Genomic DNA, 57,139 nt, shown 5'->3' on the forward strand with positions numbered 1-57,139 from the left:
CCTCGGCGGCCTCTTTCACCGTCGAGCCCCAACCCAACAGAACCCAGAACAGCATCCGCACCTCATGGGTGTACACCGGACGTCCCATCGCAACCATCCCTCAATGATCAGGCACGTTGCGATGACTGCTTGAGACCGCCGTATAGCCCGCTATACATTCGCACGCACGACGGGGTCAGTCCTTGTAGTAGACGAGCTGGTGACTGGTGGCGAGCAGCTTTTCGTCGCTGCTCCACAGCTCGGCCGTCTGATCGAAATATCCCCGGTGGAAGCGTCGCGCATGGGCGTGGGCGAGAACGTACGAATCCGCCTGTGCTGCGACGTCTTCCGCGGTGGCGAAGAAGTGGATGGTCAGCGTGATGGTGCCGGCGGGGACGTATTTACCGCGGCGCTGGAAGACACGTGGGTAGAAGATGTCGCCCATCGACGTCAGCGCCGCGAAATCCAGTGCGCGTGAGGGTGTATCGCGAACCCACAGCGAAATGGTCGAGTCCGCGGCTTCTTCTTCGACCAACGCGCCTGCCGCGAAACGCATCTCGTAGTTTCGTGCCCAGGCGATGAAGTCCGGAAAGCCGCTCTGCTCGAGTTCGGACGGTGCAGGCACGTCCGGGGGAGTGGCTTCGTCGTCGTCCCAGGTGTCGCGACGGTGACCGAACACGGCAGTCGCCGTCGTCGCGATCTCGCCGTTCTGGCTGACTTCCAGGTACCAGTGCTGATTGCTGCGGTTGGTGCGCGTTGCCCGCGTCGAGATCTGGAACTCGCCCTCCGCGATCGGGCCTGCGAAGTTGATCGTGATCGAGAGCGGATCCCCGTGGCGGTCCGGGTGCGATTCGACGGCACGGACGAGCGTAGCTGCGGTGACGCCGCCGAAGGGGCCGACCATGTTGTTGTACGGCGCGGACGTGCGGCCCAGATAGACGCCGGGCTCGATGCTGGTCAGGGCCACTGCGTCGTCGAACGGGTGGGTCATTTCCATACCGTGTTGATATCACGAGCGGTGGCAATGCCACCCGTGCGTGCGAATGTATAGCGGGCTGTACATTCGCACGCACGGGGCGACGGAGTCGCCCTAATCGGCGCTGGTGGTTGCTCCCAGCAGATCACGGACACGGTTGGCGACGGTGGTGAACTGCGGCTTCTCCATCGTCGAGCTGTAGTCCCGCTTGTCCGGCAGGTCGACGTCGAGAATCTCGACGATCCGGCCCGGGCGTGGACTCATGACGACGACGCGGTTGGCAAGGTAGACGGCCTCGGCGACCGAGTGGGTCACGAGCATGACCGTCGTTCCGGTTTCACGCCAGATGCGGTGCAGCTCGACGTTCATCTTCTCGCGGGTGAGAGCGTCGAGCGCGCCGAACGGCTCGTCCATGAGCAGCACTTCGGGTTCGTGCAGCAACGCCCGGCACAGTGAGACGCGTTGCTGCATGCCACCGGACAGCTCGTGCGGCAGCGCGTTCTCGAACCCGGTGAGTCCCGTCATCTCGATCAGCTGGTCGGCCTTGGCGGCAGTCGCCTTCTTGCTCATGCCGCGCATCTCACCCTGTAGCAGAATGTTCTTGCGCACTGTGCGCCATTCGAGCAGGGCCGCTCGTTGGAAGACGTAGCCGATTCCTCGCTGTGGGCCTTTCACTTCGCGTCCGCCGAGACTCACGCTGCCCGAGCTCGCGTTGGTCAGTCCAGCAACGACTTTCAGGAGCGTCGACTTACCGCATCCCGACGGTCCGGCGATGGTGACGAATTCGCCTGTGCGTACGGCGAGATCGACGTCGCTGAGTGCGGTGACCTCGCCGCGCTTGGACGAGAAGCGGACGCTGAGGTCGTCGACGGCAACTGCAGTATCGGTCAGCGTCGTCCTCGGTCGTTCGAACGTGGCAGTCATGTCAGGCCTCACTGCTCGGTAGCGGTGGTGAAGGAGGAGTCCCAGTACTTCGACGGGTCCTCGGCGCTGTCGAGGAGTCCTGCGTCACTGAGAATGGCGATGGTGGACACCCAGTCCTCCTCGGAGTTGACTCCCGGCGCATTGCCCTCGGTGTTCGGTGTCGTCAGCAGCGGAATGGTCTCCTGCCACTGCTGCAGCAGCACCGATTCGGGCGGTGTCTGTGGGTCCTTGCCGACCATCGATGCCACTGCCGCTTCGGGATTGGCAATGGCCGCCTCGAACGCCTCGCTGGTGGCGTCGACCATGGCTTGGACGAGTTCCGGTGAACGCTCGATGGTGGATTCGTTGGCGATGAGGCCGTTGCTGAAGAAGTTCAGGCCCGCATCCGAGTACTTCAGGTAGCGCATCTCGCGTCCACTCTTGTTCGCGATGTTGGGGCCCTGGTCGTGCGCGAAACCGATCAGACCGTCGACCTGACCGGACAGCATCGCCGCGATCTTGCCTGCCGAGTCGAGGCTCTGTTGCTGAATCGACCCTTCGTCGACGCCGACGGCAGCCAGATAGGCAGGAAACGTCGTTGTCGGGGCATCGCCGGCGGACACGGCGATGGTCTTCCCTGCCAGGTCTGCCGTGGACTGGATCGGGCCGTCCGCGTAGACCTGAACTGCCGACGGCGTGGTCTGGAGGTAGACGCCGACGCTCTTGACGCGGACGCCCTTGTCGATGTTGCTCAGTACCGCGGCCGAGTCGGCCCATCCGAAGTCGGTCTGGTTGGACCCTGCTGCCTGTGCGGTCTTGGTCGATCCCTGGCCCGCGGTGATGGTGAGGTCGATCCCGTGCTTGGCGAAGATTCCCTCCTGCACTCCGTAGTAGAACGGCGCGTGCTCGCCGTACGGGTACCAGTTGAGCATCAACGATGTTGCGGTGGTCTCGCCGTCGGTGCCCGGCGCCTTCTCCTCGGCTCCGGCGCCGCTGCAGCCGGCGAGGACGAGTGACGATGCGGCGACGGCCGCGACGACGATGTTCTTGAGCTTCATTTCGTTCTCCGATGTTCAGACTGCGGCCGCGGATGCAGTGGATCGACGCGACGCGTGCCAGGGGATGAGGAATTTCTCGGCGATTTCGATGATCATGAACAGGATGATGCCGAGGGCCGACATGATGATCAGTGCGGCGAAAAGCATTGCGGTGTCGATGTTTCCGTTGGCCTGCAGGATGACGTAGCCGAGTCCCTCGTTGGCTCCGACGAATTCGCCGACGACCGCGCCCGTGACCGCAAGAGTGGCGGCGATCTTCAGACCTGACATCAACTGGGGCAGCGACGCAGGGAAACGCACCTTGGCGAACGTCTTCCACCGGCTCGCGCCCATGGTCGAGGTGAGTTCGAGAATCTCGGGATCGACCGAACGGAGTCCGGCCATTCCGGCGATCACGATGGGGAAGAACGCCATCAACACGGCGACGAGAATCTTGGGGCTGGCTCCGAATCCGAGCCACACGACGAAAAGCGGGGCGATGGCGATCTTCGGAATGACCTGCGCGAACAGGATGAGTGGGTACATCGTCTTCTCGAGGGACGACGAGTAGATCATCAACACCGCGACGGCCTCGCCGACCAGGGCGGCGATGACGAAGCCCGCGACGGTCTCGTACGTGGTGACCCACGTGTGGCCGGCGAGGTACGACGCATTCTCGAGCATCGTGTTCCACGTGTCGGCGGGGGACGGAAGGATATAGGGCGCAACCAGTTCGGATTCGGTCACCGCCCACCAGGCTGCAATCAGAACGGCCACGAGGGCCAGTGGCCGCCAGAGGCCGGACCAGGTGTTTCGGAACGATGGCACGGTGGATTTCAAGCTCCGTCGATGATGCGTCGGCGCGGGGTGGGACGCCGTCGGCTCAGCGGAACGGATCTCGACCGACGTTGTTACCGCCATGTGGAGTCCTCGCGTAGTAGTGGTGCGGGGCCACTGCATTACCGGGCACCGCGGTTGGAATGCGCTTTCCGAAGCTGCAGCCGAATGTAGTGTGACCGCGCCCACACTGTCAAGGGTGGGTAAAGATTACCTGCTCAGAGCACTGCTGGCGCGCAGAACGACGGTCCCGGGGGCGTACTCGTGGAGGCTTTGGCTCGCCGCGGAATCGCTCAGCGCCAACTGCACTGCGCGCTCACCGATCTCGACGAGCGACAGCGCAACGGTCGTCAGGCTCGGAAAGTGGTCACGTAGCGTCGGGATGTCGTCGAAGCCCGCGACACAGACGTCGGTCGGGACCTGCAGGCCGAGGCCTCGCCACGCCGCTATCGCGCCGATGGCCATGACGTCCGTGACCGCGAAGACGCACGGCGGCGTGCCGTGACTCGGCTGCAGTTCCAGCGCCGCGGCGAGGCGTCGGGCAGCGCTGTATCCGCCGTCGCGCGAGAAGTCGCCCGCCACTTCGATTTCGGGGGTCAGCCCGTGCCTGGCCAGCGCGTCGACGAAACCGTTGCGACGATCCACCGACGTGCGGATGTTGCCGGGCCCTCCGATGACGGCGAAACGCCGGTGTCCTTCGCCGACCAGCGCCTCCGCGAGTTGCGCCGACGCAGCGAAGTTCTCGGGTTCGACTGCCGCGCCGAACGGCAGCGGTTGTCCGATGACGACGACTTTCCCGTCGTTCTTGCGGTAGGCGGCGAACTCCTTCTCCAGGTCGCGGTCGAGGTCCCCGCTCTGCCTGGAGCCGGCCAGGATGATCGCGTCGGCGCGATGCGAGATGAATGTGCTGACCGACTGTCTTTCGATGTCGAAATCGCGCTCGGTGCTGGCCAACAGCACCAGCTTTCCCGCGGCACGTGCCTCGTTCTGCACACCGCGCACGATCGAGGAGAAATACGGGTCGGCGACGTCGTGCACCACGAGGCCGATCACGCCCGTCGACGAGCGGGCAAGGGCCTGGGCCTGGGCGTTCGGAACGTAGCCGAGATCAGCCGCCGCAGCTCGGACGCGATCGGCGACGCCCTCGCCGGGGACGCGAGAGGACCCGTTCAGGACTCGTGACGCGGTTGCCTGCGAGACGCCCGCAGCTGCCGCGACGTCCTGCAATCTCACTGCCGCCATGCGTTTTTCCCTCCCGGTGTTGACCGAACGACGTGGACAGCATAGCGTGGAAAGCGCATTCCGAAGCTGACTTACTCGCTCGACGCGTGCTGGGCCTTCTCGCCCGCACCGCATCCGGAACACTTTCTCAGAAAAGGCACCTCCTATGCCCAACTCCACTCGTACCCTGCGTATCGCGATGAACGGCGTCACCGGCCGCATGGGCTTCCGTCAGCACTTCCTGCGCTCCATTCTGCCGATTCGTGAGCAGGGCGGCGTTCTGCTCGAGGACGGGACGCGAGTTCAGGTCGAACCGATTCTGGTCGGACGCAACGAAACCAAACTCCAGGAACTGTGCGCTCAGTACGGTGCCGCCGAGTACAGCACCGACTCCGCTTCGGTCATCGACGACGCCAGTATCGACATCTACTTCGACGCACAGGTCACGTCGCGTCGTGCCGAGGCCCTGGCGTCGGCGATGAAGGCCGGCAAGCACATCTTCACCGAGAAGCCGACCGCGGAGACTCTGACGGAGGCCATCGAACTGGCGCGTATCGGACAGAACGCGGGCATCACGGCGGGCGTCGTGCACGACAAGCTGTATCTGCCCGGGCTCGTGAAGCTGAAGCGGCTCGTCGACGAAGGCTTCTTCGGACGCATCCTGTCGCTGCGCGGCGAGTTCGGATACTGGGTCTTCGAAGGAGACGGCCAGCCGGCGCAACGTCCCAGCTGGAATTACCGAGCCGAGGATGGCGGCGGCATCATCATCGACATGTTCTGCCACTGGAACTACGTGCTCGAAGGCATCCTAGGCAAGGTCGAGACCGTCACAGCGAAGGCCGCGACACACATCCCGACGCGGTGGGACGAGCAGGGCCGTGAATACGCCGCCACCGCCGACGATTCCGCGTACGGGATCTTCGAGCTGGAGAACGGCGTTGTCGCACAGATCAACTCGTCGTGGGCCGTGCGTGTGTTCCGCGACGAGCTCGTCGAGTTCCAGATCGACGGAACGCACGGTTCGGCCGTGGCGGGATTGCGCAACTGCGTCGCACAGCACCGTTCGCACACCCCGAAGCCGGTGTGGAACCCGGATCTGCCTGTGACGGAACCGTTCCGCGACCAGTGGCTCGACGTGCCCGCGAACGCGGACCTGGACAACGGATTCAAGCTGCAGTGGGAGGAATTCCTGCGTGACGTCGTTGCCGAGCGTCCGCACCGCTACGGTCTGCTGTCCGCAGCGCGAGGCGTTCAGCTGGCGGAACTCGGTCTGAAGAGTTCGGCCGAAGGTCGGCGCCTCGACGTTCCGGAGATCACGCTGTGACCGCACTGTCTACCGACCTGTCGATTGCCCTGCCGGGCAAAGGCATTCACGTACTCGGCGAGCCGGGGGACTGGACCAAGCCCACGGCTCCGTTCAGCTCGCGCATCGCGTACGCCGCCGCGCACGTCGTTCCGCGTGCGACAGCCGACAACACACCCGGTGCTCTCGCGGACATCGACTGGGATGCGACCCTGGCGTATCGGCACGAACTGTGGTCGTACGGACTCGGGGTCGCGGATGCCATGGACACCGCCCAGCGCGGCATGGGTCTGGACTGGGCGGCGACGGCCGAGCTGATCCGGAGATCGGGTGCCGAAGCGGCGCGCGTCGGCGGCCTGCTCGCCTGCGGCGCCGGCACGGATCAACTCGATCTTGCGGCGTTGCCGTCGGGCAAGGAGGGTCTTGCTGCGGTGCTGGATGCGTATCGCGAGCAGATCGCAGTCGTGACCGAAGCCGGGGCGAACGTGATCATCATGGCCTCGCGCGCGTTGGCTCGCGTCGCGACCTCGCCCGAGGACTATCTGCACGTGTACTCCACACTGCTCGACGAGGTCGACCGACCGGTCATCCTGCATTGGCTCGGAACGATGTTCGACCCCGCGCTGGAAGGGTACTGGGGTAGTGCGGACATCGACTCCGCCACTGCGACTTTCCGTGAACTGATCGCGGCGCACTCCGACAAGGTCGACGGCGTCAAGGTCTCGTTGCTCGACGCAGGGCATGAGATCGCATTGCGTCGAGCGCTCCCGTCGGGTGTCAGGCTCTACACCGGAGACGACTTCAACTACCCGGAGCTGATCATCGGCGACGATCAAGGGCACTCCGACGCGCTCCTGGGCATCTTCGCAGGCATCTATCCCGCGGCGTCGACGGCATTGCAGGAGCTCGATCGTGGCAATGTCGAACGCGCAGAGGAGATCTTGCGGTCCACGCAGGAACTCGGTCGGCACATTTTCGCGGCACCGACGTACTACTACAAGACCGGGATCGCGTTCCTGTCGTGGCTGAACGGCAAACAGGCCGGATTCTCGATGGTCGGGGGACTTGCGTCGGGCCGAAGCGTCGAACATCTGTCGACGCTGTTCGTTCTGGCCGACCGCGCCGGATTGCTCCTCGATCCATCGCTCGCGGTTCACCGCATGGGGCTGTTCCTCGAACTGAACGGAGCTTCGTCGTGACCCTTCCTGACTACGATCTCGACAATCCCTACGCTGCACTGTCTCTCAACACCAAGACCGTCAACGGGTGGACACTGAAGGAAGCGATCGACGGCGCAGCACGGGCCGGGCTCGGAAGTATCGGGCCGTGGCGCGACCGGGTCCAGGAGGCAGGCGTCGCGCAGGCAGCAAAAATGCTGTCCGACGCCGGACTTCGCGTCTCCAGCCTGTGCCGTGGCGGCTTCCTGACGGCCATCGACGACGACGGCCTCGAGGACAACCGCCGCGCCCTCGACGAAGCCGCCGAGCTCGGTGCACCCGAACTCGTGATGGTGATGGGCGGCATGCCCGATCGCGACTTGATCGGTGCCCGGGCCCGCGTCGAGGAGCGCCTGGCGCAGCTGGTGCCATACGCGCTCGAGCGAGGCGTGCGCATTGCGTTGGAGCCGTTGCATCCGATGTTCGCTGCCGATCGCGCTGTGATTTCGACGCTCGGACAGGCGCTCTCGATGGCCGAGCCGCATCCGGCGGAAGCCGTCGGAGTCGTCGTCGACACGTTCCACGTCTGGTGGGACCCGGACCTGCGGTCGCTCATCGAGACTGCCGGGCGACGTGGTCGCATCAGTTCGTATCAGGTGTGCGACTGGCTCGTCCCGATGGAGGCCGACCCGCTGTTGTCCCGGGGCATGATGGGCGACGGTGTCATCGACTTCGCATCGATCGGAACCTGGGTGCGCGACGCCGGATACCGTGGCGACGTCGAGGTCGAGATCTTCAACGCACAGGTGTGGGCCACGGACGGCGGCCAGGTCGTCGAAACGATGAAGCAGCGTTACCGGGATCTGGTGCTACCCGCGTTGGCGCCTGCGGCACCCGTGCGCGCTTAGTTGGACTCTGGCCCAACTATGCGCGCACGGGCGGCGGAGCCGCCCGACCCCACGTGCGTGCGAATGTGCAGCGGGCTATACATTCGCACGCACATGCGGCGAAGCCGCCCGTCGCCTACCAGGAGTTCTCGTTGAGTTGGATCCGCATGAACGACGTCGCCAAGGGATACGACGGGAGGGGCGTTCTCCGCGAGGTGTTCTTCCGGCTCGCCGACGGCGATCGCGTCGGACTCATCGGCCGCAACGGTACCGGTAAAACGACGCTGCTGAACCTGCTGTTGGGGCGCGAAGCTCCGGACTCGGGAACCGTCGACACCACCGAAGGCGCACGTATCGGCTACTTCTCGCAATTCTCCGAGCTCGACGGTGACCGCAGCATCCAGACCGAGCTCGAATCGCTCTTCGAATCCGTACACGCAATCGAGGCCGAACTCGCCGAGGTCGAAGCCGCCCTCGGCGGTGACCTCAACGAGAAGCAGATGTACAAGCTCGTCGATCGTCAAGCCGAGCTGCTCGACGCGATGGAGAACAGCGGCGGCTGGACCTACCACCAACAGATCGACACGGTCCTGTCGATGCTCGGCTTCAACGCCGAACGACGCGAGCTGCCGGTCGACCGACTGTCCGGCGGCTGGCGCAACCGAGCCGCTCTGGCCAAGATTCTGCTCGACTCGCCCGACGTGCTACTGCTCGACGAGCCGACCAACTTTCTCGACGTCGAGGGCATCGCGTGGCTCGAGCGGTGGCTGCGCGACTTTCGGGGTGGTCTGCTCGTCGTCTCGCACGATCGCCAGTTCCTCGAGCAGGTCGTCACGAACATCGTCGAGATCGAGAACAACCACCTGCAGATGTACGACGGTTCCTACTCGGAATACGTTGTGCAGAAACAGTTTCGGCTCAAGAACCTCGAGCGCGAATTCAGCAGCGAACAGCAGCTGCTCGCCTACGAGCAGGAAGCGATCAACGATCACAAGGAAGCGCTGAAGAATCCCAGCGCGGCACTGAAGCGTCGACTCGCGAACATCAAGAAGGCGAAGAATCCGCGCCCCGTCGATACTGTCGTCACCGCGATCTACGGCGGCCTGCACGTCACGGACGATCTGGCAGAGATCACCGGGATCTCGAAAAGCTTCGTTGAGCACGCTCTTTTCTCCGACGTGTCGTTCGAGATTCACCGCGGTGACCGCATCGCAATCACCGGTCCGAACGGCTGCGGCAAGACCACGCTCGTCGACATCCTCACCGGTGTCGAGCAACCGGACAGCGGCAGGGTCAAGTGGAAAACCAAGGCGCCGTCGTTCGTCCACTTCAACAAGGTGCTCGACGATCTGGATCTGGACGACACGGTCACACATGCCGTCAATGCGATGCCGGGGAGTCTTGCGTTCAGTGCGACGAAGAAGGAGGTCAATCGCTTCCTGACGCTTCTCGGGTTCTCGGAACTGGACTTGAAGTCCAAGATCGGCACCCTGTCGGGAGGGCAGAAGGCCCGTGTCGCGCTGGCGCAGTGCCTGTTGCTCGGCGCAGGCGTGATCGTGCTCGACGAGCCGACCAACCACCTCGATCTGGCCAGCACGCAAGTTCTCGAACGTGCCCTTGCAGCTTTCCCCGGGGCGGTGATCCTCGTCAGCCACGACCGCTTCTTCGTCGAGAAGGTCGCGCTGCGGCATCTGGTCTTCGACGGCAAGGGTGGCGTGAGACAGTAGGCGAATGGCCACGCTTCTGTATTCGGCGACGATGTCGCTCGACGGCTACATCGCCGGTCCGGACGGCGACATGTCCTGGCTGTGCGAGTACATGGGTGAGCCGAACGAGACGGCGGAGCGGCTGCTGGCAGGAGTCGGATCGATCCTGTGCGGCAACGCGACCTTCGGCGGCGACGACCCGAACCGCGGTACCGAGAACGAAGGGGCGTTCGGCGGGCAGTACGACGGCCCAGTCGTGCTCCTGACCCACCGTCCGCCGGTGGAACCGCCTGCGGGAGTGACCGTCGCGACCGATCTGCTCAGCGCGATCGACGCGGCCACGGACGCTGCGGGGGACAAGTACGTCAACGTCCTCGGTGCCGACGTCGCGCGGCAGTGCATCGAGGAGAAGCTGCTCGACGAGATCCTGGTCTTCACCGTGCCGGTTCTCCTCGGCGACGGGGTGAGGCTCTTCTCGAGTCAGGGCGGACACAGAGTGCGTCTCGAACGGCTGTCGGGTGAGGTCGAGCACTGGTACCGAATCCGGTACTAGGGTTCGGGCACAGTGGACGACGTGCCGCCGCAGAATTCACGAACCGTCATAGCCCGCCTCGACGTCGTCGGCGTCGTATTCGTTCTCATGGGGTCGCTCGTGATCCTGACACTCGATCTGGTGACGGCCGTCGACAACCCGGCGCATCTGCGACGCACGATCAGTGAGTACGGCCTGGGTGCACAGCAGTGGGTGTTCGCGACCGGAGTCTCGTTGTTGGCGCTCGGTTCTGCTGCCACCCTGGTCGCGGCCGTCCGCAACGGAGTGGCGCGAGCTCGTTCGGTCGCCTCGGTGGCCATGACGGCGTGGATCGTCGGATTGATCGTCATTGTTGCTGTGCCGAAACAGGATTGGAGCAACGACGCCACCCTCGGCCTCGGCGGTGCGATTCACCGCGTCGCGGCAGCCGTCGCGTTCGTCGCCATCCCGATCGCAGTGATCGCCTTCGCAATTCCATGGGTGCGTGACGGCCGCTGGACGACGTGGGCACGTACGACGCTCACGCTCGCCTGTCTCGGCGTCGCCTCGTTGCTGCCGATCGCGTACGCACTGATCGTCGGAATGACCTCGACGACCCCGTGGTACCGCGTCGTCACGCTCGGTTACGTGGAGCGGGTACTGGTGGTCGCCGAGGTCGTCGCCCTCGTTGCGTTGGCGATGTGGGTCGTGGCAGCAACGAACGGCCGCGTCACGGATGTCGAACGCTCGCCGGTAGTTGTGCCGCGTGAGTAGGGTAACCGCATGGCACAGAACGAGCATCACCGTTTGAACTATGTCGAGTTGTCGGTCACCGATCTGTCGGCGGCGCAAGCGTTCTACTCCGCCGCCTTCGGCTGGCGCTTCAACGACTACGGTCCCGAATATGCGGGCATAGTCGGCGCGGGCGGGAGTGAAGTGGGTGGCTTGGCGAAGGTGGCCGAGCGTCCCGGACAGGGCGGGCCACTTGTGCTTCTCTATTCGGACGACCTCGACGCGACCGTCGAGGCCGTCACCGCCGCAGGCGGTTCCGTCGTGAACGGGCCGTATCCGTTCCCGGGTGGGCGGCGATTCCACTTCACAGATCCGAGCGGGAACGAGCTCGGCGTCTGGGCAACGTCCTGACGGAGTGTTCGCGCGGTCGGCTCGACCGCGCGAACACCTGAGTCCTATTCGGCGAGGATCGCGTCGATCTGGCCCATCGCCAGGCCCATGCCTTCGTCCATTCCCATCTCGATCAGCTTCTGCATCTGATCCGCGTTCTCGAACGTCGACACAGTCGTCATCCGAGTGCGACCATCTCTTTCCTCCAGTGCAACAGTCATTTTGGTGACGCCCAGGTTCTCGATCGGATCCCAGTTGTCGTCGGCGAAACCGTCGTCGAACGCGAGCCGGCGGGGTGCGTCGATCGACGTGATGCGCCACCACCCTCGGGCTTTGTCACCGTCCGGTCCGGTCATGTAGTAGTGCGCTTTGCCGCCCTCGACGAAGTCGAGTTGCTCGAACGTTGCGGGCCACGTCGGCGGTCCCCACCAGCGCTCGAGCTTCCGGGGATCTTCCCAGATCCGCCACACACGTTCGACTGTCGCGTCGAACTCGGCAACGATCGTGAAGTTCAGGTCCTGAACGCTCTTGTCTGTGCTGATGACGGTCATGGTGTGTCTCCCTCTTCCTCGTCTTCGTCGAGAATGTCGGAGATCCGGTCGACGCGTTGTCGCCAGATCAGTTCGTACTCGTCGAGCAGGCTTCGTGCTTTCCTGATGCTGTCCAGACGAATTCGCACGATCTGCTCCCGTCCGCGCTTCTCCTTCGTGACGACGGAGGCGCGTTCCAGAATCGCCACGTGCTTCTGCACGGCGGCGAAACTCATGGAGTAGTGAGCGGCCAACCCGGACACCGAGTGTTCGCCGGTGATGACCTTCGAGACGATGTCCCGACGGGTCGAGTCGGCGAATGCTTGGAACAGTCGATCGATGTCCGCGTCCCGAACCTCATCTACAACCATGTGGTTGTACGTTAGGCGCGGAAGCAGTCGAGGTCAAGGGGTCAGCGTGCCGGAGAGGAGCGCAAGGTCGTTTTGCGTCAGACCGAGCTGCAGTCTCCTGGCAACGAATGCGGCTGCGAGCGGGTCGTCGCTGGATTTGGTGCTGCGCCTCGGGCTGGCCATGGCTAATCCTGAGCTTGCGTGAACATGCTTGAAGCCCCATTAAGGGTCACGGTGCAGCTTGTCCATCATAAAGCTTGTGTTCGAGAGCTTAGAGCTGTGAAGACGACCGTTTCGACGCCGCGAACCTCATAATGCTTGCGCTCGCGAGCCTTATTGGCCAAGTGCATCGAGAGTCCGCGGATCGGCCACATCGGACAGTGCGGACCACGGGACGGTGACGTCGACGAGACCGATGGCGTGTGGACCGACCTGGTAGTCGCCGAATCTGATGTTCATGCCCTCGGCGGAGGGAACCCAGTTGGCGAAATTGCTCACGGTCGGTTCGATGCCCGTTCGTTCGAAATCCGGACCTGCGGCTGTAGCCGGAAGGAGGATCGCGGACTGCTCCGACAGCCGCTGTAGCCCCGCCTGAAGATCCGGGAAGAGGTCCTGCAGCGTGACGGGAGTGGCGTCGTCGGTGTTCACCGTGACCGTCGCGACGATCGCGGTCGGATGTGCGCCAGGGGGATTGGCATCCCACGAGGTGTTGAGCACGGCCGCGACGACGCTGTCGCCCACGTACGTGGGTCCGGGGCGGGCATCGGACAAGGTAAAACTCGACGGCTCGAACCCGTCGATCTGATCCTGCAGTGCGGCGCGCATCGACTCGTTGAATTCGGAGACGACGGCGTCATCGCCTCCCGTGAGTTGTGGGATGTTCACGTCGTAGTCGACGCGATCGGTCGACCCCGAGACGCGGGCGGTCGTGAACGAGTACGGGGCAGGTAGGGGAGCGGCCGAGGTGGGCTCGGCTGTGGTCGTGACGGCGCGGGTCGTAGTGACCTGTGCGGTCGTCGGTGCTGGGTCGTCCGACGCGATAGCCGTTCCGTCCGTCGAGCAACCGGCAGCCGATACCGCGATCGATACTGCTGTCACGGCCACTGCCGCTCGCCACGTCTTCATGCTTCGTGCATATCACCCGGGTCGAGTGAGCGCACGGGCTGACTGACAGTTCGTCAGTCTTCGATGTGTTCTCGCCCTCCGGTGAGGTCCGCATGCTCGGCTGCCCGTCGACCTTCGTGGACACCCGATCTGTCCGACACCGTGATCTTGACGGAGCTCAGGTCCGGGAACAGTTCTTCGAATACCGACGTGACGGCTTCGTCTCGCGCGGCGAGGATCGGTACCAAAGGCGACCCGTACTGCTCGCCGGCCGCTCGATCTGCCCGATCTCGTGCTTCAGCGAGGCGTTCGCGGACCCGCCACGAGTAGCCGAGAAGGAATGCCCGTCGAAACCCGCGGGAGCGTGTACGAGAATCGATTCCGGCATCGGCCAACGCCCGCGCGGATTGCACCAGCAAAGAGGTGTACAGCAGTTCGCACAGGTCGAGATCGACAGGCATCCCCGTGATGCTGACGAGTCCGAACTTCTTGTACCAGACAGTCCTCGCGCCGTTCGACGCGGCGACGCTGGACATCAGATGCATCTTGGCATCCGCGTACGGGTTGTCGACGAGAATGCGGCGCGTCACGACCAAGTCGGTGGGTGCGGACCCTTGGGCGGAATCGAGAACAGCGCTGTCGATGGCGTATCGCGTCATCAGTTCCTGCGCCTTGGCGGAAAACGTCTCTGCCTCCTCGGTGAACGAGGACGATTCCGCCTTCGCCAGCAACCCCCGAATCTTGTTGAGAACCTTCGTGTCTGCGCGTGTGCTCGTCATCGTGGAGTGCGCGTGCCATCGCGAGGGTGGGGGTAAGAGGGGAGTAAGTGAAGGCAGCAGCCGAAATTGAGCGAGGAGGCGGAACAGGCTGTCCCAGTACGCCCGCGGAGCCACTCGTGATGTTCGTCGGTAGTGGGCGAGGTCGGTACTCGGGTCGATTCCGATGTCCCTCAGTTGCTCTCGCCAGTCGGGCGGAGCCGTGGAGAGCGCTGTGGTGGCTCGCGCATGGGCACCGAGGAGCGCCTTGATCATCGAGAAGTCCGGTTTGTCGAGCTTTCGGGCGACGACGTGGACGAGTTCGGCCGGTTGCCAACCTCGTTCGAACGTGCCTGCCAGGATCGAGTCGGCGTGCGCGACACAGCGGTCGTCCAACGTTGTCGCCGTTCGTGTTTCGAAGTCGATGACATGGTCGACGAATCTGGCCAAGGCGTCGTGTGACGTGAGCGGATCGGCGGCGAGTGCGATGCCGGAATTCATCAGGGTCGCGGCGTCGACGGTCCGATGCAGTGCGTGAACGTTCATGGTTCCCCTCGTCGAAGTGTTCGAGGACATCCAGTGAGGGGCCTGGTGTCGGTGTCGACGGATTTGTACCAAGTGGGTCCGACAGATTCGAGGTTCTCGGCTCACCTGCAGCGTGTAGATCTGCGCGTCGCGGGTACACGACGGCGAGTAATCGATTATCGAACGGAGATGACGAATCACGTGAGTGTCGTACCCAGCATCACTTTGAACAACGGTCGAACCATCCCGCAGCTCGGCTTCGGTGTGTTCCAGATCGAACCCGAGAAGACCGCCGAAGCAGTCAAGACCGCCCTCGAGGTCGGCTATCGGCATATCGACACCGCCGAGATGTACGGCAACGAGAAGGAGGTCGGGCAGGGTATCCGCGACGCGGGAATCGACCGCTCGGAGGTCTTCGTCACGAGCAAGCTGAACAACGGTTTTCACGAACCCGACGACGCGCGTCGAGCATTCGATCGGACTCTGAACGACCTCGGAACCGACTACGTGGATCTGTTCCTCATCCACTGGCCTCTGCCCACTCGGTACGACGGCGACTTCGTGTCCACTTGGAAGACGCTGGAGGAATTCGCGAAGGACGGACGTGCACGGTCCATCGGTGTCTCGAACTTCCAGCCGGCCCATCTGGAACGCCTTGCACAGGAGACCGAGACGGTGCCTGCCGTGAACCAGATCGAAGTGCACCCGTACTTCGTGAACGAAGACGCACGCAGCCACAGCCGCAACAACGCGATTGCGGTCGAGGCATGGTCGCCCATCGCCCAGGGCAAGGTGCTCGACGACCCGACGATCGAGAAGATCGCTCAGGCCGTAGGGAAATCGACGGCTCAGGTCGTTCTACGGTGGCATCTGCAGCGCGGCGACATCATCTTCCCCAAGTCGGTGACGCCGGACCGAGTGAAGGCGAACTTCGACATCTTCGACTTCGAGCTGAGCGATTCCGACATCGCGGACATCACCGCCCTCGATCGCGGTGAAGAAGGGCGTACCGGGCCCAACCCGGACACCTTCGACATGATCCCCGACTGACCTCGGAACGGCGGAGGCCCCGCACACGGTATGTGCGGGGCCTTCTTTCCGTTCGTCTCAGACTCGGCGTGGGCGACGCCAGCGCCGGACTTCGGGTGCGACGTCGATGTCACCGAGCGTGCCGTCGTTGAAGTCGTCCACGAGATGCCGCACCGTTTCCTGGGCGCACGACTTGTTGGTTCCGATGAACCCGGACGGGCCGCGTTTGATCCACCCGGTCACATAGGAGCCAGGAACCGTTGTGCCGTCCGCAGACTCGAGCACACGGCCTCCGTCGTTGGGGATGATGCCGCGGCGATCGTCGAACGGCACCCCGGGTAGAGCGACACCGCGGTAGCCGATGGACGTGAGAACGAGCCCCGCGTCGACAGTCTCCTTCTCGCCGGTCGCGATGCTGAGTACAGCCCCGTTCTCGTCGGTGTCGAGGGTCATGCGGTCGAACTCGACGCCGGCGACGGCCGAGTCGCCTAGGATGCGCGTCGGCGACAGCAGGTATCGGAGCACGATGCGCTTGTTGTCGCTGCCGGTGACGTCGTCGACCCGTCGGAGAAGCTGCAACTTCTGGGAGACGGCGTGGGGAAGGTCGTTGGTCTCGGCGAGTTTCGTGGTGGTCGCGTCGAGCATCATCTCGTCCTTGTGGATCGAGACGTCGATGCCGGATGTGCTGAGCAGGCCGGCGAACTCGGGAACGGTGAACGCCGACTGCGCGACGCCGCGTCGTCCCACGACGAGTACTTCCTCGATGTTCGACTCGCGCAGCGCTTTCACCACATGGCTGGGCACGTTGGTGCCGACGAGGCGCTCGGGATCGATCGTCAGAATGCGTGCGACGTCGAGCGCCACGTTGCCGTTGCCGATGATGACTGCCCGCTTGTGCGACAGATCGTAGCGACGATGCGCGTGGTCGGGATGGCCGTTGTACCAGGCGACGAAGTCGGTGGCGGACGAACGGCCGGGCAGATCGGCACCGGGCACGGTCAACTCGCGATCACGGGAGGCGCCGACCGCGTAGACGACGGCGTGGTGCGATTCGAGCAGTTGCTCGTGTGAGATGTCCTTGCCGATCTCGACGCCCAAGTGGAATTCGAAGCCCGGTTGCGCCGAGATCTTGTCGAACAAACGCGAGACCTGGCGGGTCTTCTCGTGGTCGGGCGCAACACCCAGACGCGCCAAACCGTGCGGCTGCGGGAGCCGATCGTAGACGTCGACCTTCACGCCAGGCTGCGTGAGCAGTTCGTCGGCGGCGTACATCGCGGACGGGCCGGACCCGACGATCGCGACTCGGAGCGGTTGCCTGTCCCTGGTGACGGCCGGTGCCGGAGACACCGGCGCGAGGAGAGGTCGCGTGGGACGTTCCTGCTTGTAGAAGTCCGAGTTGATCGTCAGGAACGGCAGTTGCTCGTCGGTCAACTTGGACTTCGGAACGATCGCGTCGACCGGGCACGCCGACACGCAGGCGCCGCAATCGACGCACGACGTGGGGTCGATGTGCAGCATCTCTGCCGTCAGGAAATCGGGCTCGTCCGGTGTCGGATGGATGCAGTTGACGGGGCATGCGTAGACGCACGATGCGTCGCTGCAACACGATTGAGTGACAACGTGGGGCATGGTGATTCCTGACGGCAGGCGCTGCTGTGGAGATAACTGGCGCTGGAGTGACGGGGGATCAGGCGGCGAACTGGTTGGAGCTGCGGTCCGGCTCGCTACGGTAACGCGAGGCCTTGCCGTCGATGCCACACGCCTTCCACATCAGCTTCGCGGGGCGGCTCATCATGCCGGTCTCGGTGGCCAACATGCGGACGTCGCCGAAGTAGTCCTGCAGCGTGTGCTGCGCCTCTTCGGATTCCCAGAAGAGGTCCTTCTTCACGTACTGAGGAATCGCGAACTTCTTCCAGAACCGCTTCGGCGGAATCACGATCGCGTCGCACAGCACGCGCATCACGATCGGGAAGGCGAGCGACAGGAAGAACCGGCCGACCTTCGACATCTTGGGAACCCGACGACGGAGAAGCTGGTGCGCGAACGAGATGTGTCGTGCTTCCTCTGCCACGTGAATGGCCATGACGCTTTCCATGATCGGGTGGATTTCCTCACCCGAACGCAGAACGGACTTCTGAATGTGGTCGATGGGCTCCTCGCCCGCGAGGACGCCGACGAAGAAGAGTTCCGGTGCGATCGACGCGAACAGCGGAATGATCGGCGACAACATCTTCATCGGACGACTCATGCCGGGCGCATCGCGATCGACGCGATTGACCATCTCCTGGAACATCAAGGTGTGGTTGCACTCTTCGATGGACTCGTGAGTGCAGTAGCGCGCCTCTGCGGATCCGTTGGGCAGCGAGAAGACGTACTGCATCATCCCTCGGATGAGGATGTTCTCGAACTGCAGCCCGACCTTCGCGACATTGGCCTGGCGCCACATGCCGATCTTGATCTGCTGGTCTTCCGGCAGGGCCTGGTACCACGGGTGGCTACCGATCGGGTCGGTCTTGGTGGGCAGGATCCACCGGCGATCGTTCTCCGGGACGGAGAACTTGGGGGATTCCCAGTCGATGTCGACGTAAGGGTCGAAGTGCTTGTGCACCGATCCCTCGGACAGAAGGCGCAGAGTCTCGTTGTACTTCTCGGTCTCCGCGTCGGGATCGATAGAGATCGTGCCGTCTTCTGACGTCAGTGTCATCGCTTCCTCCTGTGTGGTGCGAACTTGTACTTAATGTAACTCGAAGTATCAGCAAACGGAAGCCGGATCGGAGATGGATTTCGCGCCATGTGTGTGACCAGGGGTAACAGAGAAATATTTTTCGCGAATCGGGGATGCGGAGGTGCTCGAATCTCGAAGTTCGGGCGAAATCGCAGGCCGGTTGACGCTTCGAGCAAATATGCGCTAAGTTAAGCGCAGAAACGAGCTAAGGAGATCGGTATGGCGCTGACCATGGAGCAGAACGACCGCGCGGCAGGTGTACTCCTGGGGACGGCGGCCGGCGACGCGCTCGGAGCAGGGTACGAATTCACGTACCCAGCGCCCGGCATGGCCGTCGACATGATCGGCGGTGGAACGTTCGATTGGGCACCCGGTGAGTGGACCGACGACACGTCGATGGCCGCGGCGGTAGCGCTCGCGGCCCGGGACGAGGACGTCTCGTCCGTGAGAGGTCTCGACGCGATCGTTGCGAACTTCGTAGCGTGGTACGACACCGACCCGGTCGACGTCGGAACCCAGACACGGAAGGTCCTCGGTCATCGCAGCAGCACGGCGGCCGAGATGACTGCACGGGCCGCGGCACTGACCGGCCGGACCGGTGGGAACGGTTCGCTGATGCGCACCGCGCCCGTCGCGCTGGCGTTCCTGGACGACGCCGACCGGTGCGTCGCGGCCGCTCAGGCGGTCAGTGCGCTCACGCATTCGGATCCGCAGGCCGGTGAGGCCTGTGCGCTGTGGTCTTACGCAATTCGGCACGCTGTTCTGCACGGAAACTTCGACGGCCCCAGGCTGTGGTTGGACACGGCAGGCAACGCAGCGGACACGTGGAGGGCGTTGCTCGACGAGGCGGAGGCCGGCGACCCGTCGGACTTCGCGCAGAACGGCTGGGTCGTGCATGCGCTGCAGACAGCATGGAGTGCCATCACGCGCGCCGAGTCGGACGGCCCCGAACATCTCGTGCGCGCCCTCGAATCGTGCGTCTTGGCGGGCGGTGACACCGACACCACCGCAGCCATCGCGGGTGGACTGCTCGGCGCTCGGTGGGGAGCGTCCGCCGTGCCGACGAAGTGGCGCTCGATGCTGCACGGGTACCCCAGCCTGACCGGCGAGGACCTCGTCGCTCTCGCTGCCGACATCACGGGAGGACGGGCATGACCGTCATCGACGTCGTTCGCGGCGACATCACCACCATGCGCGTCGACGCGATCGTCAACGCTGCCAACTCCACTCTGCTCGGCGGCGGGGGAGTCGACGGCGCCATCCACCGCGCCGGCGGCCCCGTGATCCTCGCCGAATGTAGGACGCTGCGGAACACTAGCCTTTCGAACGGTCTCGCAGCGGGGGCCGCCGTCGTCACGACAGCGGGACGACTGCCCGCGAAGTGGGTGATCCACACGGTGGGACCGCGCTATTCCGCTCGCGAGGATCGTTCTGCGATCCTCCGATCGGCGTATCTGCGGAGTCTGGCTGCTGCCGACTCGGTCGGCGCGAGAACCATTGCATTCCCGCTGATTTCGGGCGGATCCTACGGCTGGCCCGTCGACGACGCGGTGACGCAACAGGTAGCGGCTGTCACGAGTGCGTCCACGAACGTGGAAATGGTGACTCTGGTCGCGTTCACCGAACGGATCGCGACACTGACGGCTCGGCTTCTGAGTTAGTTGCCGACCTGATGTCGGAAGAGTACGGACGCCGACTCCGGTAGCACCGCTGCCGCTCTCCGCCGATACAGCTCGGCCGGGCGACCGCCGCCTGCGATGGACGTGGTCCCCGTTCCTTCCAGAGCGCTCGTGACATGACGGCGGAAAGTGTCCTTGGGGATTTCGGTGTCGAACACGATCTCGTACAACCGTCGAAGCTCGAGCAACGTGAACGTATCTCCGAGTAGGCGGCCGGGATCGATTCTCGACGCGTACCGACGGCGAAGGTCGTTCACCGACAACGTCACCATCTCTCCGTGGTCGAACGCCAAAGGCCTTGTCGCAGAACCGTGCTCGATGTCGACGAGACCGATGGAACTCGTCAGTGCCTCGACCGCGATCGTGGCTCCGTGTGCCATCGACAGCACCCATCCGCGCTCGTCACGGTCGGGCGCATCGAACATTCCGATCTGATGAAATTCCAGGCCACCGAGCCCGGCCTTGGTGCGCAAGGCTCGGTCGGCCGCGTCGGCGAGCCGTTCCCCGGGGTGCAAGAACGTTCCGGGGAGCGCGTCGCCGCGCGGAGACGGTACGACGACAACCTTCAGAACGCCGTCGTGCACCGTCAGTACTGCGACGTCGACGGCCACGGACGGCCTGGGGTAATCGGTCAGCGACCTGCCTGCGGTCTGCGGTGTCTCCACTCGGCCGAGCTTAGCGCACCCATGAGCTATCGGACTCAGAGATCGAACAGAGCTGGTTCCTCGAGTTGGTCGAACAACGAGATCTGTTGCGTCTTCGGTGGAGTCGGTGCCCGATGGAACGCGCGCCTGAGACTCTCCGCGACGTACGTCCAGCTGACGGCGAAGGCGTCGCACATGACGGCCGCGCGGATTCGACGCTCGTCGCCGAGTCGGTGGGCGTGGTCACGGAACCGTTGAGCGGAGAACTCGGCCCGCTCCGTGAGCTCGCCGATGTCCTGCTTGCGGCACATGGCTTCGACTGTGGCGGCGTCGACCGGTCCGCGCGTCAATTCGCATGCGGCGCGCAAGGTTCCGAGTGTGCCACTGTCGTCGGACCACGTCACGTGTGGTTCCGGCTCGGGGTGGCGATGCGTGGGGTCGTAGACGGAACCGCCCAGCTCTGCTGCGAATGCGGCGTCGATCGAGTCGACGAACATGCCGAGGTGATAGAGCATCGACGTGAGGTGACGGGGCACGTAGGAGTTGGTCACGATCGCGGTGTCGGCGAACAACTGGTCGCCCGCCACGACGAACGTGATGTGACGCCACCGGGTGTTGAGCCAGGACAACCGACGAGACAGCGCGGTCGACATGACGACACCGCTGACCAAAGGGGCGTGTAGCCGAACGGAATTCGCGTCCGGGCCGAAGCACACGTGGACGGGCATCGCGAAACCGTCGACGCGGATGTCGCCGTTGTCTTCTCTGGCGACCGCGATTCCGGGTGCGCTCGTGACGCTGTCGAGAATCAGTGCTCGAAGATGATCGATGTCCAACGGATGGACCGCCGTGGTGTCCGGCAGTCGTCGATCGGTCGCGGTGCGGAATTGGCGGTCGTCGCGCGTGACCGCGTCGGCGGACAGAAACGCAGGGTGGGGCACCGACCAGACCTCTCGGAACAGTCGCACGATCAGGTGCGCGAGTTCCGCGGCCTCGTCGGTGCGTCGACTCATGGTCCTGCTGATCAACGTGCCGTACGTGCTTCGCTCGCCCGGAGTCGCCCACCCCAGTTCGACGATACGATCGTCGTTTCCGATAGCGGGGTCGACGCCGTCGTACAGGTGACCCGCGAGAACTGCGGCTGACTCCAGAATGCCGTCGACCATGCACTGCACACGCACCCACGGTGAATCGCCGTCACCGCGGTCGAGTCCCGACTCCGCGGTGATGTCCAAGCCCTCGCGCGAGCGCATGCCGACGACGAACGCAGACAATTCGTCGGTGTACGAGGCCCACGCGTCGTCTATGGAACTTTGAAGTCGGTCGTTCATGTGGGTGCCCTCCCGTCGATGGGCGACTGGATCCGCCCGTCGACAAAGACAGTAGCGACGGGGTCCGACAGAAACGGCGGCTGCGCCACCCGTGCGCGGAAAGTCGGTGCAGGGGACAACTTTCGCGCACGGGTGCCGCAGGCGCATTCAGTTCTCGCAGGCCACGCCGTCGCCGTCGCGGTCGAGCTTGGAGCTGTAGCCAGCCTCACCCCGGTAGATCGGCGCGGCGCCTGCGGCGCGGACCGCCGAGCAGTTGGCGTAGTAGACGTTCGACGGCGCCTCGGCGACCACCGGCGCAGGCGGGACGTAGACGGGCTCCGGTTCCGACTCGGCCACGTAGACCGGCGCGGGAGCGGGCGCAGGGACGTACGCCTCGGTCGTCTTCGGGGGAGGTGCATAGACGGTCACGGTCTCCGGTGCCGGCGCGACGGTCGTCGGGACAACCGTGGTCGTCGTGGGAGCAATCGTTGTCGTGGTGGGGGCTGTCGTCGTCGGACGTGCCGTCGTCGTCGCGACGTCGGCGATCGCGGGTGCTGCGAACGCTGCGGCGGCGGGAGCTTCCTCCGGCTCCGGCGTCGGAGCGGTGATACCGAGTGCCACCAACGCCGGAAGGAGAGCGACGGCCGGCGTCGCCCAGATCAGTCGGCCGCGCGAGGGCGCGACGAACAAGTACAGGCCGCCTGCAGCTGCCGCACACAGTCCGACGACGAGGCCGGCGAGGGAGAAATCGACCAGAGAGGTCAGCACGAACAGGACGCCGAGCACGAGCGCGACCCATCCGATGATCTTGCCGAAACGTGGTCGTGGAGTCTTCGGGCGCTCGGCACCGGGAAAGACATAGGGCTGGGAAAATGGATCGGTCATGACGGAGTCCTCGAGAATCGGGCTGTGGATACGGCGCACGAGCACCGCGGATCGACAGACCTGACCGAGGGGCTCCGAGCAGGAATCCGGCGGCCGCGGGCTGCTTCACGACTGACATCGCCGAATTCCGAGCACCATGTCGGTCGACGCGCCCGTCTCGTTACAGACCGATCAGAACTCTTTCGAAAGGTCGTCCTCCCCGAACGGCTCGGCGAGTTCGACGCCTGCGAGAACTGCACGCCGGAGGGCCTTCGGGACCTCGAGCGAATCGTCCTCTCGAGCGAGGACTTTCTGCTCCTGCAGCGAACGCACCCGGTAGTCGATCAGCTGCGCGGTGCGGAGATCCTCGTCCTCCAACCCCTCGTAGTCCTCGTCGGCGTTGTCGAGAGGGAGGTCGTCGGTCATCGCAGCCAGCAACGTCTGCACGGCGAACGTGTTGGCGAGACCCATCGAAACGTCGTCCTCGCTCGACGTCAGCTGGTGGCGGATGTGGTGGGTGAGCAGGTCGCGGAGGGTGCCCAGCGACCGGGAGCGCAATCCGTCGACAGCAGGTCCCGGAACGACGGTCTCACCGTCGACCGCCAGAACGTCCGATGCGAACGCCACGGCCCATCGATCGAGAGCGGTGAGGTCCACGAGCTCGGTGTTCTCGTTCGAGTCGCTCAGCGCAGTTGCGAGCTCGGGAACGTCCATCATCGACAGCCCGGGCCCGACTCGGTCGACGATCTCGTCGAGGCCTGCAACCAACGGGAGAGCGGACAATGCGGCCGATTCGTCGTCCTCGGAGACGTCGGGAAGCTCGATGTCCTCCGGGGCGAGGATGTCGGGATCGTTGTCGATGAAGTCGGTGAGGTCTTCCATGACGTGCGCGAAGTCGTCGTCCGACCCGCTCCACCCGTCCGACTCGTCGAGGTAGGTCAGGAACTCGAGGACGGTCAGAATCATGTTGGATGCCGCTGCGGGGCCGTTGTCGGGATCGGAATCCTCGATGCGGGTGGCGGCGTCGACGAGGAAGTGCGCGTCGTTCGGCGTCCAGGCGGTGGGGGAGAACCCGGGGTTCGCTCGAAGCATCTGGCTGAGCGTGGTTCGTACGAGGGAGACGATTCGATCGGCGTGTTCCGCCATCTCACCTTCGTCGAGCCACACAGCGAAATCGTCGAGGACGGCGGACGGCAGGGCCGGTGTGCGCGTCGACGACGACTGCTGACGTCGTTGTCGTGCCTTGATCTTGGCTGCGCGCTTCTGTCCTCGACTTGCCGGTCCTTTGGATCCCATGACGTCGAGAGTAATCGGGTCGCTCGTCCCGTCACACATCGATGGGCCGTGGCATCCGTCTACCGGCTGCCACGGCCCATCGATGTCCGTCGAGAGAAGTTGACTACCTTGCCAATTCGACGTCCGTCGCGGTTGCGTCGTCGTCCGCGAACGGGTCGCCGTTGCGTGGGGCGTTGTACCGATCCAGGTCGAGGATGCCCTCGCGCTTGGCGACGATGGCCGGAACGAGCGCCTGGCCGGTGACGTTGACGGCCGTGCGGCCCATGTCGACGATCGGCTCGACAGCGAGGAGCAGTCCGACACCGGCGAGCGGAAGTCCGAGCGTCGACAACGTGAGGGTCAACATGACGGTGGCGCCGGTGGTGCCTGCCGTTGCGGCGGAACCGATCACGGACACGACGATGATCAACAGGTAGTCCGTGAACGTCAGTCCGACGCCGTAGAACTGAGCGACGAAGATGGCAGCGATCGCGGGATAGATTGCGGCGCAACCATCCATCTTCGTCGTGGCTCCCAGCGGCACGGCGAACGACGCGTACTCACCGGGCACGCCCAGGTTGCGCTCGGTGACGCGTTCGGTGAGCGGCAGCGTGCCGATCGACGAGCGCGAGACGAACCCGAGCTGTGTGGCAGGCCATACGCCGGAGAAGAACTGACGAACCGAAAGGCCGTGAGCACGAACGATGATCGGGTACACGACGAAGAACACGATTGCGAGCCCGACATAGATCGACACCGTGAAGACGCCGAGCGAACCGATCGCGTCCCATCCGTAGGTTGCGACGGCGTTGGCGATCAGCGCAGCGGTGCCGATCGGTGCGAGGCGGATGATCCACCACAGAACCTTCTGCACGATCGCGAGAAGCGATGCGTTGAAGGTCAGGAACGGTTCGGCCTTCTCGCCGATCTTGAGTGCGGCAATTCCGATCGCAGCGGCGATGACGAGCAACTGAAGGATGTTGAAGCTCAGGGAAGACGTTGCGGTGCTGGCGAATCCGTCACCGGCAGCCGTGGTCGTCACGGACGTCTTCGAGCCCAGAGCGAAGAAGTTGTTCGGTACGAGCCCGGTCAGAAACGACCACCACGAGCCGACACTGCTCGGATCCTTGGCCGACGACATCTCGACGCCGGTGCGTGAACCGGGTTGCGCGACGAGGCCGATCACGATGCCGATGATCACTGCGATGAACGCGGTGATCGCGAACCACAGAAGCGTCTGCACGGCCAGCCGGGCAGCGTTGGCGACCTGACGAAGATTTGCGATGGAGCTGACGATCGCAGTGAAGACCAGAGGTACGACGGCGACCGTGAGCAGCTTCACGTAACTGGAGCCGATGGTCGCGACGGTGCCGACGAGCCAGTTCTCGTTGCCGTCGGCGGCGTCGGGCATCGACCGAGCAATGAGGCCGATGACCACACCGAGCACGAGGCCGGCGACGATCTGAGGTCCGAAGGACTTCGCCCATGCGGGCACGCGAGATGGACGGGTAGCGCTGGGCGCAGACATGAACATGCCTTTCGAGAAAGAGAAAACGAGGAAAAGTCCCCGAATCAGAGAAGAAGGTGCCGAGTCGAATCGGTCACCGACAGATAGCGCTCGCCTGCAAACGGAGGTCGACGTAGCGTCGACTGGTCAGGAGGGGCATCACTTACTGGAGGTTACCCCTAGGCCCGAACGCCGCCCCCAGCGCCCGGGCCACGGCATCACCTACGGCGGGAGATCGCGAAGGTGTCGGCGACGGTCGGCTTGCCCCATACGAACGGCGGAGGGCCACCCGTCAGTCGGCGCGCAATCTTGCGGTTGTCGTCGAAGACCCGCTGTATCCAGAGTACGGCCGTCGCCACTGCCACCTGCACGAGGTGCGCGACCGTCTCTGCGAAGCTCTGCAGCACTGTGTGGGGAGGCTCCACATCGTAGGACTGCGCCACCAGGCTGACGTACTCGTTCAACGTCTTCGAGCATGCGTTCAAGTGGTCGATGCAGTGGTAGGTGTTGGCATACAGAACGAATGACTTCTTGCGGACACCGTCTCTGGGAAGTTTCTGCCAGTGATCGGTCGTCGGAAAATCTGGACGCGAGATCGATTCCGCCGACCACGGTTTTGGTCCGATTTCCCGGATCTCGAACATGTCGAATTCGCCGTCGGGTTTCGAATGCCACTCGTCGTGCAAGTCCGCGAAATGCACGATGATCTCGCTGACATGTGTCGTGAAATCGCGGATCAGGTTCGCGGCCGTCTCGCTCACGCGGTCGGGATCGAACCGAAACATAGCCTGCCCGATGTCGCTGAATGCCTCGTCGATCGGCGTGGCGGCCATCGCGATTCCAGTTGCCGCGCGCCGGACGCGGTCGCAGTGCTCGTAGTCGTAATCGTGCTCGTCGTAGTCCCGCTGTGTAGTCATGCGCGGGAAGGTAACGGAAGCTACCGACAAGAAAGGCCGAAAGGTGTTGCGCGACAGTAAATATCAACGATTCAATAATTCACACGGAATCCGCCGATGAGGGTGATGGCGTTGCCGTCGGGGTCCTCGATCGCCGACAGTCGCACGCCCTTGCTCGCGTCGACGATGTCTGCAGCGACGATTCCACGCGTCGCGAGTTCCTCGATGTGCTTCTCGAGATCGTCGACGGCGAAGTTCAGCATCGACGAGCCGGCACGCTCGGGATCGACGGTCACCTGCACCCAGGCGCTCTTGATGACCTGCCACTCGACGAGGGTAGGCATCGGGTTGTTGTCCGCAGGTCGAGAGAAGAACGCTTCGTAGAAGGCATTCGCCTTATCGAGGTCCGCGACGGGGACGACTGCGAGGACGTGTGCGAGAGCCATGGCTACTCCGATCGAAGTCGGAATATGGTCGGAGAAGTCGACCGTCGTCGACCCTGAAAGTCATCGTGCGTGCGAATGTACAGCCGGCTGTACATTCGCGCGCACGTGCGGCGCAGCCGCCCGTCAGGCGAACGTCTTCTTCAAATGCGCGACCACACCCTCGACAGTGGCAGGCGATTCACGATGACCGAGGTAGCCGTCCGGCCGGATGACCAGGGCCGACGGGCCGTCGATGCCGTACGCCTTGGCGAATTCGCCCTCGGCGTCGACGACGACGGTCAGCACCGACTCGACCGGCCCCGGCGACAGCAGATAGACGTCCAACAAGCCGTGCGCGGCGGCTGTCGCGGCTTCGGCGAGATCCTCCATCTCGTCCGGTGACCCGTCGGCATAAAGCAGCAGGGTGTGATTCACCCCGCTGAACAGTTCGAACAGCCGAACGGGATAGGCCACCATGTCGCGGGTGAGACCGCGGGCGTCGGGCGCACGCTCGCCGGGCTGCACCGTCGTCGCCGACGCATCGGCCTCGGAGATCAAGGGACTGTCGGCGTAGGAGATCAGCAATTGCGCCTGCCTGCGCATGGCCGTCTCGACCGACGTCTCACCGGCCCCGATTCCCTCGCGCGCGCTACGTACCGTCCGACCGACCACTTCTTCGCCTACGGGCCGGCGTTCGGCGTCGTAGGTGTCGGTCAGTCCTGGCGCTGCGACGCCGCGGACGGCCAGCGCGACCTTCCACGCGATGTTCTGTGCATCCTGGATTCCGGTGTTCATACCCTGTGCGCCGGTCGGTGGATGGATGTGTGCGGCATCCCCTGCGGCGAACACTCGACCACGACCGTAGGCGTCGACGATGCGGTGGCTGATGCGGAACACCGACGACCAGCGCAGGTTCGACGCGGTCGTCGGTTCGGGGGACAGCTGGTCGAGGACGGCTTGAATATGTCGTAGCTCGGGTGCGGCGCCGCCCGCGAAGCCGTGTGCGATGCCGTCGGCTCCCGCATCGGGTGCTGAGAGTTCCGGCGGCACGAGCATCGACATGCGGTAGCGGCGTCGACCCGGAAGCGGAATCGCGACGAGGATGCCGTCCTGGGATCCGTCGTCGGCGGTGTGCGAGATGCGAATGCCGTAGCCGGAAGGCAACGACCAGTCCACCTCGACGTCGCCGAGCATGTAGCCCTCGGCGAATGCGTCGCCCTCGAAGGTCAGGCCGAGTTGTTTGCGCACGACACTGTGTGCGCCGTCGCCGCCGATCAGATACTGCACGCGCTGAGACGTTCCGTCGCTGAGCGTCGCGGTGACGGCATCGGCGTCCTGAGTGAAACCCGCGAGAGCCACTCCGCGTTCGACGGTCCCGCCGAGTTCGGCCAACCGTTCGCGCAGGATGCGCTCGGTCTCGTACTGAGGGAGCATCGCGAAGCCGTAGGGGACGTCCGCGGGCAACGAAAGCTCGATGCGTCCGACCTCGGAGCCGTTCTGGAACATGATTTGCCCGCGCATCATGATGGCCGCGTCGAGAACGGCGTGCAACACACCGATGTTCTCGAACACTTCGAGCGTACGCGGCTGAATACCAACGGCTTTCGCGTACTGCGGCGGTTCCGTCAGCGGGTCGATCACACGGCACCCTATGCCCCGTCTGCGCAGCTCGATCGCGGCCGTGAGGCCGATCGGCCCGGCTCCTGCCACCAGTACCTCGACGTCCATGTCGCCACCCATCGTCTCGTCGTCCTTCTTGCCCGACATTGTCGAGCGGGGAAACGGCTACGAGAGAGGTAAACGCCGGAAGTCATGCGGAACGGGTGAGGAGTCGGACCGGTGGGTCAGAGCTCGCTGGTGATGCGGTGATAGATACCGCCGGAGGTCAGGCCGCCGTCGACGACCATCTCTGTTCCGGTGATGTAGCGGGACGCGTCGGACAGCAGGAACGCAACCGACTCGGCGATTTCCGACGCGTCGGCGACGCGTCCGGCGGGCACCGACTTCAGGCTCGTGTCGACGAAATCGGACGACCCCGAATGCAGCAGGGGAGTGTCGACGAGTCCCGGGTGAATGGAATTGACGCGCACCCCGTGTTCGGCGAACTCGAGCGCGCCTACCTTGGACAGCCCGCGCACACCCCACTTGCTGGCGCCGTATCCGGCCGCGAAGTAGCCGACCATGCCCGCGATCGACGAGACGTTGACGATCGAGCCGCCGTCGCCCCTCTTCAGAAGCGGAGCACAGGCTTTCATGCCGTAGAAGACGCTGGACAGGTTGATGTCCATGACCCGTCGCCAGTCCTCGATCGTGGTGTCCTCGATCCCGAACCGGTGGCTGACGCCCGCGTTGTTGACGAGGCCGTGCAGATCGCCGTCGGCTGAGTCGATACGGGAGGCGAGTTCGGTCCACGACGCGGGTTCGGTGACGTCGAGCTGGAAGAACTCCGCCTGTCCGCCGCCGGAGACGATCTCGTCGACGACGGACAGCCCGGGCTCGACAGCGATGTCGGTGACCCACACCTTGGCGCCACGAGCGGCCAGCATCGACGATTCGACTCGTCCCATACCGCTGCCGGCACCGGTGACGACGATGGATTTGCCGTCGAAGTTCATGGCTCTATCCCGTCTTCAGCTCGGTGCCCTTGGTCTCGGTCACGAAGAAGACCGCGACGAAGGTGAGCAGCGCGCAGAAGACGAAGTAGCCGGCCGGGGCGAGGGCGTTGCCCGTCAGCGAGATCAGCCACGTCGCGATGAACGGAGCCGTACCACCGAGCAGCATGTTGGTGGTGTTGTTGCCCAGAGCGAGACCGCTGTAGCGAACCGACGTCTTCAACATCTCGACGTAGGTGACGTACGACGCGCCGTTGACCACCGAGACCGCGATGAACAACACCGACTGGCCGACGACGGCCTGCCACAGGCTTCCGCCCGCCATCATCATGAACATCGGAACGCCGAGGATGATCGACGCGAGGCTGCCGCCGAACAGCACGGGCTTGCGACCGTACCTGTCGGCCATGTACCCGGCGATGGGGAGCGTGATGACACCGAGCACCAGAGCCAGCGACGTCGACAGGAACGCTGCCTGCGCGCTCTGGCCACCCTCGGTCTTCAGATACGTGGCCGCGTAGACCGAGGCGATGTAGTAGCCGCCCGTGATGAGAGCACCGAGGAAGATAATCTTCACGACGCTTCCGCCGGACGTGCTCAGCAGCTCCGAGATGGGCAGCTTCTTCGTCTCGCCCTTGTCCTCGAGCTCCTTGAACTCCGGGGTGTCGTCGAGCCTGCTCCGAATCCAGATGCCGATGCCACCGATGACGAGACTGAGCAGGAACGGGATGCGCCACGCCCACGAGAGGACCTGCTCTTCGGTGAAGATCGTGTTCAGTCCGAGCGCGCACAGCGACGCGAGCAGCGATCCGAGGTAGGTGCCGGTATTGACCATCGACGTCTGCGTGGCACGCCAACGGGTGGGTGCGGACTCGGAGACGAACGCGTTCGCGCCGCCGAGCTCACCACCCGCCGCGAAGCCCTGCAGGCATCGGCAGAGCACGAGCACCGACGTCGCCCACACACCGAGCGTGACGTAGGTGGGAAGCAGGCCGATACCTGCGGTGGCGATGACCATCAGCAGGATCGTCCAGGACAGGGCGTTCTTGCGTCCGTACTTGTCGCCGATGTGTCCGAAGAAGATGCCGCCGGGCACGCGCAGGAAGAACGCGACGGCGAACGCCGCGAACGTACCGAGCAACGCTGCGGTCGGATCCTCGGATACGAAGAACAGTGCGGCGATCGTGGTGGCCATGTAGCCGTAGATGCCGAAGTCGTAGTACTCGACGACGGTTCCGACGACTGCTGCGCGGATCACCGTCAACGGGGATTGCTTCACCGTGGTCGGCCCATCGGCGTGGTTGCTGTGCTCGGGGTGCACGGCGCTCTCGTTCGTGGTCATGACTGCTTCCTCAAAGGGTCAAGGGTAGGGAGTGCGGGGATCAGATCGCCAGAGCAGCTGCGGTGGACTTCACGAGCGCTGCAGTGCGGCCTGCGATGCGGCCCATCGTCAGCGCGTTCGCGACGGCGTTGCCGCCACCGACGTAGCGAAGGCCGAGAACGCCTGCCCCTGCCTCACCGGCTGCGAACAGTCCGGGGATCGGAACACCGTCGGTGTCGAGAACGGCTGCGTTCCGGTCGATTTCGAGGCCGGCATGGGTGCAGACCAATTCGGCGGGAAGGATGCGTGCGGCGTAGAAGGGCCCTCGATCGATCGGGTCCGGATCCGTCGTACTGCCCTTGTTCGCCAACGTGCGATGGCGAAGGAAATCCGGGTCCTCACCGTTCGGCAAGTTCTGGTTCCACCGCGCGACCGTGGCCTTCAGGGTGTGTGCGGGTACCTGCATCGACGTGGCCAGCTCGTCGAGCGAGTCCGCGCGCAGGGTCCGTCCCGCCTCGGCTTCCTCGGCGACGCGGTCGGCGGCCCAATCGGCATATCCGACAGGCAAATTTAGGCGGGCGTTCTCGTCGAAGACAATCCACGCCGATCCACCCTGATGATCGATGATTCCCGTGGAGACCGCATACGAGGCGTCCTCGTCCATGAACCGTCGACCGGCGGCGTTGACGTAGACGCGCGACTTCGGCGGAAAGCCCGACTGCCAGTGGTGGTACCGCTGGAAGTAGACCGTCGGGAGCATGAGTCCCCAGCCGTCCCCGGTGATCGACGCGTCGACCGCGTCGGCGAACCGCAGATGGTCGCCGCGGCTGCCGTCGGCGGCGACGACGAACAACGATTCGCCCGCTTTGTTCGCAACCGGGTAGTGCTTGTCGACGAACGTCGGATCCTGCGCGAAACCTCCGGATGCGACGACCACGGCACCCGCTCGAAGTTCGACGTCGTCGGCGATCACACCGACGACGCGGCCGTTCTCGGTGAGCAAGGCCTGAACCCGGGTGTCGAGAACGACCTCGATCCCGTGCCGTCGTCGCGCGGCGTCGAGTACCTGGACGAGGCCGTATCCCTGATCCTTCGGCACGTGCCCACGCCAGACGTCCTCGACACCTGCCTGGCTGAGCCCCGGCTGGTGCGCGTTGCCGGACACCTTCGCCGGGATCTCGACACCGAGCTCGATGAGCCACTCGAGCGTCGGGCCCGCGTTCTCGCAGAACGTACGGATCAGGCCGGGCGCCAGCATCCACTGGTTCAGATCCATGTAGTGCTGGAAGAACTTCTCGGCGCTGTCCTCGATGCCGAGTTCGCGCTGGACGGACGTTCCGGCTGCGGTGAACAATCCAGCGGACAGGGCCGTCGAGCCTCCGAGCTCCTTCATCGCCTCGAACAGCAGCACGGACGCGCCGTTCTCGGCGGCGGTGACGGCCGCCGCGAGCCCCGCACCGCCACCACCGATGACGACGACGTCGTAGTCGATGTCGGTCGAATCAGACATGGCGCGATCCACCGTCGACGGCGATGCTGTGCCCGGTCACGTAGCGGGCGCTGTCCGACAGCAGGAACAGAAGCGGTCCGAAGACTTCCTCCGGGGCACCGAGGCGGTGCAGCGGAACCGCGTCGAGAGCCTTCGCGAGGGCCTCGGGATCTTCCTGGACCCACCGCGTCATCTCGGTGTCGATGTAGCCCGGCGCGATGGAGTTGACGCGGATGCCGATGTCGCCGAACTCGACGGCGAGCGACTCCGTCAGATGCGCGACGGCTGCCTTGGATGTGCAGTAGGCGCCGCGACCCTTACGGACGCGCAGAGCCGACACCGAGGACATGTTGACGATGGCGCCGCCCTCGCCCATGTGGCGGGCCGCGGCCTGGGAGCCGAACAGCACTCCTTCGACGTTGACGCTCAGCGTCGCGTTGATCTGCTCGGGCGTGATGTCGGCGGCCAGCGCGAACGGGAAGATGCCTGCATTGTTGATCCAGAAGTCGATACGACCGAACTCGGCCAGAGCCGTCTGCGCAAGAGCTTCGTGGTCCTCGGCAACGGTGACGTCGATGCGGGCGCCGACGACCTTGCCCGGCTCGGAGACGAGCGCGTCGGTGGCCAGCTCGCCGTTCAGCTGCTCCGCTGTTTCCTTCATCTGCGCGTCGTTGATGTCGGCGCCGACGACGTTCACACCGCGAGCCGCGAGGCCCTTGGCGAACACCGAGCCCATTCCGCGCGCCGCGCCGGTGACGACGGCGACCTTGCCCGCGAGTTCGGGGTAGACCGCGGTCATCGTGCGGTCGACGACGCGTCCGGGATTGGTGCCTGTCATGAATTCTCTCCTCGTGCAACAGATGTCTCGATCGGGTCGGTCGTGCGGTCCCGTCGGGGAGGGCTTGCGACGTCCCGAGATGTGTGCGATAATCGCACGCAGCGTGCGATACTATCGAACTGTAGGTGGTCCACCTCACACACGTCAATAGGGGCGACTCATGACTCACGTTCAGCCAGGTCGAGAGGCTGTTCAGCTCGACTCGGGCATGTCCAAGACGCTGCATCACGGCCTCGTCGTTCTGGAATTGCTGGCCGAGCGACCGAACGGTCTCTCGATCACGGAGATCGCCGACGGCATCGGGGTGCATCGCACGGTCGCTCATCGACTCGTGCGGACGTTGGAAGCGCACCATCTGTGTCGGCGCGACGACTTCAAGCGAATCACGTTGGGCGCCGGTCTCGTCGCGCTCGCCGAACCCGTCGAGCAGGATTTGCGGACCGTGGCGCGCCCGGTGCTCGAAGAACTCGCCGATCAGCTCGGCGCGACGGTGCACCTCGTCGTGCGCGAAAACAGTAGCGAGGTACGGGCATTGATGGTCGTCGAGCCGCGCGGAGCGAAGGTGCACGTCGCGTTCAAGGGCGGCCAGGTGGACCCGATCGACCGAGGCTCGGCAGGTTTGGCGATGTTGGCATCGTTGCCGGCCGTGGAAGGCGAGCGCGAGGAAGTGACCCGGGCCCGCGCCGTTGGCTACGCGGTCACCCAGGGTGAGGTCATTCCGTCGGTAGGTGGTGTGTCAGCGGTGATTCCGGGCCGCCGCGGGGACGCGTTGGCAAGCCTCGGCGCATCAGTCTTCGAGATCGACGACGAGAAGCGCCTCGGTGCAGCGGTCGTCGCCGCGGCGGCACAGTTGGGGCGGTTGTTGCGTTAGGCCGGAACGATACGGCCTCGGACGTCACCGAAGCCGATGCGGGGCCCGTTCGGTCCGGGTGCGCTGGCGGCGATGACGACGTCGTCGCCGTCCTCGAGGAACGTACGGGTCTCGTCGCCGAGTGAGACCGGTTCCCTTCCGCCCCAGGTCAGTTCGATGAATGCCCCGCGTTGGTGCTTCTCCGGACCGGAGATGGTGCCCGACGCGAACAGATCACCCGTGCGTGAGGTGGCGCCGTTGACGGTTTCGTGGGCGAGCATCTGGGCGGGGGACCAGTACATCTCGCGGTACGGCGGACGCGCGACGTCGTATCCGTTCCACGTGACCGTCAGATCGATATCGAGTGCCCAGGACTGTGTTTCGCGCAGATACTCGAGCGGCTCGGGATCCTGCACAGGCGTCGAGACACGAGCCGCTTCGAGCGCGAGCAACGGCACGACCCACGGCGAGATCGACGTCGCAAAGCTCTTTCCGAGGTTCGGCCCCAGCGGAACGTATTCCCACGCCTGGATGTCGCGTGCGGACCAGTCGTTGACGATCACAGCGCCGAACACATGCTCCGCGAACCGATCCGGGGTGATCGGTGCATCCGACGGGACGCCGACGACGAAGCCCATCTCGGCCTCGATGTCGAGGCGCGTGCTCGGACCGAAGGTCGGCGACGCCTCGTCGGGCGCTTTACGCTGGCCGTTCGGGCGCGTGATGTCCGTTCCGGACACGACGACGGTGCCGGAGCGGCCGTGGTAGCCGACGGGGAGGTGCTTCCAGTTGGGCATCAACGGTTCCGAATCGGGCCGGAACAGACGACCCAGGTTGCTGGCGTGGTGCTCGGACGCGTAGAAGTCGACGTAGTCGGCGACGTCGAACGGCATGTGCATCGTGACCGTGTCGATTGGATGTACCGCGTGCGCCGGAACCGAATCGCCGGTGATGGCGTCGGTGATCGCGTCGCGAACCTCGACCCATCTCGTGCGGCCCTGGGCCATGAACGAATTCAACGACGCCTCGGCGAATACGTCGTCGTCCAGCGCAACGGCGAGGTCGACGACGTTGTCGCCGTAGCGGATTCCCACTCGCCGGTCCGTTCCTGCGGTGGAGAAGACACCGTAGGGCAGATTGTCGATTCCGAACTCGGAATCAGGAGAAATGTCGATGTGTGTCATGAAGGCTCCTTCGGAGCTCGTGAGCAGAAATGTGTAGAGGGCTATACATTCGCGCTCACGTGGGGTCGATGAGTCCTAGTGCGACGAGGTCGTCGAGGGGTTCTTGGATACTGCAGGTACCGAACGACAGAAACACTCGCTCGGTGTCGATCGCAGCGACTTCCTTCGCGACGACGTCAGGATCGCGGATCGCGAGGATGCTGCTCAGTTCGTCCGTCCCGGCGCCCCCTGCCGCGGCCTGCGCTGCCAGCAGCACGTTGAGATAGCCGTGTTGTTCGAAACCGTTGTCAGAGCCGGTGTTTCGGATCGCGTGATGCAAACCTGCAGTGGCTTTGAACCGAATTCCGCGACGCGACGCCTCGGCGATTCCGGCGGCCAGTTCCGCTTCACCCGGATACAGATCGGCCGTGACGCCTCCGGTGCGGAACTTCGCGCGGTAGCCGCGGCGTTCGACCGCGTCGAGGATCTCGGGTCGACGGTCGTCGCGGGGGATTTCAACGTAGACGTCGATGCCGCCACCGACGTCGTCGAGTGCACTCAGGTCGGTGCCGTCGGGAATCGCCACCTCGACAGCGACGACGGATACGCCCGAGATCGACTGCGCGGCTTCGATTCCGGGGACAACGCTCGACGGGCCCCCGGGCGCCGTGAGCGAGACGCGCACCGGCGACGGGACCGACGTCAGTTCACGCAGCCGGGGAATCGGAAACACGAACGGTCCGACGAGATCTGCAAAGGCCGCGTCGCGGTAGCCGAGGTGCTGCGGCACCGCGGCGCCCAGAGGTGCATTGCCGGGCGGGAACAGTGCTGCGTCGTCGCACAGACCACGGAAGACAGCAGGGATCACGACGCGGGTCCCCTGCCGGCCCACGTCCATGCGTACGCGGTGTCCTCGCAGGCGAGCGCGCCTTCGCCGAGTTCGAGCGGCCGGAACGTGTCGACCATGACGGCGAGCTCGTCGAAGAACTCGACGCCGATGCTGCGTTCGTACGCGCCGGGTTGCGGGCCGTGTGCATGGCCGCCGGGGTGGATCGAGATCGAGCCCTGTCCGATACCCGAACCCTTGCGGGCTTCGTAGTCACCACCGACGTAGAACATGATCTCGTCGGAATCGACGTTGGAGTGGTAGTACGGCACCGGAATCGACAACGGGTGGTAGTCGACCTTGCGCGGCACGAAGTTGCAGATGACGAAATTGTCGCCCTCGAACGCCTGATGCGCAGGCGGCGGCTGGTGCACGCGACCGGTGATCGGCTCGTAGTCGGAAATGTTGAACGTGTACGGGTACAGGCAGCCGTCCCAGCCGACGACGTCGAACGGGTGGTTCGGGTAGACGTAGCGGGTGCCGACGATGCCGGTGGAGCCGCGGTGCTTGACGAGGACCTCGACGTCGGTGTCCTCGACGAGCAGCGGTTCGCTCGGCCCGTGCAGGTCGCGTTCGCAGAACGGTGCGTTCTCGAGAAGCTGGCCGTACTTCGACAGGTAGCGCTTCGGCGGCACGATGTGGCTGTTCGCCTCCATCGCGTAGGCGCGGACCTCGCCGTCGGGAACCCAGCGGTGCGTCGTCGCGCGGGGGATGAGTACGTAGTCGCCTTGACGTGCCTGCAGTGCGCCGAAGACGGTTTCGACCGTGGCGCTGCCGGATTCGACGTACACCATCTCGTCACCGATCGAATTGCGATACAGCGGCGACGGTTTCGCTGCGACGACGTACGAGATGCGGATGTCGGCATTGCCGAGAATCAGACGACGGCCGGTTACCACATCGGTCTCCGCGACGACCTCCGGCGGGAAGAGATCGTGCAGCTTCAGGTGGCGCGGCTTGAGCGGGTGGTTCGGCGTCGTCGACTGATCGGACAACTCCCAGACCGTCGCATCGACGATCGCCGACGGGATGTGGCGGTGATAGAGCAACGACGAATCGGAGGAGAAGCCCTCCTCGCCCATCAGCTCCTCGTAGTACAAACCGCCGTCGGGAGTCCGATGCTGCGTGTGACGCTTCGGCGGTACCGATCCGAGTTGCCGGTAGTAGGCCACGGGAATCTCCTAGATGTGTCCAGAGCTGATAATAAACACATTAACTAGTTGGACGTGACCCACGCAACCCCTCAGGGCGTCAGTTGCGCCCTCTGACATCGAACTGGCTGCGGTTGGTGATCAGCTTGTTCAGGAGCATCACCAGAATGCGCTGCTCGGGCTCGGTCAGCACGCTCGCCCATGCGTTCTCGCGTTCGTTCTGGTCGGCGAAGGACTCGACCATGCGGGCGTGGCCCTCCTCGGTGAGTGCGAGACGCACCGAGCGGCCGTCCGTTTCGTCCGGGGTGCGTGCGAGCAGGCCGTCGGAGATGAGGGTTTTCGACAGATTCGACACCGCGGCACGGCTCATGCCGGTCAGTTCGGCTGCGCGTTTCGGTTCGATCGGGCCGGCCAGCCACGTCACGAACAGCAGACGGAACGACGACCAGGACCAGCCGCGCGGCCGATGGATGGATGCCTCGAGGTCGTACGTGACGATGTTCGACGCGCGGTTCAGTGTCAGCAGTACCTCGGTGGCGAGCTGGTGCTCGAAACCGTATTCGGACGCGAGCTTGGTGTTGGCGGTCTCGATGAACGACCAGAAATCGGGTTCGGCGGAATCGGTCACCCGACCACTGTAGTCAGTGACGGCATTTAGTTAACAGATATATCAAGCGTCGTCGCGCGACACGGTGCGGTTCGCGATGAGCCACCGGCCGTCCCGGAGAACGACGCGATCGTGCACGGCGGTGAAGCGAACGATTCGCGTGTCACCGCCGCGGGGAGTCGCGACGATCTGCAGGTAGCAGTCGACGGTCAGTTCGTCGTCGGTCACGCGGTCGATCGCCAGGTTCGTGAAGACGTGGCGACGCCTCTCCTGGGCATCCGCTGCGCTGTCGGAGAACCGTTGCGCGAAAGCGGTCAGGGCTGCGGTACCGACCTCGGGTTCGGGGTAGCTGGGCGAATCGAAGACGCCGTCCCCGGTGAACGTGGCGGCCCACTCGGCCGCTCGCCCCGAATCGATCGCGTGACTCTGGCGACCGTAGAGCAGCTGGACGGCGACGGCGGTGGCGGTATCGATCATCGGTGTAGTCCTCGAATCCGACGGCGTTGGTGCGATAAGCGCACGCGCAGTGCGATTGAACGCGTCGAGAGTATGTCGGTGCCTCGAGTAGGGTCAAGTAGCCGGATCGGGGAGAAGCGGAAAGCGGGGAACGACGTTGGTACTGAAGGTTCATCGCGCGGCTCGGTCCAGCGCGCTCGCCTCCGGGCTGGTCGAGGTTCTGTCCACCCCGCTCGCCGATCCCTTCGTCGCCGAGGTCGTCGCCGTGCCTGCACGTGGTGTGGAGCGGTGGTTGACGCAACGGCTGTCGATGTCGCTCGGCTCGTCCAAGGCCGACGGAATCTCCGCCAACGTCCAATTTCCCTCGCCCGCATCACTTGTCGATCAGGCTCTTGCTGCGGTCGACGGGCTCGACGCAGACCAGGACCCCTGGGCCAGAGGCCGGATGCTGTGGACGATTCTGCAACTCGTCGACGAGTCTCTGGGGCAGCCGTGGTGTTCGGTACTGGCTGCCCATCTCGGCCACGGTGTCGACGAGGAGCGAGCGGGACGGCGTTGGTCCACCGCGGCGCACCTGGCCGATCTGTTCCGAAGCTACGCCGCCGATCGGCCGTCCATGCTCGTCGACTGGGCTGCAGGCGTCGACACCGACGGGCTGGGTGTATCGCTGACGCCGGACCTTCTCTGGCAGGCGGAGTTGTGGCGGGCGGTGCGGGCACGGATCGATTCGCCGAGTCCGGCGGAACGGTTGGAGCCCAGTTGCGCTGCGCTCGTTGCCGATCCGTCGGTTCTGGACTTGCCGGAAAGAATCTCGCTCTTCGGCCCCACCCGCCTGACCACCGATCAGCTTCGGGTGATCGCCGCGATAGCGGATCGACGCGACGTCCACATGTGGATTCCGCATCCCAGCCCTGCGATGTGGGACGGTCTGACCGCGGCGCCCCGACCGCGTCGTCGGCGCGAGGACCGGTCGGCCGTCGCAGTGTCGCATCCCCTGCTGTCGAGCCTGGCCCGTGATGTTCGCGAACTGCAGGGGCGACTCACGAGTCTCGACGTCGCGATCGATCATTCCGTCGTGCCGGACGACGCGACGCGTGCGACGCTGCTCGGGCGGGTGCAGTCCGACATCGCACACGACCGGACACCGACCCGTTCCGCGGAACCGGACGGCACCATCGCGGTACACGCCTGCCACGGCGCACCGAGACAGGTGGAAGTACTTCGTGAATCCCTGCTGCGCCTGTTCGACGAGGATCCGACGTTGCAACCACGCGACGTTCTGGTGATGTGCCCCGACGTCGAGACCTATGCGCCGCTGGTGCGGGCTACGTTCGGACAGCGTGGGCTCGGACATCCGGGACATGAATTGAGGGTTCGTCTCGCCGACCGCGGTCTGCGGCAGACCAATCCGTTGCTGGCAGTCGTCGCGGCGTTGCTCGACCTTGCCGTCGACCGGGTCACGGCAAGTCAGGTGCTGGACCTCGCGGCCTTCGAGCCTGTGCGACTGAGGTTTTCGTTCAGCGACGACGACCTGGAACGGCTACGTGAGTGGACGCAGGCATCCGGTGCGCGGTGGGGGATCAATTCGCGCCAACGCACGAGATACGGGCTGGGCGACTTCGGTCAGAACACCTTCAATTTCGCGATGGACCGGCTGCTGCTCGGCGTCGCCGCCGACGAGACCGCGCACGAATGGCTCGACCTCGCTCTTCCGCTGGACGACGTGGACGGCAACGACATCGATCTCGCCGGAAGACTTGCGGAATTCGTCGACAGGCTCGCCGTCGTCGTGCGGGATCTGCAGGGGCCGCAGGCGACAGCGAGGTGGCGAACCGCTCTCGTGCGTGCGCTCGACCTGCTCACCGACACGACCAGTGCTCAGTCCTGGCAACGGGTACAAGCGCTTCGAGAACTGCACGACGCGACCCAGCACGGTGACGAATCCGAACTCCGGCTGGCCGATGTGCGCGCGATGCTCACGCGGGCGCTGGCCGGACGACCGTCGCGTGCCAACTTCCGTACCGGAGAGCTGACCGTGTGCACGATGGTGCCGATGCGCTCGGTTCCGCACCGGGTCGTCGTGCTCCTCGGTCTCGACGACGAGGTATTTCCCCGCGCGGGTGGCGTCGACGGCGACGACATCATGGCGCGCAATCCAGCTCCCGGTGAACGCGACGTTCGCAGCGAGGACCGCCAACTGTTGCTCGACGCGGTGATGTCGGCAGGAGAGAAGTTGCTGCTGTTCTACACCGGCGCCGACCCGGTGACCGGGATGGTCAAGCCGCCCGCGATTCCGCTCAGCGAATTGCTCGACGTCGTCTCCACCACGGCCGGCGCCGACGTGGTGCGTCGGCACCCGCTGCAGCCGTTCGACGCGCGGAACTTCGACCCGCGCGCACCCCTCAGTTACGACCGTGCAGCGCTGGACGGCGCGCGTGCAGCGGAGCAGGAACCCGTACCCGCACCGGCATTCCTGGACGCTCCTCTGCCACCGAGGCAATCCGGCGACATCGATCTGAACGACCTCATCGCCTTCGTCGAGCATCCGATCGCGGCATTTATCAAGCAGCGCATCGGAATTCGAGTGCCCGATCTCGAGGACGACGTGTCCGATTCGTTGACAGTCGCGCTGGACGGGCTGCAGAAGTGGGACATCGGCGACCGGATGTTGGCCGAGAGGTTGGCAGGAACTCGGGTCGAGGATTTCCGCGCTGCGGAATGGCGTCGGGGAACGCTGCCGCCGTTCGCACTCGGGGAGGCGCAGCTGCAGGACATCACCCGGGGTGTCGATGCGCTGGTCGAGGTCGCCGAAGACGTGCACGGCGGTGATCCGGACGTTCTCGACATCTCGATCCGTCTCGAATCGGGGCGGCGTATCACCGGTACCGTCACCGGAATTCACGGCAGCACGATTGCCAGGACGTCGTACTCGCGGCTGGCAGCGAAACATCGCATCGCCGCGTGGGTGCGGGTGCTCGCCGCCCAGGTTCAGGACGATTCACGTCGGTGGACGGCCGTCACCACGGGCCGAGGACCGGGTCGTCGTGCAGCGTGGCGGTCGACGATCGACGCGCCGATGGATTCTCTGGACCAACTCGAGCGGCTCGTTCGACTGCGCGACGCCGGACTGGCGAGCCCATTGCCGGTCGGTCCTGCGGCGTCGGCTGCGTACGCAGAAAGGCGTTGTCGCGGTGCCTCTCCCGACGAAGCGATGGACGCCGCCGAGAAGGCCTGGAACGACAAGTTCGGCGACGTCACCGACAAGAGCATCGGCTATGTGTACGCCGGCGCCCCGTTCACGGCCGTTTCCGACTCGCCGCCCCGTCCTGACCTGCCGCGATGGGGCGAGGAGACGACGGCGTTCGGAACGGTCGCATGTCAGTTGTGGAGTCCGCTTCTGGACGCCGAGACCGAGGGGCAGCCGTGAACGACTTCGATCTGCTCGCACCGTTGCCCACCGGCACGACGGTGCTCGAGGCCAGCGCGGGAACGGGCAAGACCTATGCCATCGTCGGTCTCGCGACCAGGTACGTCGCGGAGGGCGTCGCAGACATCTCGCAGTTGCTGCTCGTGACTTTCTCGCGTGCGGCGACGCAGGAACTGCGCGAGCGGACACGCAATCGCTTCGCGGAAGTGGCTGCAGCGCTGCAGGATCCGTCGGCGTCGACGCACGCGGATGCGCTCGTTCGCTTTCTGGCGGCCGCGTCGGAGCACGAGGTCTCCGTACGTAGGCTCCGGCTGCTCAGGGCGCTGTCGGACTTCGACTCGGGCACCATCGCGACGACACACAGCTTCTGTCAACGCATGCTCGACGGTCTCGGCATCGCCGGAGAGCGCGAGCCCGAGGCAACATTGGTCGAAGCCGTCGACGACATGACCGCGGAGGTGGTCGACGACATCTATCTGCGGCGGTACGCCCGGTCCGAATTCGACCCGCCGATCGGACCGGCCGACGCGCGGCAAGTGGCGCGGCAAGCAGTACGGGACAGGCAAGCTCGGCTGGTTCCCGAACCGGGCGAGGATTCCGAGGCAGGGCATCGAGTTCTGTTCGCGGAAGAGGCTCGCGCGGAGGTGCAGCGGCGCAAACGGGCTGCCGGAGTGCGCGATTTCGACGACTTGCTGGGCCTTCTCCACGGCGTACTGACGGACCCCGAACACGGCGAGTCCGCGTGTGCCCGGGTGCGGGAGCGATTCCGCGTCGTCCTCGTCGACGAATTCCAGGACACCGATCCGCTGCAGTGGGACATCTTGCGACGCGCGTTCCACGGGACGTCGACGCTTCTTCTGGTCGGTGACCCCAAGCAGGCAATCTATGCCTTCCGCGGGGCCGAGGTGCTCAGCTACCTCGACGCCGTTGCCGTCGCGGATCGGCACCTCGAATTGAAAACCAACTGGCGCAGCGACTCCGGATTGTTGCAGGCGCTCGAGACCGTGTACGCGGGTGCCGCGCTCGGCCACGACGACATCGTCGTCCACCCCGTCGGATCGAGCAACGACGTGTCACGAATGGCGGACGCCCCGCCGCTGAGGGTGCGCTACTTGCCCAGAACGGGGGCCGGTCCGCTGGGCCGAGCGGGCTTTCCCGTCGTGGGTGTGCTGCGGGATCGCGTCGCCGACGACGTCGCCGCCGATATCGTCGACCTGCTCGAATCCGGGACGCAACTGACGCTGAATGGGTCGGGACGCGCCGTCGAACCCGGTGACATCGCCGTACTCACACGAAACCGCGGGCAGATCGCGATGGTGCGTGACGCGTTGGATCGGGCGGGAGTGCCGTCCGTTCTCGCCGGTGGCTCCAGCATCTTCGAGACCCCGAGTGCGACGCAGTGGCTGTGGTTCCTGCAAGCGTTGGAGCAGCCGCATCGATCCGATCGGGTGCGTCTCGCCGCGCTGACCCCGCTCCTGGGTTGGACCGCGAAGACTCTCGACGAGGGCGGCGACGATGCGGTGGCCGACGTCAGCACCAGCCTGCGTGAATACGGAATGCTGTTCGCGCAGGCCGGGTTCGCTGCCGTGTTCGAGAAACTGTCGTCCGAGACGCGTCTCGAGGCGCGCCTGCTCGGCTTACGTTCCGGGGAGCGCCATCTCACCGATCTCCGACACGTCGCGCAACTGCTCAATCGTGCGGCGGTGGAAGAATCGTTCGGTCCGAGCGCGCTGACGCGATGGCTCACCGACCGCATCGAGGATCCTGCGTCGGGCAGCGTCACCGATCGCAGTCGGCGGCTCGACAGCGACGCGGCCGCCGTCCAACTGGCGACGGTACACGCCAGCAAGGGGTTGGAATTCCCGATCGTCTACATCCCGTACGCCTGGGACGCGGCGAAGAATCCTTACCCGAGCACCCTGCTGCTGCACGATGACGACGGTCGCCGCGTTCTGGACGTCGGTGGACGCACCGGACACGGCTATGCTGCGCGAAAACTCCTCTCGGACAAAGAGGAAGCCGGGGAAGAGCTCCGCTTGCTCTACGTCGCGTTGACGCGGGCACAGTGTCAGGTCGTGCTGTGGTGGGCGCCCTCGTTTTCGACATCGGCATCCCCGCTTCATCGGCTGCTCTTCGCGCGCGTTCCCGGCATCGCTCAACCGGACGAGAAGTCGAAGGTGCCCGACGACGCCGCCGTCGGACACCTCTTCGAATCCTTGGCCGGATCGGCAGGGGGACTGATCTCGGTCGAAGCCACGCGGGGAGCGTCGCCGCGACCGATTCGGGCAACATCGGCAGGTGCCGGGATCGAACTCGATGCTGCGACATTCCGACGCACCCTCGACATGCAGTGGCGTCGGACGTCGTATTCGGCGTTGACGGCGTCGGCGCACGACGCGCCGGGTGTCTCCAGCGAACCGGAATCGCCCGTCAAGGACGACGAACCCGAGGAAGCGCCGCCGATCGACGACGCACTGGACGGAATACCGTCGCCGATGAACGGACTACCTGCAGGTGCGGCGTTCGGCACGTTGGTGCACGAGATCCTCGAGCATCTCGACACGTCGGCCGTCGATCTGGACGCCGAGGTGCTGGCGAGATGCACCGAGGCCGTCGACGAGCGTCTCGCAGACATCGACCCGCGCGCGCTCGCCGACGCGCTCCTGCCGGTGCTGCGTACACCGCTCGGCTTCGGCACACTCGCCGACATCGCGCCGACGGACCACTTGGCGGAGTTGGACTTCGAACTTCCACTGGCAGGTGGCGACGACCCCGTCACGAGGATCGTCACCCTTCGCGGCATAGCTGCGCTGATGCGCGAACACCTGCCGTCCGACGATGCGCTCTCGTCGTACGCCGATCAACTCGAGCACCTCGAATCCTCGCCGCTGCGTGGATATCTCACCGGGAGCATCGACTCGGTGTTGCGCATCGCCGGTCCGAGGTACGTCGTCGTCGACTACAAGACGAACAGACTGTCGCGGGGTGATCTGACGGTCATGCATTTCACCCGCGAACGCATGGCGCAGGAAATGCTGAGGTCGCACTACCCGCTGCAGGCGTTGTTGTATTCCGTTGCGCTGCATCGGTACCTGCGATGGCGCCAACCCGGATACGATCCCACACGGCATCTCGGCGGTGTTCAGTACCACTTCGTCCGGGGCATGGTCGGTCCCGAGACCCCGGCGGGTTGCGGTGTGTTCGACTGGAACCCACCCGTCGAACTCGTGACATCGGTATCGGATCTATTGGCGGGAATCGAACCATCATGATCGACGCGCAACTCGTGCAGCGCGCCAAGGGCCGGCTGCGTGTGTTCAACGAAGCGGGCGTGCTCGCGGCCGCGGATGTCCATGTCGCACTGCGGCTCGGCGCACTCGGGGGAGAATCGTCCGACGACGTCATGTTCGCGACGGCGCTCGCGGTCCGCGCCGTACGATCCGGCTCGGTCTGCCTCGACCTGCACCGGCTACGCGACATCCCGGTCGACGAGGATTCCGACATCGATGTCGACGCCCTGCCGTGGCCCGAGTTGGCCGACGTGCTGGCCGCGCTGCGCGCGAGTCCACTCGTCGTCGGCGGACAACGGGGTCCGCTGCGGCCACTTCGGTTGGTCGACACGGACGAAGGCGAGCTGCTCTACCTCGATCGGTACTTCCTGCAGGAGCGCACCATCCGGCACGTGCTCGACAGCAGAGGACTTACCCGGCCGCGCGTGGACGCCGAAGTGATTCGCGCGCAACTGGATTCGCTGTTCGTCGACGCCACAGGTGCACCGACCCCGGCGCCGGATCGCCAGCGGATCGCCGCAGCGCTCGCGGCGACACAGTGGACAGCCGTCATCGCCGGTGGCCCGGGAACGGGCAAGACACACACCGTCGCGCGAATCCTCGCGATGTTCGTGCGCCAGCTCGGCCCGTCGATCCGTATCGGTCTCGCAGCGCCGACCGGTAAGGCCGCGGCTCGTCTGCAGGAATCGGTCACCGAGCAGTCGGCGGAGCTCGGGCTCCCCGACGGCCTGACCGCGATGACCCTGCACCGGTTGCTCGGATGGCAACGAGGAAGCAAGAGCCGATTTCGGCACAACGCGTCGAACCGGTTGCCGTACGACGTCATCGTCGTCGACGAGACGTCGATGGTGTCGCTGACGATGATGTCTCGACTGCTCGAGGCCGTCCGAGCCGATACCCGGTTGATCCTCGTCGGCGACCCCGATCAGCTGACGTCGGTCGATGCAGGCGCTGTGCTGGCCGATCTCGTGGCGCGACCCGTGCGAGCAACCACGGATCCGGCGCTCGCCGACGTCGTCGCCGGAGACCTCGACGCGCAGGACGACCCGAACGAGGCAGCGCTGGCACCGGTCGAGCGACACCGCCTGAGCAGCGGCGTGGTCCGGCTGAGCCGTGGGCGACGGTTCGGCGGTGCCATCGCCGAGCTCGCCGTCGCCGTGCGCGACGGCCGGGCGGACGACGTGATGACCTTGCTCGACAGCGGCCACGAGCAGTTGTCGTTCCACGCGCCGACGGACCTGGACGCCCTGCACGCGGACATCCTGAGCACCGCAGCCGCGGTCACCGACGCTGCGCGTGCAGGTGCCGCGTCGGATGCGCTGACGAGACTGGAGTCGCATCGACTGCTGTGTGCGCATCGGCAGGGACCGTTCGGCGTGCAGGACTGGGCACGTCGGGCGATGGAATGGGTGGGGGAGGCGTCGGGCGCTTTTCTCGATCCCACCCGCTGGTATGCGGGTCAGCCCCTGCTGGTCACGGCCAACGATCACGAGGCACGGATCTACAACGGTGATACCGGAGTGGTGGTCGACGTCGGCGACGGTTCGCTGATGGCAGCTTTCCAGCGGGGTTCGCAGCCCCAACTGGTGCATCCGAACGTGTTGTCGTCGGTGCAGACGGTGTACGCGATGACGATTCACCGCAGCCAGGGAAGCCAGTACGACACCGTCTCGGTGATGCTCCCGGCTCAGGCGTCGTCGCTGCTGACGCGAGAGCTGCTGTACACCGCGATCACCCGCGCCCGACGACACGTGCGGATCATCGGTACGGAAGCCGCGGTGCGGGCGGGCGTCGAACGTCAGGTGCTACGAGCCAGCGGACTTCGCCGCACTGTCCGGCCCTGACGAGGTGGCGCTCCCACCGACCCGCAGGCTGTCCGCAGTGTGCGACCACGAGCGGGCCTGGCGCCGCCACACCCGCGAGGACATCTCGGATCCGTCGGTGCGGCAACGGTCGGCGTGCTCTGCGCATTCGCGGGCATGAGCGCGGGCGAGAATGCGGAGTTCGCGCAGATCGGCGGTGCCGCAGACCGATCTGACGGTCGCCGAGTCCACGATCGATCCGACGAGCTCGCAGAAGGTGTGCAGCGACCGAAGGGGGGTCGGCAGCGAGTCGACCGACGGTGTGACGGATCGCGTGGTGGCTGCACGAGGACGGACATCGTCGGTGACGTGCGTCAGCGCAACCGGGCCGCTGCCTTCTTCGCCGGGGCCGACCGTCCACGCGCTGAGAAACGACGGATGCGGGACGTTCCAGACTTCACGGAACGTGGCAACTGCGACGGTTGCGAGCAGGTCGGCCTCGTCGCGTGGGCCGTCCAGCGTGTAGTCCATGATCGTTCCGTCGACCGTCGGCCGGCCGGGCTCGGACCATCCGAGGCCGTGCAGCCTGCGATCGCACGCGTCGCGGTCCGGGTCTTCCGGATACAGGTAGGACGGGAGAGCCGCGACGCACACCATGCGCTCGGCGTCGACCGCCACTACGTCGACGTACGGGCGCTGACCACGTTGGCCATGTGATGCCTGGGCCGATGTGATGGTGATGTAGGTGCCCTCCGGCATGGTCGCGACGTGCACCGCGAGATTGCTCTCGAATCGATGCCATGCATCCGACACGACCGCGTCGAACACCGCGTCGAACCCGCCGACGCGGCCTTCACGTCCAGCACCCACATGCGCTCCTTCGTCGATCACCGTGTGCACTCTCGAAGTCCAGCAGAAGTGAAGATAGCCGGTGGGTCCGACAAAAAGCGTGAGGCGCTCGCGATGGCGTGCAGGGGGACGAGGACTCAGTAGACGTCGCGCAGGTAGCGCTTGTCACGCTTGAGTTCGGCCACGTAGTCGTCGGCCTGATCGGATGTGCGCCCGCCGTGCTCGACGATGACATCGTGCAGCGCGGCGTCGACGTCCTTGGCCATGCGCGTCGCGTCGCCGCAGACATAGAAGTAGCCGCCCTCTTCGAGCCAGGCGTACAGTTCCTTGCCGCTCTCCCGCATCCGATGCTGGACGTAGATCTTCTCGTTCTGATCGCGCGAGAACGCGAGGTCGAGCTTGGTGAGCACACCGTCGCGCGAGAAGCCGTCCAGCTCGTCCTCGTAGAGGTAGTCGCTGCCGCGATGCTGGTCGCCGAAGAACAGCCAGTTGCGTCCCGACGCGTTACGCGCACGTCGTTCGTGCAGGAACGCGCGGAAGGGCGCGATGCCGGTGCCGGGCCCGACCATGATGACGGATGCATCGTCGTCGGTGGGAAGCCGGAAGGACTTGTTGGCCGACAGGAACACCCCTACCGTTGCGCCCTCGGGTACTCGGTCCGCGAGGAATGTCGAACACACACCACCGCGATCGCGCGCGGCCGACCGGTAGCGCACACTCGACACCGTCAGATGCACGGTGCCTTCGTGCGCGAGCGGCGACGACGAGATGGAGTACACGCGGTGCTGCAGCGGTCGCAGGAGGCCGAGCAGTTCCGCCGGTTCGAGCGCCAGCTTGTCGTCGAGAGCGAGCACGTCGAGGACGTCCTTACCCCAGGTCCACGCGTCGAGTGCTTCGCGGTCTCCGGTCGACAGGACATGGCAGAGCTCGTCGTCGCCGGTGCGCTCGGCAACCGTTTCGAGGAGATCCATCGACGGAACGCCGATCTCGTACGAATGGGTGAGCAACTCGTCGAGTCGTTGTTCGGCGCCTTTCACGGCGACGGTCGTATCCGGTGACACGCCCACACGGCCGATCAACGCGTCGACCAGTTCGGGATTGTTGACCGGCTTCACACCGAGGCCGTCGCCGACTTCGTAGTTCAGGCCGCTGTCACCGAGCGCGAACGCGTAGTGCCGTACTTCCTTGGTGGACTCGGGGCCGGACAGGACACTGTTGGCCAGCACCGTCGCTCGGTACGGGTTCTTGCGGTTCCACGGCGAGCGCTTCGAGGCGGCTCTGGCAGGCGTGGCCGCAGGTGCCTCCGGCGCGACGTCGCTGTTCGGACGGTCGACCGTCCTGGTTGCCCCCTGTGCTTCCCGTCGTGCGTCGATGTCTCGTCCCGCCTTACCGTATTCGTCGTAGCTGGTCTCACCCAGCGCCACTGCGAAAACAACTTATCCAGTGTAGGGGCTGAACCGGTGGCCACAGCGTCTGGGAACGTTGTGTGTTGTCCGGCATTTTCTCGTCGACCTCGGTGCACGTCACAATCGGTTCCGCAGGTCGGCCGGCTCGGTGATCTCGATTCGGCCGCGACTACGGCTGTACCCGCTGCAGAACTTCGATGCCGTGGGCTTCGGATCGGACCACGTAACCCGACACCAACGCCGCGTCGACGGCTTTCGCATCGCCCTTCGCGTCCGTCGGCCATCCGGCGGGATCCGCGCGATTGACGACGATCCAGTCGGGCGTCGTCGTATCGGTCGATCGCTGTGGGAACACCGAGACATCGTGCGTCGCGACGAACTGCGGAACGAGGTTGTTCGACGCGGCGATCGTCTCGTCGTCGGGAATCATGCGTGCGACCTCGGCGGTCTCGACAGCCTGCGGGTCGATCCGCCAGCCGTCCGGAGTGACCAGGCGCGCCATTGGCAGGAACGGCAGCGCGACGAGTGCGACGGCCGCGACCGCCGTGAAGATCGTGCGTTGACCCCGCAACGAGAGTTGTCCGTGGCGTCGACTACGAGCGACAGCATCGACGAGTGCCGCGAACACGACGACCATCAGGATCGCGTTGTAGTGGAAGATCGGTTTCCAGAAGTTGGAGTTGTCGCTCAGGAACCGCCACGCGACGGTGGGAACGGCGACGAGCAGCAGCGGCGACCGCAGCGCCGCGAAGGCGGTCACGGCCAACAGAAGAAACGCAGTGGCGGCGCGGGAGTCGCCGTCGACGAAGCCGTGGGCCGTGTCGGCGATCCCCGATCCGAGCGGCGGCATCTTCGAACCCTGGCCGTACGAGTCGTTGCTGCTCAGCAACGGGATGATGACCTTGACGGCCAGAACGAGCCAGCCGAGGCCCCACACGATGGTCAGCAGGCCGAGCAGGCGGGTGCGGCCCACGGTCCAGAACGCCATCAGGGCGCCGATGACGGCGACCGTCAGACCCATGTCCTCCTTGACGAAAACGAGAGGTAGCGCCCACAGCAGCGCAGGCAGCCACTTGCGTTGCCCGAGAGACACCATCGACATGGCAAGTAACGGCATCGCGAACGCGATCTCGTGGAAGTCGAAGTTCAACGCAGCCTGTACGCCCCACGACAACCCGTACGCGACGGCCACGACGACGCCGACAACCGTGCCGAATTCACGGACAGCCCAGCGTGTCAAGGGAATTGCCGCAGCCGCGAACAGCACGGCCTGGGCGACCAACAGCGTCTCGGCCGACGGAAAGACCCGATAGACCGGCGCCAGCAGCGCAGTGATGGGGGAGAAATGATCTCCGAGGGTGTTGTACCCGGTACCGAGCAGATTCGACGTCGGGGCATGCAGTTCCGCGTACGACGAGATCTGCTGGACGAAGATGCCGAGATCGAAGCCGGACGTCCGCAACTGGCGGTGTCCCATGACCGACAACATCGCGTACAGCGGTGCGAGCAGGACGAATGCTGCAGCAGGCACCACGCGATCGGCGGTGAGAAGGCGTCCGGGCGTACCGACGGACGGCGAAACAAGTTCTGGTTCGGCCGTCGTGAGCTGGGGTGCTTCGGTGGCTGTCACAAAGAGTGCTGTTTACCGGACGGACCTAGGACGAACCTGAGAATCGCAGGTGGAAGCGGTGGTCGGTCCTTCGATGTCCAGATCGGGCACCCTCGCATCGAAGATGTGTCACTATGGCGCGGAGAATTCGGGCCGATGGGGAGTCGGCGGGGGCGCTTCGGTGAGCACAGGATCGTGCGCGTGCGTAGGGCGGGGGAAGTAGATGGATCTGTTCCAGATCGTCGTGATCACCATCGTGGCGGTCGCCTCGGTTGCGGTCATCGCCGGTTTCCTGGTGATGGTGGTCGGCAGCGAGCGTCGGGCCACCGGGCGGGCGAAGACACGTATCGCTCCCGGCTGGTACCCGGACGCGCACGACGAGTCGCTTCTGCGGTACTTCGACGGCCGCGTGCCCACACAGAAGACCGCCAAACGCGAGGTGATCTGACGACCGGTCAGGCGTCCTGCTCGGCGCGTCTCCGTCGTCTGCGTGACCGTCGTGACGGGGGTTGCGACGAAAGATGGTAGTAGAGGGCGTCTTCGGAGTCCTCGACCACGACACGCACCTCGTCGCCGACCTCGAGATAGTCGTCGACGGCGATGCGATCCTTGACGCCGATGACGGCCTTGACCGAACGAGCAGGGATGAGTCCGCGCCTGCCGTCGGGCCCGACGGCGAGGGCGTACCTCGGGCCCGTCCGCGTCACACGCGCCGAGATGATTTCCGGATCCTTCGGCACCGGCGTCGGCTCGGCGACCGGATCGCTCGACACGGCCGTTTGCGAATCCAGTTGCGCTGCAAGCTCATCGGCCATCAGATCGACCTGCAGCAGAAGTTCCGCCATCTGCCGTGCGCGGTCGACATGCTTCTTCGACGCCTTCAGCGGCTCACCGGGTTTGTACATGTCCTCGTGCGTCAGTTCGCCCCACGCGTCCTGCAGCCGCGTCTTCACCTGGACCTCGACCTTGACGTCGAGGTCACCCTGATGCGTGGCTACCCGCACGAGCAAGATCGCGTGATAGGCGCGATATCCGTTCGGCTTGGGGAATTCGACGTAGTCCATCGGTTCTCTGGCGAACCGCACGGAACAATCGGGGTCGTGGCACGCCGCCTCCAACGCGTCGACGAAGGCGTGAAGATCGCGGGGACTCTTGCACAGAACCTTGATTCCGATCAGATCGCCGAGCGCGTCGACGACATCGTCGACGTCGGTCGGCGGAGCAATACGTCCCTCGGCGATCTTGCGTCGCAGTTTGTCCGCGGCACGTGCTGGATCCTTGATGCGTGCGGTTCCGGCGTTGAGACGGTCTCGGTCGACGTTGTCGAGAATCTCGTCGGCGATGGTCTCGAGAAAGTTCTGAGCAGTCACGAGCGCCGCCTGCCAGGCTCGCCCTCGCTGCAGATAGAGGTCGTCGACGAGTTCGTCGATGGTGCTCGCCGCGGTCACCTGACGAAGGCTAGCGTAGGGAACCCGAAATCTTTCCTCCCACGTGTCGGTCTCGAGCATTATCGTGTTGAGGCATGACGGCCACGGTTGCTGAGGGTGACGCGTTCGTTGCACAGTTCGACCCGTACCGGCGCGAGCTGCTCGCGCACTGTTACCGGATGACGGGGTCGATCCACGATGCCGAAGATCTCCTGCAGGAGACCTACATCCGAGCCTGGCGCGGCTACAGCAAGTTCGAAGGCCGATCGTCGATGCGGACGTGGCTCTACCGGATCGCCACCAACACGTGTCTCACCGCGCTGGAGGGAAAGTCGAAGCGGCCGTTGCCCACCGGGCTCGGTGCGCCCAGTTCCGATCCGACCGACGACCTCGTCGAGCGGCACGAGATTCCGTGGCTCGAACCCATCGCGGACTCCGACTTGAGCGACTCCGGTGACCCCGCATCGATCGTCGTCGGACGCGAGTCGATTCGCTTGGCGTTCATCGCTGCACTGCAACACCTTTCGTCCCGTCAACGGGCGGCGCTTCTGATGCGCGAAGTACTCCAGTGGAAAGCGTCGGAGGTGGCCGAGGCGCTCGCGACGACCACGACGGCCGTCAACAGCCTGCTGCAACGTGCGCGCGCCCAGCTCGACGAGATCGCACCCTCCGAGGACGGCGTCGTCGAGCCATCGTCGGCGCAGACACAGGAACTACTGACGAAGTATGTCGACAGCTTCGAAAACTACGACATCGCCCAACTCGTGGAGCTGTTCACTCAGGATGCCGTCTGGGAGATGCCGCCGTTCGTCGGGTGGTACCAGGGTGGAGAGAACATCGGCGCCCTCATTCGCGGAAATTGTCCCGCCAAGGGCGCAGGCGACATGCGGATGGTCGCCACCTCGGCCAACGGGCAGCCGGCGTACGGGCTCTACATGCGCGACGCGTCGGGGACCCATGTGCCGTTCCAACTGCACGTGGTCGACATCGCCGACGACAAGGTCTCGCACGTCACGTGTTTCTTCGATCTGACTCTGTTCGAGCGTTTCGGGTTGCCCGAGCGTCTTCGATAGGCGGCGCGCCGGGCTCGCTACCGAGCCCAGCGCCCTGACCACCTACTCCGACGGCACCGCGCTGGGGTCCATCCACATGACCTCCCAGACGTGGTTGTCCAGGTCGCGGAACGCGCGGCCGTACATGAAGCCGTGGTCCTGTGCCTCCATCCACGACGTACCGCCGGCGGCGATGGCCGAATCGACGAGTGAATCGACCTCGTCACGGCTGTCGGCCGAGATGCACATCAGCACCTCACGCGATCGAGTGGTGTCGGCGATGTCGTCCGAGATGAAGTCCTTGAAACGGGCGTCGGAGAGAAACATCACCGTCGCCTGGTCGCTGATCACCATCGAAGCAGTGTTCTCGTCACTGAACACCTCGTTGAATTCGAAGCCCAGTGTCGAGAAGAAATTTTTCGTCGCCGCGACGTCCTTGACCGGCATGTTGGCGAACAGCATTCGTGCCATGTGAACAGCTCCTCAATCTGTGATCGTGTCGGTGAGAACCGCGATTGCCCTCGCTCGTATGGACGGGACCACATCCGGAAACTCATCGCAATTCGGGCAAGCAATTTTTCGCAGCATTCGGCGGCGCGACGAGTCTGTAGCAAGATGGACCCACGGGAACGAGCCGACGGCGCGTTCCCGTTGTTCGTCGAAGAGGAGAATTCATGGATTTGGGACTGGCGGGTAAGGCGTTCGTCGTCACGGGCGGAACCGAAGGACTGGGTCTGGCCAGTGCGCGCGAACTACTGCGCGAGGGAGCGAAGGTGACGGTGACGTCCCGGTCCCAGGACAAGGTGGACGACGCCGTCTCGGAACTCGGAACCCACCGGCCCAACGCGGTGCATGGAATGGTTGCCGACAATGGTCATCCCGCGACGGCGGGTTTGGTCGTCGACTCGGCCCTCGCGCACTGGGGCAAACTCGACGGCCTCGTCGTCAGTGTCGGAGGACCACCGCCCGGTACTGCACTCGGTTCCTCGGATGGCGACTGGCAGAACTACTTCGATTCGGTCTTTCTGGGGGCGGTCCGACTGGTACGCAGCGCAGCAGCTGCGATGACCGAAGGCAGCGCCATCGTGCTCGTCTTGTCCAGTTCGGCGAAGAGTCCGATCACCGGATTGGGGATCTCGAACGGTCTTCGTCCTGGTTTGGCGATGGCGGCCAAAGATATGGCCGACGAATTGGGCCCGCGTGGAGTTCGAGTCGTCAGCGTGCTTCCGGGTCGGTTCGACACCGCGCGCGGCGGCGAAGTGAGCGGCGAGGCCGCCGCGCAGATCCCGCTGGGGCGAATCGGTGATCCCGAAGAGTTCGGACGGACGGTGGCGTTCCTTGCATCGCCTGCGGCGTCCTACATCACAGGGTCGGCGGTTGCCGTCGACGGAGGCGCACTCCGCGCCCTGTGAGCGCGTCCTGAAACTACTCAGCCCCGGAAGACAGTCGACTGTCTTCCGGGGCTGATGTGCGCACGAAGGAGGGGGATGGGGATGCAGCGGGGGTTTAACCTGCCACCGAAGCGATCCGAGCCAGCATGCGCTTGAGCACCGATCCGTCGGTTCCGAGACCGTCGAAGGTGGAGCCGGTCTCGTCTGCGCCGTTCGCGGTCTTCGCGGCGAGCTGTCGAACAAGTTCACTGCGACGTTCGATCGCGCCGAGAATATCGGCGTCGAGTGCGACTACCTGCTCGTGGAGCTTCTCGATCTCCCCTGCACCCGACGGGGTCTCGTCGGCGCTGACATCGAGTGAATCGATCTGCAAAGTCACATCGTCTCCTTTTGTTCGCGTCCTGGGGAGGAAGTCGCTCTGCCCCGTGGATCTGTTACATGGTCGCTCTATGTGTCAACGATGTTTCGTAGCCCTTAACAACATGCCCACCGAGATGGCCTGCGCCAACCCTTCGACGGTGTGATGCTGCCAACAATCCGAACCGAGAGGCCCGGGTCGGCTTTCGACAACCCAGTCCCACAACGCACCGAAGGCACGGAAGTAATCCCGTGCCTCGCGTGCGTGAGTCGTTCCACAGTCTGTATTCGGAGCCGAGCGCGATGTGTATTGCGACCGTCGTGCGCAGAAATGTAGAGCCCGCTCTACATTTCTGCGCACGGGTGCCGGCGGCGCCTACCCTCGGGCGGCCTTCAGGTGATCCGACGACACCGCCTTCAGGTGCGTCAGATCCGACGCGACGGTGGCGAGCGTGTATCCCTCGGCGAGCCGACGTGTCGCGACGTCACCGGACGGTGTGTGAATGCCCGCGGCAATTCCGGCAGCAGCTGCCGCCTTCTGCACGCGGACGAGTGCAGCCTCGAAGGCCTCGTCGACCGAGGTGTCGCTGGGGGATGCCCCACCGACTGCCAGGCGCAGGTCCGACGGTCCCACGTAGACGCCGTCCAGACCTGGAACCGCGCAGATCTTCTCGACGTTCTCCAAGCCCTGCGGCGTCTCGATCATCGCCAGGACGACGGTGTCGCGGTTCGCATCTGCCGGCGTCGGACCGATGCGCAGCTGTGAACGCATGGGTCCGTACGACCGGATTCCGGCCGGAGGGTAGGTAGCTGCCGACACCGCGGCGGCTGCGTCCTCGGCGGTGTCGATCAGAGGGACGATGACACCTGCGGCTCCCGCGTCGAGCGCACGGCCGATCGCCGTCGCGTCGTTCGCCTCGACGCGAATCATGCCGGCGGGCCCGTTCGCCGCGTCGATGGCGGTGAGTCCGGCGAGCATTCCCGAGTAGCCGATCAGTCCGTGCTGGAGATCCAAGGCGATGTAATCCCAGCCGACGTGGGCAAGCCATTCGGTGGAGACCGGGCTGTCGATGACGGACCAGTATCCGAGGATGCGCTCCCGGTTTCGGACGCGGGCGGCGAATTCCTGTGCAGTCATGTCTGGTGCGCCTTTCAGCGGTTGTAGTTCGGCATCGGCCCGCGCAGCGCGGCACCGACCTCGTCGCATGCGGTGACGACGTCGTCGTCGAGTGGACCCTTGCGGACCGCCGCGATGTTGGCGACGAGATGGTCGACCTTCGAGCCCCCGAGGAGAATCGGCCCCGTCGCAGGCTTGGACACGAGCCAACGCATCGCGAGTTCGGTCATCGGCATCCGCGCGTCTTCCGCGATCTTCGTCAGCTGTGCGATCGCGTCGAAAATTGCTGTGTTCCAGTACCGTTCGCGGTACATGGCCGCGAGTCGGGAATCGCCGAACCGGCCGTCGGTCGGTTCTGCTTCGAACGAGTGCTTTCCGGTCAGCAACCCCCCGCCGAGCGGGTTGTAGACCATCGTGACGAGGCCGGTGACCTCCGCGAACTCGGCGTACTCCTCTTCGATCCTGCGAGCGAGGAGGTTGTACAGCTGCTGCGCGACGATCGGTCGCGGCGCACCGACTGCGTCGGCGACGTGGTTGATCTCGCCGATCTGCCACGCCGCGAAGTTCGAGACACCGAGCGCGCGAATCTTGCCCTCTTTCACCAACTCCGCCACCGTGGAGAGCGTGTCGGCGAGGTCGGCCGCGCGATCGGGCTGATGCAGATAGAACAAGTCGACGTAGTCGGTGTTCAGTCGCGTCAGGCTGGCCTCGACGCTGAGGCGGAGTCCGGCGGGGGAGAGCGGACTGTTGTCGCCTGCATCGGGATTCGGCATCCCTGCCTT

53 protein-coding genes and 1 pseudogene (1 of these 54 cut by a window edge) are annotated in these 57,139 nt (G+C 64.9%); 17 read left to right on the top strand and 37 right to left on the bottom strand.

Annotated elements, in window-relative coordinates:
* Positions 1-175 precede the first annotated feature (175 nt).
* The 5 genes from A3K89_RS14160 to A3K89_RS14180 form a co-directional block, all read right to left on the bottom strand.
* Positions 176-976 carry an acyl-CoA thioesterase gene (locus A3K89_RS14160; RefSeq protein ID WP_068427101.1) on the bottom strand — a complete coding sequence of 267 codons (801 nt, stop codon included), beginning with the start codon at positions 974-976 and terminating at the stop codon, positions 176-178.
* Positions 977-1,069: 93 nt separating this feature from the next.
* A complete protein-coding gene (locus tag A3K89_RS14165; protein ID WP_068427103.1) occupies positions 1,070-1,879 on the bottom strand; it encodes an ABC transporter ATP-binding protein in 810 nt (269 codons plus the stop codon).
* Between the two features lie 8 nt (positions 1,880-1,887).
* Positions 1,888-2,916 (bottom strand): ABC transporter substrate-binding protein, encoded by a 1,029-nt coding sequence (locus A3K89_RS14170; protein ID WP_068427105.1) that lies wholly within the window; start codon positions 2,914-2,916, stop codon positions 1,888-1,890.
* A 15-nt stretch (positions 2,917-2,931) separates the two neighbouring features.
* Positions 2,932-3,816: an ABC transporter permease gene (locus A3K89_RS14175; RefSeq protein ID WP_068427107.1), complete on the bottom strand. Its 885-nt coding sequence runs from the start codon at positions 3,814-3,816 to the stop codon at positions 2,932-2,934.
* A 126-nt stretch (positions 3,817-3,942) separates the two neighbouring features.
* Positions 3,943-4,974, bottom strand: a complete 1,032-nt coding sequence (locus A3K89_RS14180) for a LacI family DNA-binding transcriptional regulator (protein WP_068427109.1) — start codon at positions 4,972-4,974, stop codon at positions 3,943-3,945.
* A gap of 145 nt (positions 4,975-5,119) precedes the next feature.
* Here A3K89_RS14180 and A3K89_RS14185 point away from each other — a divergent pair, with 145 nt between their 5' ends.
* The 7 genes from A3K89_RS14185 to A3K89_RS14215 all read left to right on the top strand — a co-directional run bounded on the left by A3K89_RS14185 (position 5,120) and on the right by A3K89_RS14215 (position 11,660).
* Positions 5,120-6,277 (top strand): Gfo/Idh/MocA family protein, encoded by a 1,158-nt coding sequence (locus A3K89_RS14185; RefSeq protein ID WP_068427111.1) that lies wholly within the window; start codon positions 5,120-5,122, stop codon positions 6,275-6,277.
* The gene (locus A3K89_RS14190) at positions 6,274-7,455 is read left to right on the top strand and encodes a dihydrodipicolinate synthase family protein (RefSeq protein WP_084423801.1); all 1,182 of its coding nucleotides are present in this window, start codon (positions 6,274-6,276) and stop codon (positions 7,453-7,455) included. Before A3K89_RS14185 ends, A3K89_RS14190 begins: the two co-directional genes overlap by 4 nt.
* Entirely contained in the window at positions 7,452-8,321 is an 870-nt protein-coding gene (locus A3K89_RS14195) for a sugar phosphate isomerase/epimerase family protein (RefSeq protein WP_068427113.1), read from the top strand. The genes A3K89_RS14190 and A3K89_RS14195 overlap by 4 nt, the downstream gene beginning before the upstream one ends.
* A gap of 131 nt (positions 8,322-8,452) precedes the next feature.
* Positions 8,453-10,027, top strand: coding sequence for an ABC-F family ATP-binding cassette domain-containing protein (locus tag A3K89_RS14200; RefSeq protein WP_254303532.1), 1,575 nt, complete (start codon positions 8,453-8,455; stop codon positions 10,025-10,027).
* A 4-nt stretch (positions 10,028-10,031) separates the two neighbouring features.
* Positions 10,032-10,559: a dihydrofolate reductase family protein gene (locus A3K89_RS14205; protein WP_068427117.1), complete on the top strand. Its 528-nt coding sequence runs from the start codon at positions 10,032-10,034 to the stop codon at positions 10,557-10,559.
* A 12-nt stretch (positions 10,560-10,571) separates the two neighbouring features.
* A complete protein-coding gene (locus A3K89_RS14210) occupies positions 10,572-11,291 on the top strand; it encodes a DUF998 domain-containing protein (RefSeq protein ID WP_254303533.1) in 720 nt (239 codons plus the stop codon).
* A gap of 9 nt (positions 11,292-11,300) precedes the next feature.
* Entirely contained in the window at positions 11,301-11,660 is a 360-nt protein-coding gene (locus A3K89_RS14215; protein WP_068427119.1) for a VOC family protein, read from the top strand.
* Between the two features lie 44 nt (positions 11,661-11,704).
* On the opposite strand, the gene A3K89_RS14220 is transcribed toward A3K89_RS14215, so the two are convergent.
* From A3K89_RS14220 to A3K89_RS14235, 5 genes are all read right to left on the bottom strand, one after another.
* Complete coding sequence (locus tag A3K89_RS14220; protein WP_068427121.1) at positions 11,705-12,190, bottom strand: SRPBCC family protein; 486 nt, start codon at positions 12,188-12,190, stop codon at positions 11,705-11,707.
* Positions 12,187-12,540: an ArsR/SmtB family transcription factor gene (locus A3K89_RS14225; RefSeq protein ID WP_068427123.1), complete on the bottom strand. Its 354-nt coding sequence runs from the start codon at positions 12,538-12,540 to the stop codon at positions 12,187-12,189. Before A3K89_RS14225 ends, A3K89_RS14220 begins: the two co-directional genes overlap by 4 nt.
* Before the next feature lie 33 nt (positions 12,541-12,573).
* Entirely contained in the window at positions 12,574-12,702 is a 129-nt protein-coding gene (locus A3K89_RS26595; protein ID WP_302050734.1) for a hypothetical protein, read from the bottom strand.
* Between the two features lie 150 nt (positions 12,703-12,852).
* The gene (locus tag A3K89_RS14230) at positions 12,853-13,644 is read right to left on the bottom strand and encodes an RsiV family protein (protein WP_068427125.1); all 792 of its coding nucleotides are present in this window, start codon (positions 13,642-13,644) and stop codon (positions 12,853-12,855) included.
* Between the two features lie 53 nt (positions 13,645-13,697).
* The gene (locus tag A3K89_RS14235) at positions 13,698-14,924 is read right to left on the bottom strand and encodes a DUF2786 domain-containing protein (RefSeq protein WP_254303534.1); all 1,227 of its coding nucleotides are present in this window, start codon (positions 14,922-14,924) and stop codon (positions 13,698-13,700) included.
* A 180-nt stretch (positions 14,925-15,104) separates the two neighbouring features.
* Between A3K89_RS14235 and A3K89_RS14240 the strand changes: the two genes are divergently transcribed.
* Positions 15,105-15,953, top strand: a complete 849-nt coding sequence (locus tag A3K89_RS14240; RefSeq protein WP_068427200.1) for an aldo/keto reductase — start codon at positions 15,105-15,107, stop codon at positions 15,951-15,953.
* Between the two features lie 57 nt (positions 15,954-16,010).
* Here the strand turns inward: A3K89_RS14240 and A3K89_RS14245 are convergent, their stop codons facing one another.
* Both A3K89_RS14245 and A3K89_RS14250 read right to left on the bottom strand, forming a co-directional pair.
* Entirely contained in the window at positions 16,011-17,561 is a 1,551-nt protein-coding gene (locus tag A3K89_RS14245; RefSeq protein ID WP_174551429.1) for an FAD-dependent oxidoreductase, read from the bottom strand.
* Positions 17,562-17,619: 58 nt separating this feature from the next.
* The gene (locus A3K89_RS14250) at positions 17,620-18,636 is read right to left on the bottom strand and encodes an AurF N-oxygenase family protein (protein WP_068427128.1); all 1,017 of its coding nucleotides are present in this window, start codon (positions 18,634-18,636) and stop codon (positions 17,620-17,622) included.
* 240 nt (positions 18,637-18,876) lie between these two features.
* On the opposite strand from A3K89_RS14250, the gene A3K89_RS14255 reads away from it, so the two are divergent.
* Both A3K89_RS14255 and A3K89_RS14260 read left to right on the top strand, forming a co-directional pair.
* The gene (locus A3K89_RS14255; protein ID WP_068427130.1) at positions 18,877-19,812 is read left to right on the top strand and encodes an ADP-ribosylglycohydrolase family protein; all 936 of its coding nucleotides are present in this window, start codon (positions 18,877-18,879) and stop codon (positions 19,810-19,812) included.
* The gene (locus A3K89_RS14260; RefSeq protein WP_068427132.1) at positions 19,809-20,318 is read left to right on the top strand and encodes an O-acetyl-ADP-ribose deacetylase; all 510 of its coding nucleotides are present in this window, start codon (positions 19,809-19,811) and stop codon (positions 20,316-20,318) included. Before A3K89_RS14255 ends, A3K89_RS14260 begins: the two co-directional genes overlap by 4 nt.
* On the opposite strand, the gene A3K89_RS14265 is transcribed toward A3K89_RS14260, so the two are convergent.
* The 12 genes from A3K89_RS14265 to A3K89_RS14320 all read right to left on the bottom strand — a co-directional run bounded on the left by A3K89_RS14265 (position 20,315) and on the right by A3K89_RS14320 (position 33,517).
* A complete protein-coding gene (locus A3K89_RS14265; protein WP_068427134.1) occupies positions 20,315-21,001 on the bottom strand; it encodes an NUDIX hydrolase in 687 nt (228 codons plus the stop codon). The genes A3K89_RS14260 and A3K89_RS14265 overlap by 4 nt on opposite strands.
* A 35-nt stretch (positions 21,002-21,036) precedes the next feature.
* Positions 21,037-22,311: a T3SS (YopN, CesT) and YbjN peptide-binding chaperone 1 gene (locus tag A3K89_RS14270; RefSeq protein ID WP_068427136.1), complete on the bottom strand. Its 1,275-nt coding sequence runs from the start codon at positions 22,309-22,311 to the stop codon at positions 21,037-21,039.
* A gap of 147 nt (positions 22,312-22,458) precedes the next feature.
* Positions 22,459-23,175, bottom strand: coding sequence for an excalibur calcium-binding domain-containing protein (locus A3K89_RS14275; RefSeq protein ID WP_068427201.1), 717 nt, complete (start codon positions 23,173-23,175; stop codon positions 22,459-22,461).
* A 171-nt stretch (positions 23,176-23,346) separates the two neighbouring features.
* Positions 23,347-24,450, bottom strand: a complete 1,104-nt coding sequence (locus tag A3K89_RS14280; protein ID WP_240930903.1) for a hypothetical protein — start codon at positions 24,448-24,450, stop codon at positions 23,347-23,349.
* A 103-nt stretch (positions 24,451-24,553) separates the two neighbouring features.
* Positions 24,554-25,957, bottom strand: coding sequence for a dicarboxylate/amino acid:cation symporter (locus tag A3K89_RS14285; protein ID WP_068427203.1), 1,404 nt, complete (start codon positions 25,955-25,957; stop codon positions 24,554-24,556).
* Between the two features lie 197 nt (positions 25,958-26,154).
* Complete coding sequence (locus A3K89_RS14290) at positions 26,155-26,853, bottom strand: hypothetical protein (protein ID WP_068427138.1); 699 nt, start codon at positions 26,851-26,853, stop codon at positions 26,155-26,157.
* 71 nt (positions 26,854-26,924) lie between these two features.
* On the bottom strand, positions 26,925-27,278 hold the full coding sequence (locus A3K89_RS14295; RefSeq protein ID WP_068427140.1) for a VOC family protein: 354 nt from the start codon (positions 27,276-27,278) through the stop codon (positions 26,925-26,927).
* A 123-nt stretch (positions 27,279-27,401) separates the two neighbouring features.
* Positions 27,402-28,985: an FAD-dependent monooxygenase gene (locus A3K89_RS14300; RefSeq protein ID WP_068427204.1), complete on the bottom strand. Its 1,584-nt coding sequence runs from the start codon at positions 28,983-28,985 to the stop codon at positions 27,402-27,404.
* 116 nt (positions 28,986-29,101) lie between these two features.
* Positions 29,102-29,872, bottom strand: coding sequence for an SDR family NAD(P)-dependent oxidoreductase (locus A3K89_RS14305; RefSeq protein ID WP_068427142.1), 771 nt, complete (start codon positions 29,870-29,872; stop codon positions 29,102-29,104).
* A gap of 4 nt (positions 29,873-29,876) precedes the next feature.
* Positions 29,877-31,211 carry an MFS transporter gene (locus A3K89_RS14310; protein WP_254303535.1) on the bottom strand — a complete coding sequence of 445 codons (1,335 nt, stop codon included), beginning with the start codon at positions 31,209-31,211 and terminating at the stop codon, positions 29,877-29,879.
* 40 nt (positions 31,212-31,251) lie between these two features.
* Positions 31,252-32,700 carry an FAD-dependent oxidoreductase gene (locus A3K89_RS14315; RefSeq protein ID WP_068427208.1) on the bottom strand — a complete coding sequence of 483 codons (1,449 nt, stop codon included), beginning with the start codon at positions 32,698-32,700 and terminating at the stop codon, positions 31,252-31,254.
* Entirely contained in the window at positions 32,693-33,517 is an 825-nt protein-coding gene (locus A3K89_RS14320; RefSeq protein ID WP_068427145.1) for an SDR family NAD(P)-dependent oxidoreductase, read from the bottom strand. Before A3K89_RS14320 ends, A3K89_RS14315 begins: the two co-directional genes overlap by 8 nt.
* Positions 33,518-33,725: 208 nt before the next feature.
* Here A3K89_RS14320 and A3K89_RS14325 point away from each other — a divergent pair, with 208 nt between their 5' ends.
* The gene (locus A3K89_RS14325; RefSeq protein ID WP_240930920.1) at positions 33,726-34,388 is read left to right on the top strand and encodes an IclR family transcriptional regulator; all 663 of its coding nucleotides are present in this window, start codon (positions 33,726-33,728) and stop codon (positions 34,386-34,388) included.
* Here A3K89_RS14325 and fahA read toward each other — a convergent pair.
* The 5 genes from fahA to A3K89_RS14350 form a co-directional block, all read right to left on the bottom strand.
* On the bottom strand, positions 34,385-35,551 hold the full coding sequence (gene fahA / locus A3K89_RS14330; RefSeq protein ID WP_068427149.1) for a fumarylacetoacetase: 1,167 nt from the start codon (positions 35,549-35,551) through the stop codon (positions 34,385-34,387). The two genes, A3K89_RS14325 and fahA, sit on opposite strands and share 4 nt — an antisense overlap.
* Before the next feature lie 55 nt (positions 35,552-35,606).
* Complete coding sequence (locus A3K89_RS14335) at positions 35,607-36,398, bottom strand: hypothetical protein (protein WP_367946708.1); 792 nt, start codon at positions 36,396-36,398, stop codon at positions 35,607-35,609.
* Positions 36,395-37,588: a homogentisate 1,2-dioxygenase gene (locus A3K89_RS14340; protein WP_068427151.1), complete on the bottom strand. Its 1,194-nt coding sequence runs from the start codon at positions 37,586-37,588 to the stop codon at positions 36,395-36,397. The genes A3K89_RS14335 and A3K89_RS14340 overlap by 4 nt, the downstream gene beginning before the upstream one ends.
* A gap of 79 nt (positions 37,589-37,667) precedes the next feature.
* Complete coding sequence (locus tag A3K89_RS14345) at positions 37,668-38,195, bottom strand: MarR family winged helix-turn-helix transcriptional regulator (RefSeq protein WP_068427152.1); 528 nt, start codon at positions 38,193-38,195, stop codon at positions 37,668-37,670.
* 42 nt (positions 38,196-38,237) lie between these two features.
* Positions 38,238-38,651, bottom strand: coding sequence for a nuclear transport factor 2 family protein (locus A3K89_RS14350; protein WP_068427154.1), 414 nt, complete (start codon positions 38,649-38,651; stop codon positions 38,238-38,240).
* A 136-nt stretch (positions 38,652-38,787) separates the two neighbouring features.
* Between A3K89_RS14350 and recC the strand changes: the two genes are divergently transcribed.
* Genes recC through recD form a run of 3 tightly spaced genes read left to right on the top strand, consistent with a single transcriptional unit; the run spans position 38,788 to position 47,191 of the window.
* Positions 38,788-42,057: an exodeoxyribonuclease V subunit gamma gene (recC, locus tag A3K89_RS14355; protein ID WP_068427156.1), complete on the top strand. Its 3,270-nt coding sequence runs from the start codon at positions 38,788-38,790 to the stop codon at positions 42,055-42,057.
* A complete protein-coding gene (locus A3K89_RS14360) occupies positions 42,006-45,329 on the top strand; it encodes a UvrD-helicase domain-containing protein (protein ID WP_068427209.1) in 3,324 nt (1,107 codons plus the stop codon). Before recC ends, A3K89_RS14360 begins: the two co-directional genes overlap by 52 nt.
* Complete coding sequence (gene recD / locus A3K89_RS14365) at positions 45,326-47,191, top strand: exodeoxyribonuclease V subunit alpha (protein WP_068427160.1); 1,866 nt, start codon at positions 45,326-45,328, stop codon at positions 47,189-47,191. Before A3K89_RS14360 ends, recD begins: the two co-directional genes overlap by 4 nt.
* On the opposite strand, the gene A3K89_RS14370 is transcribed toward recD, so the two are convergent.
* The 3 genes and pseudogenes from A3K89_RS14370 to A3K89_RS14380 form a co-directional block, all read right to left on the bottom strand.
* On the bottom strand, positions 47,153-48,019 hold the full coding sequence (locus tag A3K89_RS14370; protein WP_254303536.1) for a TY-Chap domain-containing protein: 867 nt from the start codon (positions 48,017-48,019) through the stop codon (positions 47,153-47,155). The two genes, recD and A3K89_RS14370, sit on opposite strands and share 39 nt — an antisense overlap.
* 116 nt (positions 48,020-48,135) lie before the next feature.
* Positions 48,136-49,498, bottom strand: a pseudogene (locus tag A3K89_RS14375) (sulfite reductase subunit alpha).
* Between the two features lie 75 nt (positions 49,499-49,573).
* Positions 49,574-51,034 (bottom strand): DUF2079 domain-containing protein, encoded by a 1,461-nt coding sequence (locus A3K89_RS14380; protein WP_068427162.1) that lies wholly within the window; start codon positions 51,032-51,034, stop codon positions 49,574-49,576.
* 202 nt (positions 51,035-51,236) lie between these two features.
* Between A3K89_RS14380 and A3K89_RS14385 the strand changes: the two genes are divergently transcribed.
* Positions 51,237-51,461 carry a DUF2510 domain-containing protein gene (locus A3K89_RS14385; protein ID WP_068427164.1) on the top strand — a complete coding sequence of 75 codons (225 nt, stop codon included), beginning with the start codon at positions 51,237-51,239 and terminating at the stop codon, positions 51,459-51,461.
* Between the two features lie 7 nt (positions 51,462-51,468).
* Here A3K89_RS14385 and A3K89_RS14390 read toward each other — a convergent pair whose 3' ends face one another.
* The gene (locus A3K89_RS14390) at positions 51,469-52,461 is read right to left on the bottom strand and encodes a S1 RNA-binding domain-containing protein (protein ID WP_068427211.1); all 993 of its coding nucleotides are present in this window, start codon (positions 52,459-52,461) and stop codon (positions 51,469-51,471) included.
* Between the two features lie 74 nt (positions 52,462-52,535).
* Here A3K89_RS14390 and A3K89_RS14395 point away from each other — a divergent pair, with 74 nt between their 5' ends.
* Positions 52,536-53,513 carry a sigma-70 family RNA polymerase sigma factor gene (locus A3K89_RS14395; RefSeq protein ID WP_068427166.1) on the top strand — a complete coding sequence of 326 codons (978 nt, stop codon included), beginning with the start codon at positions 52,536-52,538 and terminating at the stop codon, positions 53,511-53,513.
* A 42-nt stretch (positions 53,514-53,555) separates the two neighbouring features.
* Here A3K89_RS14395 and A3K89_RS14400 read toward each other — a convergent pair whose 3' ends face one another.
* A complete protein-coding gene (locus A3K89_RS14400; RefSeq protein ID WP_068427168.1) occupies positions 53,556-53,963 on the bottom strand; it encodes a VOC family protein in 408 nt (135 codons plus the stop codon).
* Between the two features lie 203 nt (positions 53,964-54,166).
* On the opposite strand from A3K89_RS14400, the gene A3K89_RS14405 reads away from it, so the two are divergent.
* Positions 54,167-54,904 carry an SDR family oxidoreductase gene (locus A3K89_RS14405; RefSeq protein ID WP_068427169.1) on the top strand — a complete coding sequence of 246 codons (738 nt, stop codon included), beginning with the start codon at positions 54,167-54,169 and terminating at the stop codon, positions 54,902-54,904.
* A gap of 94 nt (positions 54,905-54,998) precedes the next feature.
* Here A3K89_RS14405 and A3K89_RS14410 read toward each other — a convergent pair whose 3' ends face one another.
* The 3 genes from A3K89_RS14410 to A3K89_RS14420 all read right to left on the bottom strand — a co-directional run.
* Positions 54,999-55,262 (bottom strand): hypothetical protein, encoded by a 264-nt coding sequence (locus A3K89_RS14410; RefSeq protein ID WP_068427171.1) that lies wholly within the window; start codon positions 55,260-55,262, stop codon positions 54,999-55,001.
* 354 nt (positions 55,263-55,616) lie between these two features.
* Positions 55,617-56,378 carry an HpcH/HpaI aldolase family protein gene (locus A3K89_RS14415; RefSeq protein WP_068427173.1) on the bottom strand — a complete coding sequence of 254 codons (762 nt, stop codon included), beginning with the start codon at positions 56,376-56,378 and terminating at the stop codon, positions 55,617-55,619.
* A 14-nt stretch (positions 56,379-56,392) separates the two neighbouring features.
* Positions 56,393-57,139, bottom strand: the 3' portion of a protein-coding gene (locus A3K89_RS14420) for an aldo/keto reductase (RefSeq protein WP_068427175.1). Its footprint extends 210 nt past the window's final position; only the last 747 of its 957 coding nucleotides appear in the window; its start codon lies beyond the right edge, outside the window; its stop codon occupies positions 56,393-56,395.

This window comes from Rhodococcoides kyotonense (genome assembly GCF_001645385.1).
GTDB lineage: Bacteria > Actinomycetota > Actinomycetes > Mycobacteriales > Mycobacteriaceae > Rhodococcoides > Rhodococcoides kyotonensis_B.

What these genes read in the sequence shown, in the direction of transcription:
- A3K89_RS14285 (WP_068427203.1), bottom strand. Translation starts at nt 25,957, where the DNA reads ATGTCTGCGCCCAGCGCTACCCGTCCATCTCGCGTGCCCGCATGGGCG.
- A3K89_RS14290 (WP_068427138.1), bottom strand. Translation starts at nt 26,853, where the DNA reads ATGACTACACAGCGGGACTACGACGAGCACGATTACGACTACGAGCAC.
- A3K89_RS14180 (WP_068427109.1), bottom strand. Translation starts at nt 4,974, where the DNA reads ATGGCGGCAGTGAGATTGCAGGACGTCGCGGCAGCTGCGGGCGTCTCG.
- A3K89_RS14315 (WP_068427208.1), bottom strand. Translation starts at nt 32,700, where the DNA reads ATGTCTGATTCGACCGACATCGACTACGACGTCGTCGTCATCGGTGGT.
- A3K89_RS14185 (WP_068427111.1), top strand. Translation starts at nt 5,120, where the DNA reads ATGCCCAACTCCACTCGTACCCTGCGTATCGCGATGAACGGCGTCACC.
- A3K89_RS14350 (WP_068427154.1), bottom strand. Translation starts at nt 38,651, where the DNA reads ATGATCGATACCGCCACCGCCGTCGCCGTCCAGCTGCTCTACGGTCGC.
- recD (WP_068427160.1), top strand. Translation starts at nt 45,326, where the DNA reads ATGATCGACGCGCAACTCGTGCAGCGCGCCAAGGGCCGGCTGCGTGTG.
- A3K89_RS14215 (WP_068427119.1), top strand. Translation starts at nt 11,301, where the DNA reads ATGGCACAGAACGAGCATCACCGTTTGAACTATGTCGAGTTGTCGGTC.
- A3K89_RS26595 (WP_302050734.1), bottom strand. Translation starts at nt 12,702, where the DNA reads ATGGCCAGCCCGAGGCGCAGCACCAAATCCAGCGACGACCCGCTCGCA.
- A3K89_RS14360 (WP_068427209.1), top strand. Translation starts at nt 42,006, where the DNA reads ATGTCAGTTGTGGAGTCCGCTTCTGGACGCCGAGACCGAGGGGCAGCC.
- A3K89_RS14280 (WP_240930903.1), bottom strand. Translation starts at nt 24,450, where the DNA reads ATGGGATCCAAAGGACCGGCAAGTCGAGGACAGAAGCGCGCAGCCAAG.
- A3K89_RS14230 (WP_068427125.1), bottom strand. Translation starts at nt 13,644, where the DNA reads ATGAAGACGTGGCGAGCGGCAGTGGCCGTGACAGCAGTATCGATCGCG.
- A3K89_RS14325 (WP_240930920.1), top strand. Translation starts at nt 33,726, where the DNA reads ATGTCCAAGACGCTGCATCACGGCCTCGTCGTTCTGGAATTGCTGGCC.
- A3K89_RS14305 (WP_068427142.1), bottom strand. Translation starts at nt 29,872, where the DNA reads ATGAACTTCGACGGCAAATCCATCGTCGTCACCGGTGCCGGCAGCGGT.
- A3K89_RS14170 (WP_068427105.1), bottom strand. Translation starts at nt 2,916, where the DNA reads ATGAAGCTCAAGAACATCGTCGTCGCGGCCGTCGCCGCATCGTCACTC.
- A3K89_RS14165 (WP_068427103.1), bottom strand. Translation starts at nt 1,879, where the DNA reads ATGACTGCCACGTTCGAACGACCGAGGACGACGCTGACCGATACTGCA.
- A3K89_RS14255 (WP_068427130.1), top strand. Translation starts at nt 18,877, where the DNA reads ATGGCGCTGACCATGGAGCAGAACGACCGCGCGGCAGGTGTACTCCTG.
- A3K89_RS14160 (WP_068427101.1), bottom strand. Translation starts at nt 976, where the DNA reads ATGGAAATGACCCACCCGTTCGACGACGCAGTGGCCCTGACCAGCATC.
- A3K89_RS14405 (WP_068427169.1), top strand. Translation starts at nt 54,167, where the DNA reads ATGGATTTGGGACTGGCGGGTAAGGCGTTCGTCGTCACGGGCGGAACC.
- A3K89_RS14415 (WP_068427173.1), bottom strand. Translation starts at nt 56,378, where the DNA reads ATGACTGCACAGGAATTCGCCGCCCGCGTCCGAAACCGGGAGCGCATC.
- fahA (WP_068427149.1), bottom strand. Translation starts at nt 35,551, where the DNA reads ATGACACACATCGACATTTCTCCTGATTCCGAGTTCGGAATCGACAAT.
- A3K89_RS14395 (WP_068427166.1), top strand. Translation starts at nt 52,536, where the DNA reads ATGACGGCCACGGTTGCTGAGGGTGACGCGTTCGTTGCACAGTTCGAC.
- A3K89_RS14175 (WP_068427107.1), bottom strand. Translation starts at nt 3,816, where the DNA reads ATGGCGGTAACAACGTCGGTCGAGATCCGTTCCGCTGAGCCGACGGCG.
- A3K89_RS14245 (WP_174551429.1), bottom strand. Translation starts at nt 17,561, where the DNA reads ATGCCCCACGTTGTCACTCAATCGTGTTGCAGCGACGCATCGTGCGTC.
- A3K89_RS14205 (WP_068427117.1), top strand. Translation starts at nt 10,032, where the DNA reads ATGGCCACGCTTCTGTATTCGGCGACGATGTCGCTCGACGGCTACATC.
- A3K89_RS14275 (WP_068427201.1), bottom strand. Translation starts at nt 23,175, where the DNA reads ATGACCGATCCATTTTCCCAGCCCTATGTCTTTCCCGGTGCCGAGCGC.
- A3K89_RS14250 (WP_068427128.1), bottom strand. Translation starts at nt 18,636, where the DNA reads ATGACACTGACGTCAGAAGACGGCACGATCTCTATCGATCCCGACGCG.
- A3K89_RS14300 (WP_068427204.1), bottom strand. Translation starts at nt 28,985, where the DNA reads ATGGACGTCGAGGTACTGGTGGCAGGAGCCGGGCCGATCGGCCTCACG.
- A3K89_RS14220 (WP_068427121.1), bottom strand. Translation starts at nt 12,190, where the DNA reads ATGACCGTCATCAGCACAGACAAGAGCGTTCAGGACCTGAACTTCACG.
- A3K89_RS14400 (WP_068427168.1), bottom strand. Translation starts at nt 53,963, where the DNA reads ATGGCACGAATGCTGTTCGCCAACATGCCGGTCAAGGACGTCGCGGCG.
- A3K89_RS14385 (WP_068427164.1), top strand. Translation starts at nt 51,237, where the DNA reads ATGGATCTGTTCCAGATCGTCGTGATCACCATCGTGGCGGTCGCCTCG.
- A3K89_RS14235 (WP_254303534.1), bottom strand. Translation starts at nt 14,924, where the DNA reads ATGAACGTTCACGCACTGCATCGGACCGTCGACGCCGCGACCCTGATG.
- A3K89_RS14295 (WP_068427140.1), bottom strand. Translation starts at nt 27,278, where the DNA reads ATGGCTCTCGCACACGTCCTCGCAGTCGTCCCCGTCGCGGACCTCGAT.
- A3K89_RS14260 (WP_068427132.1), top strand. Translation starts at nt 19,809, where the DNA reads ATGACCGTCATCGACGTCGTTCGCGGCGACATCACCACCATGCGCGTC.
- A3K89_RS14225 (WP_068427123.1), bottom strand. Translation starts at nt 12,540, where the DNA reads ATGGTTGTAGATGAGGTTCGGGACGCGGACATCGATCGACTGTTCCAA.
- A3K89_RS14270 (WP_068427136.1), bottom strand. Translation starts at nt 22,311, where the DNA reads ATGAACGACCGACTTCAAAGTTCCATAGACGACGCGTGGGCCTCGTAC.
- A3K89_RS14310 (WP_254303535.1), bottom strand. Translation starts at nt 31,211, where the DNA reads ATGACCACGAACGAGAGCGCCGTGCACCCCGAGCACAGCAACCACGCC.
- A3K89_RS14320 (WP_068427145.1), bottom strand. Translation starts at nt 33,517, where the DNA reads ATGACAGGCACCAATCCCGGACGCGTCGTCGACCGCACGATGACCGCG.